Source organism: Pseudomonas sp. NMI542_15, from assembly GCF_021283425.1.
GTDB lineage: Bacteria > Pseudomonadota > Gammaproteobacteria > Pseudomonadales > Pseudomonadaceae > Aquipseudomonas > Aquipseudomonas fortuita.
The window spans coordinates 171,464-227,504 of sequence record NZ_JAJSRO010000006.1; the positions used below are offsets into that span (position 1 = coordinate 171,464).

The 56,041-nt window shown below is 61.9% G+C and carries 55 protein-coding genes (1 of these 55 only partly in view); 19 read left to right on the top strand and 36 right to left on the bottom strand.

What is annotated here, in order from left to right:
* Positions 1-8 precede the first annotated feature (8 nt).
* The 6 genes from nth to metG all read right to left on the bottom strand — a co-directional run bounded on the left by nth (position 9) and on the right by metG (position 5,415).
* The gene (nth, locus tag LU684_RS12115) at positions 9-647 is read right to left on the bottom strand and encodes an endonuclease III (protein ID WP_016488772.1); all 639 of its coding nucleotides are present in this window, start codon (positions 645-647) and stop codon (positions 9-11) included.
* A 4-nt stretch (positions 648-651) separates the two neighbouring features.
* Positions 652-1,176, bottom strand: coding sequence for an Rnf-Nqr domain containing protein (locus LU684_RS12120; RefSeq protein WP_232894677.1), 525 nt, complete (start codon positions 1,174-1,176; stop codon positions 652-654).
* On the bottom strand, positions 1,169-1,771 hold the full coding sequence (locus LU684_RS12125) for an RnfABCDGE type electron transport complex subunit G (RefSeq protein WP_232894678.1): 603 nt from the start codon (positions 1,769-1,771) through the stop codon (positions 1,169-1,171). Before LU684_RS12125 ends, LU684_RS12120 begins: the two co-directional genes overlap by 8 nt.
* Positions 1,768-2,742: an RnfABCDGE type electron transport complex subunit D gene (locus LU684_RS12130; protein ID WP_023048366.1), complete on the bottom strand. Its 975-nt coding sequence runs from the start codon at positions 2,740-2,742 to the stop codon at positions 1,768-1,770. The genes LU684_RS12125 and LU684_RS12130 overlap by 4 nt, the downstream gene beginning before the upstream one ends.
* A complete protein-coding gene (locus LU684_RS12135; RefSeq protein ID WP_060520019.1) occupies positions 2,739-3,287 on the bottom strand; it encodes an Rnf-Nqr domain containing protein in 549 nt (182 codons plus the stop codon). The genes LU684_RS12130 and LU684_RS12135 overlap by 4 nt, the downstream gene beginning before the upstream one ends.
* Positions 3,288-3,375: 88 nt before the next feature.
* Positions 3,376-5,415, bottom strand: coding sequence for a methionine--tRNA ligase (gene metG, locus LU684_RS12140; protein ID WP_232894679.1), 2,040 nt, complete (start codon positions 5,413-5,415; stop codon positions 3,376-3,378).
* Positions 5,416-5,573: 158 nt separating this feature from the next.
* On the opposite strand from metG, the gene apbC reads away from it, so the two are divergent.
* The gene (apbC, locus tag LU684_RS12145; RefSeq protein WP_016488766.1) at positions 5,574-6,668 is read left to right on the top strand and encodes an iron-sulfur cluster carrier protein ApbC; all 1,095 of its coding nucleotides are present in this window, start codon (positions 5,574-5,576) and stop codon (positions 6,666-6,668) included.
* A gap of 185 nt (positions 6,669-6,853) precedes the next feature.
* Here the strand turns inward: apbC and LU684_RS12150 are convergent, their stop codons facing one another.
* Entirely contained in the window at positions 6,854-7,063 is a 210-nt protein-coding gene (locus LU684_RS12150) for a cold-shock protein (RefSeq protein WP_016488765.1), read from the bottom strand.
* Between the two features lie 328 nt (positions 7,064-7,391).
* Here LU684_RS12150 and dcd point away from each other — a divergent pair, with 328 nt between their 5' ends.
* A complete protein-coding gene (dcd, locus tag LU684_RS12155) occupies positions 7,392-7,958 on the top strand; it encodes a dCTP deaminase (protein ID WP_003258001.1) in 567 nt (188 codons plus the stop codon).
* Between the two features lie 94 nt (positions 7,959-8,052).
* Positions 8,053-8,280, top strand: coding sequence for a hypothetical protein (locus tag LU684_RS12160; protein WP_016488764.1), 228 nt, complete (start codon positions 8,053-8,055; stop codon positions 8,278-8,280).
* A 6-nt stretch (positions 8,281-8,286) separates the two neighbouring features.
* Here LU684_RS12160 and pdeM read toward each other — a convergent pair whose 3' ends face one another.
* From pdeM to LU684_RS12195, 7 genes are all read right to left on the bottom strand, one after another.
* Complete coding sequence (gene pdeM, locus LU684_RS12165; protein ID WP_095115968.1) at positions 8,287-8,937, bottom strand: ligase-associated DNA damage response endonuclease PdeM; 651 nt, start codon at positions 8,935-8,937, stop codon at positions 8,287-8,289.
* Positions 8,934-11,396 (bottom strand): ligase-associated DNA damage response DEXH box helicase, encoded by a 2,463-nt coding sequence (locus LU684_RS12170; protein ID WP_232894680.1) that lies wholly within the window; start codon positions 11,394-11,396, stop codon positions 8,934-8,936. The genes pdeM and LU684_RS12170 overlap by 4 nt, the downstream gene beginning before the upstream one ends.
* A gap of 66 nt (positions 11,397-11,462) precedes the next feature.
* Positions 11,463-12,578, bottom strand: coding sequence for a succinylglutamate desuccinylase/aspartoacylase family protein (locus LU684_RS12175; protein ID WP_024717445.1), 1,116 nt, complete (start codon positions 12,576-12,578; stop codon positions 11,463-11,465).
* 134 nt (positions 12,579-12,712) lie between these two features.
* Positions 12,713-14,371 carry an ATP-dependent DNA ligase gene (locus LU684_RS12180; protein ID WP_191086905.1) on the bottom strand — a complete coding sequence of 553 codons (1,659 nt, stop codon included), beginning with the start codon at positions 14,369-14,371 and terminating at the stop codon, positions 12,713-12,715.
* On the bottom strand, positions 14,368-15,384 hold the full coding sequence (locus tag LU684_RS12185; protein WP_016488759.1) for a ligase-associated DNA damage response exonuclease: 1,017 nt from the start codon (positions 15,382-15,384) through the stop codon (positions 14,368-14,370). Before LU684_RS12185 ends, LU684_RS12180 begins: the two co-directional genes overlap by 4 nt.
* A gap of 107 nt (positions 15,385-15,491) precedes the next feature.
* Positions 15,492-17,933, bottom strand: coding sequence for a penicillin acylase family protein (locus LU684_RS12190; RefSeq protein WP_232894681.1), 2,442 nt, complete (start codon positions 17,931-17,933; stop codon positions 15,492-15,494).
* Positions 17,934-18,036: 103 nt separating this feature from the next.
* On the bottom strand, positions 18,037-19,377 hold the full coding sequence (locus LU684_RS12195; protein WP_016488757.1) for an aminotransferase-like domain-containing protein: 1,341 nt from the start codon (positions 19,375-19,377) through the stop codon (positions 18,037-18,039).
* Positions 19,378-19,549: 172 nt separating this feature from the next.
* Between LU684_RS12195 and LU684_RS12200 the strand changes: the two genes are divergently transcribed.
* From LU684_RS12200 to LU684_RS12215, 4 genes are read left to right on the top strand one after another with little or no spacing between them, the layout of a single operon-like run.
* Positions 19,550-20,263, top strand: coding sequence for a serine O-acetyltransferase (locus LU684_RS12200; protein WP_232894682.1), 714 nt, complete (start codon positions 19,550-19,552; stop codon positions 20,261-20,263).
* A complete protein-coding gene (locus LU684_RS12205; RefSeq protein WP_016488755.1) occupies positions 20,260-21,048 on the top strand; it encodes an alanyl-tRNA editing protein in 789 nt (262 codons plus the stop codon). Before LU684_RS12200 ends, LU684_RS12205 begins: the two co-directional genes overlap by 4 nt.
* On the top strand, positions 21,045-22,256 hold the full coding sequence (locus tag LU684_RS12210; RefSeq protein ID WP_016488754.1) for an MFS transporter: 1,212 nt from the start codon (positions 21,045-21,047) through the stop codon (positions 22,254-22,256). The genes LU684_RS12205 and LU684_RS12210 overlap by 4 nt, the downstream gene beginning before the upstream one ends.
* Positions 22,253-23,155, top strand: a complete 903-nt coding sequence (locus LU684_RS12215; protein WP_016488753.1) for a pyridoxal-phosphate dependent enzyme — start codon at positions 22,253-22,255, stop codon at positions 23,153-23,155. Before LU684_RS12210 ends, LU684_RS12215 begins: the two co-directional genes overlap by 4 nt.
* A 24-nt stretch (positions 23,156-23,179) precedes the next feature.
* Here LU684_RS12215 and LU684_RS12220 read toward each other — a convergent pair whose 3' ends face one another.
* The 11 genes from LU684_RS12220 to LU684_RS12270 form a co-directional block, all read right to left on the bottom strand.
* Entirely contained in the window at positions 23,180-23,383 is a 204-nt protein-coding gene (locus tag LU684_RS12220) for an SEC-C metal-binding domain-containing protein (RefSeq protein WP_016488752.1), read from the bottom strand.
* A 7-nt stretch (positions 23,384-23,390) separates the two neighbouring features.
* Positions 23,391-23,876: an LEA type 2 family protein gene (locus LU684_RS12225; RefSeq protein WP_031312595.1), complete on the bottom strand. Its 486-nt coding sequence runs from the start codon at positions 23,874-23,876 to the stop codon at positions 23,391-23,393.
* Between the two features lie 2 nt (positions 23,877-23,878).
* Complete coding sequence (locus LU684_RS12230; protein ID WP_016488750.1) at positions 23,879-24,355, bottom strand: YchJ family protein; 477 nt, start codon at positions 24,353-24,355, stop codon at positions 23,879-23,881.
* Positions 24,356-25,014: 659 nt separating this feature from the next.
* Entirely contained in the window at positions 25,015-25,545 is a 531-nt protein-coding gene (locus tag LU684_RS12235; RefSeq protein ID WP_061304825.1) for a hypothetical protein, read from the bottom strand.
* Positions 25,546-25,794: 249 nt separating this feature from the next.
* Positions 25,795-26,802, bottom strand: a complete 1,008-nt coding sequence (locus LU684_RS12240; protein ID WP_182369116.1) for a hypothetical protein — start codon at positions 26,800-26,802, stop codon at positions 25,795-25,797.
* Between the two features lie 50 nt (positions 26,803-26,852).
* The gene (locus tag LU684_RS12245; RefSeq protein WP_034112190.1) at positions 26,853-27,254 is read right to left on the bottom strand and encodes a hypothetical protein; all 402 of its coding nucleotides are present in this window, start codon (positions 27,252-27,254) and stop codon (positions 26,853-26,855) included.
* Between the two features lie 200 nt (positions 27,255-27,454).
* Complete coding sequence (locus LU684_RS12250; RefSeq protein WP_174713056.1) at positions 27,455-27,745, bottom strand: hypothetical protein; 291 nt, start codon at positions 27,743-27,745, stop codon at positions 27,455-27,457.
* 490 nt (positions 27,746-28,235) lie between these two features.
* Positions 28,236-28,745 carry an HNH endonuclease gene (locus LU684_RS12255; protein ID WP_174713058.1) on the bottom strand — a complete coding sequence of 170 codons (510 nt, stop codon included), beginning with the start codon at positions 28,743-28,745 and terminating at the stop codon, positions 28,236-28,238.
* A 70-nt stretch (positions 28,746-28,815) separates the two neighbouring features.
* Positions 28,816-29,262, bottom strand: a complete 447-nt coding sequence (locus LU684_RS12260; protein ID WP_232894683.1) for a BRO-N domain-containing protein — start codon at positions 29,260-29,262, stop codon at positions 28,816-28,818.
* A gap of 54 nt (positions 29,263-29,316) precedes the next feature.
* On the bottom strand, positions 29,317-30,591 hold the full coding sequence (locus LU684_RS12265) for a site-specific integrase (RefSeq protein ID WP_174713060.1): 1,275 nt from the start codon (positions 30,589-30,591) through the stop codon (positions 29,317-29,319).
* Between the two features lie 227 nt (positions 30,592-30,818).
* Positions 30,819-31,313 carry a DUF6231 family protein gene (locus LU684_RS12270; protein ID WP_016488742.1) on the bottom strand — a complete coding sequence of 165 codons (495 nt, stop codon included), beginning with the start codon at positions 31,311-31,313 and terminating at the stop codon, positions 30,819-30,821.
* Between the two features lie 159 nt (positions 31,314-31,472).
* On the opposite strand from LU684_RS12270, the gene LU684_RS12275 reads away from it, so the two are divergent.
* The 4 genes from LU684_RS12275 (at position 31,473) to LU684_RS12290 (ending at position 34,107) form a co-directional block, all read left to right on the top strand.
* The gene (locus LU684_RS12275; protein WP_016488741.1) at positions 31,473-32,165 is read left to right on the top strand and encodes an OmpA family protein; all 693 of its coding nucleotides are present in this window, start codon (positions 31,473-31,475) and stop codon (positions 32,163-32,165) included.
* An 88-nt stretch (positions 32,166-32,253) separates the two neighbouring features.
* Positions 32,254-32,973, top strand: coding sequence for an OmpA family protein (locus LU684_RS12280; protein WP_016488740.1), 720 nt, complete (start codon positions 32,254-32,256; stop codon positions 32,971-32,973).
* A 98-nt stretch (positions 32,974-33,071) separates the two neighbouring features.
* Positions 33,072-33,347 (top strand): DUF1145 domain-containing protein, encoded by a 276-nt coding sequence (locus LU684_RS12285; RefSeq protein WP_016488739.1) that lies wholly within the window; start codon positions 33,072-33,074, stop codon positions 33,345-33,347.
* Positions 33,340-34,107 carry a collagen-like protein gene (locus tag LU684_RS12290; protein WP_232894684.1) on the top strand — a complete coding sequence of 256 codons (768 nt, stop codon included), beginning with the start codon at positions 33,340-33,342 and terminating at the stop codon, positions 34,105-34,107. The genes LU684_RS12285 and LU684_RS12290 overlap by 8 nt, the downstream gene beginning before the upstream one ends.
* A gap of 102 nt (positions 34,108-34,209) precedes the next feature.
* Here LU684_RS12290 and LU684_RS12295 read toward each other — a convergent pair whose 3' ends face one another.
* On the bottom strand, positions 34,210-34,674 hold the full coding sequence (locus tag LU684_RS12295; RefSeq protein WP_016488737.1) for a CopD family protein: 465 nt from the start codon (positions 34,672-34,674) through the stop codon (positions 34,210-34,212).
* A gap of 97 nt (positions 34,675-34,771) precedes the next feature.
* Between LU684_RS12295 and dinG the strand changes: the two genes are divergently transcribed.
* The 5 genes from dinG (at position 34,772) to pdxH (ending at position 42,232) form a co-directional block, all read left to right on the top strand.
* On the top strand, positions 34,772-36,916 hold the full coding sequence (gene dinG / locus LU684_RS12300) for an ATP-dependent DNA helicase DinG (protein ID WP_060520043.1): 2,145 nt from the start codon (positions 34,772-34,774) through the stop codon (positions 36,914-36,916).
* 80 nt (positions 36,917-36,996) lie between these two features.
* Positions 36,997-39,231: a beta-galactosidase gene (locus LU684_RS12305; protein ID WP_102688895.1), complete on the top strand. Its 2,235-nt coding sequence runs from the start codon at positions 36,997-36,999 to the stop codon at positions 39,229-39,231.
* Between the two features lie 109 nt (positions 39,232-39,340).
* Positions 39,341-40,486 (top strand): EstA family serine hydrolase, encoded by a 1,146-nt coding sequence (locus tag LU684_RS12310; protein WP_016488734.1) that lies wholly within the window; start codon positions 39,341-39,343, stop codon positions 40,484-40,486.
* Between the two features lie 99 nt (positions 40,487-40,585).
* Complete coding sequence (locus tag LU684_RS12315) at positions 40,586-41,566, top strand: OmpA family protein (RefSeq protein ID WP_016488733.1); 981 nt, start codon at positions 40,586-40,588, stop codon at positions 41,564-41,566.
* A gap of 18 nt (positions 41,567-41,584) precedes the next feature.
* On the top strand, positions 41,585-42,232 hold the full coding sequence (gene pdxH, locus LU684_RS12320; RefSeq protein WP_232894685.1) for a pyridoxamine 5'-phosphate oxidase: 648 nt from the start codon (positions 41,585-41,587) through the stop codon (positions 42,230-42,232).
* Between the two features lie 39 nt (positions 42,233-42,271).
* Here pdxH and LU684_RS12325 read toward each other — a convergent pair whose 3' ends face one another.
* The gene (locus tag LU684_RS12325; protein ID WP_016488731.1) at positions 42,272-42,505 is read right to left on the bottom strand and encodes a hypothetical protein; all 234 of its coding nucleotides are present in this window, start codon (positions 42,503-42,505) and stop codon (positions 42,272-42,274) included.
* 147 nt (positions 42,506-42,652) lie between these two features.
* Here LU684_RS12325 and LU684_RS12330 point away from each other — a divergent pair, with 147 nt between their 5' ends.
* Positions 42,653-43,117, top strand: coding sequence for a glycine zipper 2TM domain-containing protein (locus LU684_RS12330; RefSeq protein WP_009684613.1), 465 nt, complete (start codon positions 42,653-42,655; stop codon positions 43,115-43,117).
* A 69-nt stretch (positions 43,118-43,186) separates the two neighbouring features.
* On the opposite strand, the gene nhaA is transcribed toward LU684_RS12330, so the two are convergent.
* From nhaA to LU684_RS12370, 8 genes are all read right to left on the bottom strand, one after another.
* Positions 43,187-44,362, bottom strand: a complete 1,176-nt coding sequence (nhaA, locus tag LU684_RS12335) for a Na+/H+ antiporter NhaA (protein ID WP_060520052.1) — start codon at positions 44,360-44,362, stop codon at positions 43,187-43,189.
* Between the two features lie 313 nt (positions 44,363-44,675).
* Positions 44,676-46,283, bottom strand: coding sequence for an NAD(P)/FAD-dependent oxidoreductase (locus LU684_RS12340; RefSeq protein WP_232894687.1), 1,608 nt, complete (start codon positions 46,281-46,283; stop codon positions 44,676-44,678).
* A 103-nt stretch (positions 46,284-46,386) separates the two neighbouring features.
* Entirely contained in the window at positions 46,387-47,061 is a 675-nt protein-coding gene (locus tag LU684_RS12345) for a COG3650 family protein (RefSeq protein WP_102688893.1), read from the bottom strand.
* A 148-nt stretch (positions 47,062-47,209) separates the two neighbouring features.
* Positions 47,210-47,911 carry an ABC transporter ATP-binding protein gene (locus LU684_RS12350; RefSeq protein WP_003254879.1) on the bottom strand — a complete coding sequence of 234 codons (702 nt, stop codon included), beginning with the start codon at positions 47,909-47,911 and terminating at the stop codon, positions 47,210-47,212.
* 1 nt (position 47,912) lies between these two features.
* Entirely contained in the window at positions 47,913-48,680 is a 768-nt protein-coding gene (livG, locus tag LU684_RS12355) for a high-affinity branched-chain amino acid ABC transporter ATP-binding protein LivG (RefSeq protein ID WP_096426683.1), read from the bottom strand.
* A complete protein-coding gene (locus LU684_RS12360; RefSeq protein WP_016488726.1) occupies positions 48,677-49,933 on the bottom strand; it encodes a high-affinity branched-chain amino acid ABC transporter permease LivM in 1,257 nt (418 codons plus the stop codon). The genes livG and LU684_RS12360 overlap by 4 nt, the downstream gene beginning before the upstream one ends.
* A complete protein-coding gene (gene livH / locus LU684_RS12365) occupies positions 49,930-50,853 on the bottom strand; it encodes a high-affinity branched-chain amino acid ABC transporter permease LivH (protein WP_008097482.1) in 924 nt (307 codons plus the stop codon). Before livH ends, LU684_RS12360 begins: the two co-directional genes overlap by 4 nt.
* 185 nt (positions 50,854-51,038) lie before the next feature.
* A complete protein-coding gene (locus tag LU684_RS12370) occupies positions 51,039-52,154 on the bottom strand; it encodes a branched-chain amino acid ABC transporter substrate-binding protein (protein ID WP_060520058.1) in 1,116 nt (371 codons plus the stop codon).
* Positions 52,155-52,513: 359 nt separating this feature from the next.
* On the opposite strand from LU684_RS12370, the gene LU684_RS12375 reads away from it, so the two are divergent.
* Positions 52,514-52,825, top strand: a complete 312-nt coding sequence (locus LU684_RS12375; protein ID WP_016488723.1) for a DUF2288 domain-containing protein — start codon at positions 52,514-52,516, stop codon at positions 52,823-52,825.
* Positions 52,826-52,995: 170 nt separating this feature from the next.
* Positions 52,996-53,883: an NAD(P)-dependent oxidoreductase gene (locus LU684_RS12380; protein WP_023048581.1), complete on the top strand. Its 888-nt coding sequence runs from the start codon at positions 52,996-52,998 to the stop codon at positions 53,881-53,883.
* Here the strand turns inward: LU684_RS12380 and LU684_RS12385 are convergent.
* Positions 53,783-56,041 carry the 3' portion of a putative bifunctional diguanylate cyclase/phosphodiesterase gene (locus LU684_RS12385; RefSeq protein WP_016488721.1) on the bottom strand. Its footprint extends 6 nt past the window's final position, so only the last 2,259 of its 2,265 coding nucleotides appear in the window; its start codon lies beyond the right edge, outside the window; its stop codon occupies positions 53,783-53,785. The genes LU684_RS12380 and LU684_RS12385 overlap by 101 nt on opposite strands.

A 56,041-nucleotide genomic window follows, 5' to 3' on the forward strand; every position in this document is an offset into this window, starting at 1 on the left:
CTATCGGCTCAATCGTCGCTGGTCTTATGCTTGTATTCGCACAAGTCCTCGATCCGGCAACTGCCACACCTTGGCTTGCGTGCCTGGCAGACATAGCGCCCGTGCAGGATCAACCAGTGATGGGCATCGAGCAGGTAATCCTTTGGCACGAACTTGACCAGTTTCTTCTCTACCTCCAGCACCGTCTTGCCTGGCGCAATGCCTGTGCGGTTGCTGACCCGGAAGATATGGGTATCCACGGCCATGGTTGGTTGGCGGAATGCAGTATTGAGCACCACGTTGGCGGTCTTGCGGCCAACGCCGGGCAGTGCCTCCAGGGCTTCGCGGGTCTGCGGCACCTGGCTGCCGTGCTGCTCTATCAGCATGCGGCAGGCTTCGATGACGTTCTTGGCCTTGCTGTTGTAAAGCCCGATGGTCTTGATGTATTCGCTCAGGCCCTCAACGCCCAGGGCATAGATGGCCTCCGGGGTGTTGGCGACAGGGAACAGGCGGGCGGTGGCCTTGTTGACGCCGACGTCGGTGGATTGCGCGGACAGCGTCACGGCGACCAGCAGTTCGAACGGCGTGGTGTAGGCCAGTTCGGTCTTCGGGTCGGGGTTGTCTTCGTGCAGCCTGCGAAAGATCTCCAGGCGTTTGGCGGCATTCATGAAATCAGCGCTTTCCTTGACGACGTGGGTGGGCGGGGCCCGGACGCAGGCGATTGTACAAGGCCAGCAGCAGTCCGAGCAGTAGCAGTGCGCCGGGGGCCAGGCTGGCCAGGTGCAGGCCGGCCAACTGGGCCAACCCTTGGCGGCTGGCACCGAGCAGCAGGCAGATGGCAAGCATGGCACCAAGGTGCCTGACCAGCAGGCGCCAGTGCCCCTGGCTGGGTAGCAGGTGGTCGTAAACCAGGCATTGCAGGCAAAGCAGCGCAGGATAGTGGCCCAGGGCAATGGCCAGTGGCAGTAGCCACGCACGCAGGGCCAGTTGCAGGCAACTGGCCAGGGCGGCCAACAGCAGCAGGCTTGCCAGCATGTACGCCCAGGTGGCCAGCCGCTGGCGCAAGGGCGCCAGCAGTAATTGGTGCAGCGTGCTCATCAGTATCGCGCACACGCCAATGGCGGCGCCCTCTCGCAGTGTGCCGGTGGCGCCAAGCACGGGCACAAGGCTTGCGGCCAGCCAGTAGACGCTATTCATGCGTGGGGGCCTCCAGCAGCAAGTTGCGCTGCTCATCGAAATAGCTCAGGCCTTCCTGCAACGCTGTGATCACTGCCCGTGAAGTCACGGTTGCGCCGGCCAGTTGGTCAAAGTCACCGTGGTCCCGCTTCAGCGCCCAGTGGTCGCCCAGCTGACGGTTGGCAAACTGCCCCAACCAGTGCACCTGCGGGTCTCCCAGGCGTGCGCCCAACCCTGGGGTTTCCTGCTGCTCGACCACTTGGCTACCGATCAGGCGGCCGTCTGTGCCGATGGCAATGCTCAGCACGATCGGCCCGGCATACCCTTGGGCTTGGGTGATCAGGATGATGGCGGTTGGCTCGCCTGCTCGCGTTGCGCGGTAAGCTGCCAGGATAAGACTGTTTGGCCGCTGTGCGGCGGGCATGGCCAGGGGGGTGTCCAGTGGCTGGTTGTCGTAACTGCCTTCAGGCAGCACCGCCAGCCGCTGGCGGCTTTGCAGTTGCTTCTCGGCGCTGGCGACGGCAGTACTGGTCCATTGTCGCCATGCCAGCGTGACAGACACAGCCAGTGCCACGGTTAGCAGCAGCAGGCCTGCATCCCGCGCCAGGCGGCTCATCGGGTGGCCTGCTGATGCAGCAGGGCCAGGCGCTCAAGGCTCGGTGCCATGAGGTTCATCAGCAGGATGGCGAAAGCTGTGCCATCCGGGTAGCTGCCCCAAGTGCGAATCAGGTAGATCAGCAGCCCTGCTCCTAAGCCGAAGCCCAGCTTGGCCCACTCATTTTTTGGGCCGGAGACGGGCTCGGTGGCAATGAAGAACGCCGCCAGCATGGTCGACCCGGAGAACAGGTGCAGCAAAGGTGAGCCATTGGAATCCGACCCCGAACCGTTCCAGCCCAACAAACTGAACACGAACAGCCCTGCCAGCAAGCCCGCGGGCGCATGCCAGCTGATCACCTTGCGCTGCAGCAGGAACAGGCCGCCGAGCAGGAACGCCAGGTTGGCCCATTCGCTTTCCCTCCCGCCAATACTGCCAAAACCTGGGTGACTGGCGAATAGCTCATCAATGGTGAGGCTGCGGTTGTGGCGCAGGCCATCGAGCAGCGTAGGGCTGGCCCAGGCATCAATGTGCTCGCTACCCGCAAATGCCTGCTGCAGGCTTTCCATCAGGCCCGGTGCAGGCCCCGGCCAATGGTTCATGTGCAACGGGAAGCTCAGCAGTACAAAGGCATAACCGACCATGGCCGGGTTGAACAGGTTGCGGCCGACACCGCCAAAGGCCTGTTTGCCGATACCGATGGCAACGCTTGTGGCGACCACCGGCAACCACCATGGCGCCAGGGTAGGAAGTGCGCACGCCAGCAACACAGCGGTCACCAGAGCGCTGCAGTCGTCTAACGCCGGCTTCAGTGCTTGCCCGCGCATTGCCAGCAGCAGGGTTTCGCACAGCAAGGCGGCGCTGGTGCAGAGCAACAGGTTCACCAGAAAACCCCAGCCATGGAGCCACAGCAGCGTCAGCAGGCCAGGTACGCAGGCCAGCAAGACCAGGCCCATGCTGGTGCGTAGTCGCGGGTCAGGGCTGGTATTCATTGCGCAAACAACCCATTGAAACCGGAAAACGCCATGGCCATTACCCCGGCACCGATCAATTCGATGGGCAGGCCGCGCAGTACGCCGGGGATATCGGCATGGGCACTGCGCTGGCGCAGGTCGGCGAGCAAGGCCAGCGCCAGCCAGAAGCCGCCACCGCCCAGCAGGCCTAGCAGCAGTGTGGCTGGCCAGGTGCTGTCGTCGCTGGCCAGCCGCAGCGCCAGCCCCAGCGCTGCGCTGTTACTCAAGAGCAGTGCTGGCAACCCCGTTACGGGCCAGTTCGGGCGCCATTTGGCCAGCAGCCATGGCACGCCCCAGGCGAGCAGCGCCAGCCAGGGCAACAATACGAAAAGGGCAAGGTCGTGGATGTGCAATGGAGCAAGCACCCCTCGCACCAGCAACTGAGCACCGATCACGCCCAGCGCAATGCATAGCGCGCAGGCCAGGCCATGCACATGCAGGTGCAGCCTGGAGACTGATGGTTGCAGCAGGCACAGGTGATTGACCAGCGCGGCGCTGATCAGGACCAGGATGTAGTCGCTCATGAGATGACGATAGCCGGGAATCATGGTGATTGTCCGGCAATCAAGGCGCAGAGGGAACTGCCCCGGCACAAAGGCCGGGGCAGGGCTGTTACTTGATGCGCTGGCCTGGCTTGGCGCCGCTGTCCGGGCTCAGCAGGTAGATTTCTTCACCGCCAGGGCCGGCCGCCATGACCATGCCTTCGGACACGCCAAAGCGCATCTTCCGTGGCTTGAGGTTGGCTACCATCATGGTCAGGCGGCCTTCCAGCTTGGACGGGTCAGGGTAAGCCGACTTGATACCGGAGAACACGTTACGGCGCTCGTCACCGATGTCCAGGGTCAGTTGCAGCAGCTTGTCGGCACCTCCCACCGCTTCGGCCTTGACGATCAGTGCCACGCGCAGGTCAACGGCAGCGAAGGTGTCGAATTCGATTTCTGCCGACAGTGGGTCCTTGCTCAGCTCGCCGTTACCCGCCGGGGCCTTGGCTTCGGCGGCCAGCAGGTCTTCCTTGCTGGCTGCGACCATGGCTTCGACCTTGGCCGGTTCGATGCGGCTCATCAGTGCCTTGAACGGGTTCAGCTGGTGGTTTTCCAGGCGCGACTGGTGGTCGTTCCAGGCCAGCGGGGCAACGTTGAGGAAAGCCTCGGCGTCGGCGGCCAGCACGGGCAGCACGGGCTTGAGGAAAATCACCAGCTGACGGAACAGGTTGATGCCCTGGGCGCAGATGGCCTGCACTTCATCCTGCTTGCCTTCCTGCTTGGCCAGCGACCACGGTGCTTTGTCGGCGATCCAGGCGTTGGCGCGGTCGGCCAGCGCCATGATCTCGCGCATGGCGCGGCCAAAATCGCGGCCTTCGTAGGCTTCGGCAATCGACGGGGCAGCGGCCAGGAAGGCCTCGGTCAGCTCCGGTGCGGCATCGCCGGCCACCATCACGCCTTCATTGCCTTTGTGGATGAAGCCGGCGCAGCGGCTGGCGATGTTGACTACCTTGCCCACCAGGTCGGAGTTCACCTTCTGCACGAAGTCTTCCAGGTTCAGGTCCAGGTCGTCGACGCCACGGCCCAGCTTGGCTGCGTAGTAGTAACGTAGGTATTCCGGCTGCAGGTGGTCAAGGTAGGTGCGGGCCTTGATGAAGGTGCCGCGGGACTTGGACATCTTGGCGCCGTTTACGGTCAGGTAGCCGTGCACGTTGACCGCAGTCGGCTTGCGGAAACCGGCGCCTTCGAGCATGGCGGGCCAGAACAGGGCGTGGAAGTTGACGATGTCCTTGCCGATGAAATGGTACAGCTCGGCCTTGGAGTCTTCTTTCCAGAAGGCGTCGAAGTCCAGCTCGGGGCGGCGTGCGCACAGGTTCTTGAAGCTGGCCATGTAGCCGATTGGCGCGTCCAGCCATACGTAGAAGTACTTGCCTGGTTCGCCCGGGATTTCGAAGCCGAAGTACGGCGCGTCACGGGAGATATCCCACTCCTGCAGGCCGGAGTCCAGCCATTCGGCGAGTTTGTTGGCCACGGCGTCCTGCAGGGTGCCGCTGCGGGTCCACTGCTGCAGCATCGCCTGGAAGTCTGGCAGCTTGAAGAAGAAGTGCTGTGAATCACGCAGTACCGGGGTGGCCCCGGAAATCGCCGACTTGGGGTTCTTCAGCTCGGTGGGCGCGTAGGTCGCGCCGCATTTTTCACAGTTGTCGCCGTACTGGTCTTCGGCCGCGCACTTGGGGCAGGTGCCCTTGATGAAGCGGTCGGCCAGGAACATGCCCTTTTCCGGGTCGAAGTACTGGGTTACCGAACGGGTGGCGATGTGCCCGGCTTCACGCAGGCGCGTGTAGATCAGGCTCGACAGTTCGCGGTTTTCTTCGCTGTGGGTGGAGTGGAAGTTGTCGAACTCCACCAAAAAGTCGGCGAAGTCGCCGCTGTGCTCGGCCTGGACGTTGGCGATCAGCTGTTCCGGGGTGATGCCTTCCTTTTCGGCACGCAGCATGATGGCCGAGCCGTGGGCGTCGTCGGCGCACACGTAGATACACTGGTTGCCGCGCATTTTCTGGAAGCGTACCCACATGTCTGTCTGGATGTACTCGAGCATATGGCCAAGATGGATGGATCCATTGGCATAGGGCAAGGCGCTGGTGACGAGAATCTGACGTGGCTCGGACATGGTGGCTCGGCTACTTATCTGGCGACGGGGTAAAAATAAGGATGATCGGCCACTATAAAGGGCTGGCGAAGATATTTCACCCCGCATGCGCATCTGCTGACGATTGACGGGTTAGGATAGGCGCCTGTTCTACATCAAGTTTGCCAATGGGAGTCTCCATGAGTGCCGTCACCCGTGCCGCCGTTGAAGGCGTGCTTCGCCAGTACACCGACCCCTATCTGAACCAGGACCCGGTCAGCGCCGGTTGCGTGCGCGCCATCGATATCCAGGGCGGTCAGGTCAGCGTGCAGTTGCAGTTGGGGTATGCCGCCGGGCTGTTCAAGAACGGCTGGGCCCAGGTGCTGCAGACCGCCATCGGCAACCTCGAGGGCGTCAGCAGCGCCCAGGTGTCGATCGATTGCCAGGTGGCCGCGCACAAGGCCCAGGCCCAGGTACCGGCCATGGCCAACGTCAAGAACATCGTCGCCGTGGCCTCGGGCAAGGGTGGGGTGGGCAAGTCGACCACCGCGGCCAACCTGGCCTTGGCCTTGGCCCGCGAAGGCGCGCGGGTGGGTATTCTCGATGCCGACATCTACGGCCCAAGCCAGGGCGTGATGTTCGGTATTGCTGAAGGCACCCGCCCACAGATCCGTGACCAGAAGTGGTTTGTGCCGATCAAGGCCCATGGTGTGGAAGTCATGTCCATGGCGTTCCTCACCGACGACAACACGCCGATGGTCTGGCGAGGCCCGATGGTCTCCGGTGCGCTGCTGCAACTGGTGACCCAAACCGCCTGGGACGACCTGGATTACCTGGTGATCGACATGCCGCCGGGTACCGGCGATATCCAGCTGACGCTGGCGCAGAAAGTGCCGGTGGCCGGCTCTGTGATCGTCACCACTCCGCAGGACCTGGCGTTGCTGGATGCCAAGAAGGGCGTGGAGATGTTCCGCAAGGTCAACATCCCGGTGCTCGGCGTGGTCGAGAACATGGCCGTGCATATCTGTTCAAACTGTGGTCATGCCGAGCATCTGTTCGGCGAAGGCGGTGGTGAGAAGCTGGCGAGCCAGTATGGCGTCGACCTGCTGGCCTCGCTGCCGTTGTCGATGCTGATCCGCGAGCAGGCCGACAGCGGTAAGCCCACGGCGATTGCCGAGCCGGAAAGCCAGATTGCCATGGTCTATCAGGAACTGGCCCGCCAGGTGGGTGCACGCATCGTACTGCAGGAAGCAGCCGCACCGGCGATGCCGAGCATTACCATCAGCGAAGACTGACGCATTTCCTGTGGGAGCGGCCTTGTGCCGCGAAAGGGCCGCAAAGCGGCCCCGGCAATATGTGGTTGGATCACCTATCTTGGGGGTGCTTCGCACCCCTTTCGCGACACAAGGCCGCTCCTGCACAGGCATAAAAAAACCCGCCAGAAGGCGGGTTTTTTTGAAAGCTAGGAAGCGAGATCGACTTAGGCGATCTGAACTTCTTCAGCCTGCATGCCTTTCTGGCCGCGGGTAGCGACGAAAGTAACAGCCTGGCCTTCTTTCAGGGTTTTGAAGCCGTCAGCTTGGATGGCTTTGAAGTGCACGAACAGGTCGTCACCCGACTGAGGGGTGATGAAGCCGTAGCCTTTCTCATCGTTGAACCACTTAACGGTACCGGATTGGCGATTGGACATTTTTCTGTCTCCTTGGACAATTTAATAACGGTCAGGAAAAACCCTGCCCGGGACTGAGCGCAAAGAGAGCAGAAAATTCAGCGATGGGCCGATCAGGATCGTGCATCAAACTAGAGATTCTCGGTGTCACGTGCAGCACAGTGGCGTCACCTTACCCCACTTTCCGCAACCTGCCAATGGTCTGGAGAAGCTTTAGGCAAATTCGGATCGACGGCGGCTGCAGCCTCCGCCCGGCGCGGGATGCGGCATAGAACTTTAACCTGCGCGCCGGGACCGGTAAGATGCGCCTCACGATTTTTACCACGCAACTCTTCAGGACACCCCCGCCATGAGCATCAAATCGGACAAGTGGATTCGCCGCATGGCGCAGGAACACGGCATGATCGAACCGTTCGTCGAGCGCCAGGTGCGCGGCGAACAGGACAGCCGGGTCATTTCCTTCGGTGTTTCCAGCTACGGCTACGACGTGCGCTGCGCCGACGAATTCAAGGTTTTCACCAATATCAACTCGGCCACCGTCGACCCCAAAAACTTCGACGCCGGCAGCTTTGTCGATATCAAGAGCGACGTGTGCATCATCCCGCCGAACTCCTTCGCCCTGGCCCGCACTGTCGAGTATTTCCGCATTCCGCGTGACGTGCTGACCATCTGCCTGGGCAAGAGCACCTACGCCCGCTGCGGCATCATCGTCAACGTCACCCCGCTCGAGCCCGAGTGGGAGGGCCACGTGACGCTGGAGTTCTCCAACACCACCACGCTGCCGGCGAAAATCTACGCCAACGAAGGCGTGGCACAGATGCTGTTCCTGCAGTCGGACGAAGAGTGTGAAGTGTCCTACAAGGACCGTGGCGGCAAATACCAAGGCCAGCGCGGCGTTACCCTGCCACGTACCTGAACCGACAAACGCGGGGAATTACCCGTGGCTTTGGCACTCCAACGCTGTAATGCCGATGCGCATGATGCGTATCGGCTTACGTCAGGAGCAGCCAATGAAACTCCATCCCGCAATCAGTGCCAAGCTGGCAGGCCTGCAGCCCAACCACGTCGGGTTGTTGCCCTGGTCACTGCTGGCGCACCCGCTGCCGATGCAGGCGGGGGGCGTGCCGCACCAGCCTGGTCCCGATACGCCACAGCCCCCGCAGCCAGGCGATACACCTCTTACGGAGCCAGGCGAACCCACCTTGCCTGACGAGCCGCCTCCGGCGCCTGTCGCCTGAGCGCATTTACACCGGCCAGACGCGCCCCGCGCCAGACAGGTAGATCTTGCTGGCGTCGGCTGGCGTAATTTCCCAGCCACCGGTGAATTCACCAAATGCCGGCAGCAGGCTCACGCGGGCATCGATCAGGAAGCAAGGCAGGCGCAGTCGTTGGCGAGCCTTGCCGCGCAGGACGAAGACCGGGTGAACATGGCCTGCCAGCACCGGATGGGTGGGGTGTGGTTGAGGTTCGTGCTGTAGCGCGAACGGTTCCAGTAGCCAAGGTTCATCTTGCACTTCAATGCGCAGCGAAGCGGGGGGATCGCCTGCGTTGCGATCATGGTTGCCGCGTATCAGGACTATTTGCAGATTTGCATGCCGTTCCCGCCAATCATGCACCTTGGCCAGTGTCGCCGGGGCGCGTGCCGTTCGGGCATGCAGAAAATCGCCCAGAATGATCAGCAGCTCACAGTCATAAGCCACCAGCAGGCTATCAAGCCGCGCGAGTGTGGCCTGTGTGGTGCCGCGTGGTACCGGCTGATGGAGGGCGCGGTAACTGGCGGCCTTGCCGATGTGCACGTCTGCTACCAGCAGAGCGCGGCGGGCAGGCCAGTAGATGGCTTTGTCGGGGAGCAGCCAGAGCGTTTGGCCACAGTGGGTGATGGGCTGATGATTCATGGTTCAGTCGGGCCCATTGACGCAGCGCTTTCCAGCTCAGCCACCATTCGCGCAATACGGTCCGCCAGTTTTTCGGTGCTCAGCGTCTCGCGCATGCCTTCCACGAGCAACGCAAATGCCAACGGTCCCGGCCGCTTCAACATACGCAGGTCCAAGCGCAGGCTGCCCATTTTCAGCAATTGCTGATGCAGCCGGTCAATTTCCAGCTCCTCTCTCAGCACCTCGTCCCGCGCCTGGCCCAGTAGCAGGTTGTCAGCGTCATGCTTGCGGAAAACCTCGTAGAACAGCCCACTGGATGCCTGGATCTGCCGGGTACTTTTCTGTGCTGCCGGGTACCCGCCAAAAACCAGCCCGGCGATCTGGGCGATCTCACGAAAACGCCGCAACGCCATTTCTCCCGCATTCAGGCTAGCCAATACATCCTCCAGCAGGTGTTCGGTAGCAAGCGCCTGCGGCAAGTACGCTGCCCAGTCCACGGTGCCAGGGCTGAGCAGCTCGAACCCATAATCGTTGACGGCAATCGATACCGACAGCGGCTGCACGCGGCTGACCCGCCACGCAATCAGGTTGGCCAGGCCCAGATTGGCCATGCGCCCGGCAAACGGGTAAAGGAACAGGTGCCAACCCTGGCGGGATCTGAACGTCTCGGCCAGCAGCGTGCCTGTCGTGGGCAACGCCGACCATTGAGCCTGTAGCGCCAGCAGCGGGCGCACCGCGCGCATCTCCGGGCCCTCGAAGCGCTCATGGGCTGCGGCATCGAGTTGTTCAACCAGCGCGTCGGCCAGTTCGCTGGAGAGCGGCATGCGCCCGCCATTCCAGCGCGCCACCGCAGCCTTGCGCGCAGTACTGCGACGCACATAGGCCGTCATGTTTTCCACCCGTACCAGTTCCAGCACTCGCCCGCCAAATACCAGCGTATCGCCCGGGCGCAGGCGGGCGATGAACGCTTCTTCGACACTGCCCAGCGTTTTGCCCCCGCCGCCCTTGCTCCAGTATTTCAACTGCAGGTGGGCATCACTGACAATGGTGCCGATGCCCATGCGGTGACGGCGCGCCAGGCGTTCACTGGCCACGCGATAGGTGCCGTCCTCCTGGCGTTCAACACGCTGGTAATCAGGGTAGGCGCTGAGTGAGCCTCCGCCGTGGCAGACGAAGTCCAATGCCCATTGCCACTGGTTGTCGCGCAACTCGGCGAACGCCCAGGTGCTGCGCACTTCGGACAGCAATTGTGCTGCGCGAAAACCACTGCCCAGGGCCATGCTGACCAGGTGCTGCACCAGGACGTCCATGCACAGGCGTGGCGAGAAGCGCGCTTCAATGTGCCCGGCTGCCAGTGCCTGGCGGGCTGCTGCTGCTTCCACCAGCTCCAGGCTGTGAGTAGGCACCAGGGTTATTCGAGAGCGACGCCCCGGTGCATGACCGGAGCGACCGGCCCGCTGCATCAGGCGGGCAATACCCTTGGCCGAGCCGATCTGCAGCACACGCTCCACCGGTAAAAAGTCCACGCCAAGGTCCAGGCTGGACGTACAGACCACTGCCTTCAGGCTGCCCTGCTTGAGGCTGCGCTCGACCCAGTCACGGGTGTCCCGGGCGAGCGAGGCATGGTGCAGGGCAATCAGCCCGGCCCAATCGGGGCGGGCGTCAAGCAGGGCCTGGTACCACAGTTCGGCCTGGGCACGGGTGTTGGTAAATACCAGGCAACTGGCACTGGCGTCGATCTCATGGCTGACCTGCTCGAGCATCTTGAGGCCCATGTGCCCGGCCCAGGGGAAGCGGTCAATCGCCGCCGGCAGCAGGGTATCAACCTGCAGCGCCTTGTCCTGGCGGCCCTGCACCAGCAGGCCACCTTGTGGCAGGAGTACCTCCAACGCGTGTTGCAGGTTGCCCAGCGTGGCAGAGAGACCCCAGGTGGGCAGCCCGGGGTGCCACCGGCGCAGGCGGGCGAGGGCCAGTTGCAGTTGTACCCCGCGCTTGTTGCCCAGCAGTTCGTGCCATTCATCCACCACCACCAGGCGCAGCGTGGCGAAGTCTTCGCGGGCCTGTGCCCGGGTCAATAGCAAGGTGAGGCTTTCGGGGGTGGTCACCAGTACACTGGGCAGGCGCCGTGCTTGCCGGGCGCGTTCGGCGCTGCCAGTGTCGCCGCTGCGCACCCCTATGCTCCAGGGCAGCTCGAGCTCATCAACGGGCGCTTGCAAGGCACGGGCAGTGTCGGCGGCCAGGGCTCGCATGGGTGTCACCCATACCACCTGCAGAGGTACAGGTTGGCGGCCCTGTGGCAGGGCCTTGAACGCACGTAGCGCGGCGAGCCATACCGCGTAGGTCTTGCCTGCGCCGGTACTGGCATGTAACAGGCCAGACTCGCCACGTTCCACGGCTGCCCAGACACGTCGCTGGAAAGCGAACGGCTTCCAGCCGCGTTTGGCGAACCAGGCATTGGCAAGGTCAGTGGCGGTGGGCATGAGGCAGTGGTCCGTCCAAGGTTGTGCTTCTACAGACCAGCCGCCAGTGGCAATGGTTTTACCGAATCAGTTGCCCAGCAGATAGCCGCTGCGGCATACCTGCTCGCCGGCCACATGGGCGATGACCATGCCCGCGGTTGCCATGCGCCGCACGCTGCGGGCGTACAACAGGCCTGGCTGGCTGTTGCGTACGGCGGTCACCCGGTCGCTGAGCGGGTCGATGATTTCTGCGATCAACTGACCGGCTTCCAGGTGCTGCCCTGGTTTGGCGTGATACACCAGCAAACCGCCCAGTGGCGTCGACACCGGCTCGACAGCAGCCAGCGCAGTGGCGGGGTTGAGCAAGGCCGGCAAGGCGGGGCTGGTGCCCTCGATAACACCCGCGTGGGTCAGGAAGTCGATTATCGCCTGGCAATCCTGGCTGGCCAGGTCATGGCTGACATCGGCCTGACCACGCAGTTCGACAGTCACCGAGCAGCAGCCCAGCGGGATAGGGAAGCGCTTGCCGAAGCGTTGCTGCAACTGCCACCAGACCAGGCTGAAGCATTCGTCGAACGACTGCCCGCCCGAGTCGGTGGCCAGCAGGCTGGCCTGGGCGCCCAGGTAGCGGGCCAGCGGCTCGATCTGCTGCCAGGCGTCGGGCGTGGTGTACAGGTGCTCGACCGCCTCGAAATCGCAATGCAGGTCCAGCACCATGTCGGCGTCGCAGGCCAGGCGCTGCAGGATCAGGCGCTGCGCCTGCAGGGGCGTGCGGGCCGGATGTGCCTCCAGCCCTCGGCGCAGGTATTCGCGAATCAGCGCAACGTTATGCACCGGGTCCTGAGTCAGGTGTGTTTCGATCTGGTCGCCAATGGTGTCCGACAGGTCGACGAAGTTGCGGTTGAAGTTTTCGCCGCTTTGCAGTTCGAAGCGCCCCAGTGGCGCATCCAGCAGCACTTGTTCCAGGCCGACCGGGTTGGCCACCGGTACCAGGACGATTTCACGCTGCAGGCGGCCCTGTTGTTCAAGTGCCATCAAGCGGTGTTTGAGGTGCCAGGCCACCAGCATGCCTGGCAGCTCGTCGGCGTGCAGCGAGGCCTGGATATAGACCTTGCCGCCACCACGGGGGCCGAAGTGAAAGCTGTGCAGTTGGCGGGTGATGCCCGGAACGGGTGAGAGCAGGTCGTGGGTTGAATGGTGCATGGCGGTCCTGGATGCGTGGCGAATACGGTCTGCGACACGGGTCGGCTCAAAGATAGAAGCATAATTTTTGGCCTTGCGCCTGCATCGCTTTCGCTCCGTTGATCGCGCTGGCTTCTTCGCGGGCCAGAATTGCCTCAGGCCAGCAATGCCTGCAAGGTTGCCAAGTCATCCGCCTCTTCCACCGGCTTGTCCAGCCGCCAACGCAGCATGCGTGGAAAGCGCACAGCGATGCCGCTTTTGTGACGCTTCGATAAAGCGATGCCTTCAAAGCCCAGTTCGAACACCAGCGTCGGCGTCACGCTGCGCACCGGGCCGAAGGTTTCCACCGTGGTCTTGCGAATAATGGCGTCAACCTTGCGCATTTCTTCGTCACTGAGGCCGGAGTAGGCCTTGGCAAAGGGCACCAGTGCGCGGCCCGGTGTGCCGGCCGGTGCATCCCACACGGCAAAGGTATAGTCGCTGTACAGGCTGGCCCGCCGACCGTGGCCGCGCTGGGCGTAGATCAGCACGGCATCGACGCTGAACGGGTCGATCTTCCACTTCCACCAGGTGCCCATGTCCTTGGTGCGCCCCACGCCGTACAGGGCTTCACGCTGCTTGAGCATCAGGCCCTCGACACCCAGGCTGCGTGATTGCTCGCGCTGGCGGGCGAGGTCAGCCCAGTCGGGGCCTTCGAGCAGGGGCGAAAGCAGCACCGGGGCCAGTGGGTGGTCTTGTACCAACTGTTCCAGCTGCCGGCGGCGTTCGTGCTGCGTCCGGTTGCGCCAGTCCTCGCCTTGCCACTCCAGCAGGTCGTAGGCTTGCAGTACCACCGGTGCATCGCTCAGCAATTTCTTGCCCAGCGTCTTGCGGCCGATGCGCTGCTGTAGCAAAGCAAAGGGCTGTACCGCCAGTTCAGCGGGGGTATCGCCTGGCTTCCATACCAGGATTTCACCATCCAGCACGACGCCGTCGGGTAACGTCTGCGCCAGGCTGTGCAGCTCGGGGAAGCGATCAGTGACCAGCTCCTCACCACGCGACCAGACCCACAGCTGGCCTTCTCGTTTGACCACTTGGGCGCGGATACCGTCCCATTTCCACTCGATTTGCCAGGCGCTTGGTGGCCCGAGCAGTGCGTCGAACTGTTCGGTTGGCGCTTGCAGCGGGTGCGCCAGGAAGAACGGGTAGGGCAGGCCGCCGCGCTGGCTGTGTTCATCGGCCGACTCGGCGGCAATCAGCTTTTCATAGCTGGCGGGCGTGGGGCGGTGGCTGATATCGGTGTAGCCGACCATCCGCTGGGCGACGCGTTTGGCGTCCAGCCCGGCCAGTTGCGCCAGGGCACGGGTGACCAGCAGCTTGGACACGCCTACGCGAAAACTGCCAGTGATCAGTTTCAGGCACAGCATCAGGCTGGGGCGGTCCAGCTGCGCCCACAGCGGCTGCAGGCGCTGTTGAGCCTGCTCTGGTGGTAGCCCGCGCAGGGGCAGCAAGTACTGCTCCACCCAGGTGGCAAGGCCTTCATCGCTGCCCTCGGCGTGGATGGGCAACAACAGCGAAATGGTTTCGGCCAGGTCACCCACTGCCTGATAACTTTCTTCGAAGAGCCAGTCCGGTAACCCGGCCCTGGCCATTGCCTGTTCGCGCAACAGGCGAGTGGGCACCAGCTGGCGTGGGCGTCCGCCGGCCAGAAAGTACACGGCCCAGGCCGCATCTGCGGCGGGAGCACTGGCGAAATACTCGCGCAGCGCCTCTAGCTTGGCGTTGCTGGAAGTGGTCGCATCCAGGCGCAGGTACAACGTGGCGAAGGCTTTCATAGTGTGGGTTCGGTAGTGATAACGTCGTCCTCGTCGCCGTATTCGGTGGCGAAGGCGCGGGCATCAAGGCCTTGCTCGTTGAGGTAGCGCACCAGCACGTTGACCGAGCCGTGGGTGACCATCACCCGTTCGGCGCCCGTCTGGCCGATGGCCCACAGCAGGCCGGGCCAGTCGGCATGGTCCGAGAGCACGAAGCCCCGGTCTACGCCGCGGCGCCGGCGGGTGCCGCGCAGCAGCATCCAGCCACTGGCGAACGCATCGCTGTAGTCGCCGAAGCGGCGCATCCAGCTGCTGCCGCTGGCCGAGGGGGGCGCCAGGACCAGCGCCTGGCGCAGCAAAGGGTCGTTGCGCGGTATATCGCCGGCATAGCGCGTTTCTGGCAGGTGTACGCCGGCGTCCCGGTATACCCGGTTGAGGGGTTCGACGGCGCCATGAACGAGGATCGGGCCGAGGCTGGGGTCCAGCCCATGCAGAATCCGCTGGGCCTTGCCGAAGGCATAGCAAAACAGCACGCTGGCCTTGCCCTGTTCGCTGTTGGCCCGCCACCAGGCATTGATGCCGGCGAAGATGTCGGCCTGGCTGGGCCAGCGGTAGATTGGCAGGCCAAAAGTGGATTCGGTGATGAAGGTGTGGCACGGCACCGGTTCGAAGGGTGTACAGGTGGCATCGGGCTCAACCTTATAGTCACCTGAGGCGACCCAGACTTGGCCCTGATGCTCCAGGCGCACCTGCGCCGAGCCCAGCACATGGCCGGCCGGGTGCAGGCTCAGGGTCACGCCATGGTGTACCAGGCGCTCGCCGTAAGGCAGGGTCTGCAAGTTGATGTCTTGGCCCAGGCGGCTACGCAGGATGCCGGCGCCGGGGCTGGCGGTCAGATAATGGCCATTGCCGGTGCGTGCATGGTCACCGTGGCCATGGGTGATCACGGCGCGGTCCACGGGCCGCCAAGGGTCTATGTAGAAATCACCGGGCGGGCAGTAGAGGCCTTCGGGGCGGGCGATGACGAGGTCCATGGCATGGGCGCCGGTTTGGAGTTACCAGTTAGGAGCCATGCTGGAGAGAGGAAGTTCGACCGAGAATGGTTGGGGCTGCCAAGCAGCCCCGAAAAAGGCGATGGCGTTTATTTGCCGGGCACCAACGTGAGCCGCGGGTTGCCATATGCCCTGCCAAAATTCTGCGGCTGTAGCGGCAGGTTCATGAAGCGCCCTTTGAACCACGCATCCAGCCCGTCACTGTAATGTGCGCTGGCCGGGTTGCCCGACTGCCCGCTGCTGGTCAGCACCTGCAAAGGTTCGGCCTGGCCGAAGTCGACGATCATCCGCGCCGAGGCCGGCAGGCGGGTGTCGAAGTCGCTGCCCCAGGCGTACGGCGTGAGTGCCAGGGTAGTGAGGTCGCCGCCTGCCGCCAGCGGCGAACGGCTGGTGGCATCGCCCAAACCATGATAGGCCGGTGCCGGCCAGCGGTATTGGTGCAGCTTGCCCCACTGCCAGGCGCGGCGGTCTGCGCCCAGTTGTGCGGTGCCGGCATCCACCGCGCCAGCCAGGCTGCGGGCGAGGATGGTGGGCTTGTCTTCTTTCTGCGGGGTGCTGCGGTCATCCCAGAACGGGCTGTCATCGCGACCGAGCAAGTGATCGGCCTGCGCCGAGAAGGACAACCGTGCATTGTTGACGAAGGCCTGCCAGGCCGGGCCGGACTCCGGGCCAAGGTCGTCGAGGAACGTCTGTCGTGCCACTTCCTGAAGGAACAGCTCATACAGCGCTGCATCAGCCGACACCGTGCTCAGACGGCCGTCGAACGCCTTGAGCCGGGCCAGCGCATCTTTGGCCTTGTCGCGCTGGGCGGCGGGCAGCGCATCGATCGCCTGCTTCAGTGGCTGGGCCATGCCGGGGGCATCGAACATCTGCTTGAGCTTGCCGGCCAGCAGGGTCACCTGGTCGTTCTGCATTGCCATCAGGCTGCGGCTGTCGTGGCGGCCATTGCCGGCCAGCTGGGCCAGGCGCTCAGCGCGTTCCGGGTAATACCAGGTGCTGGACAGCTGCATGCCATAGCCTCGCGGCAGGCTGCGCTGGTTGGCGTGGCCGATCCAGCCGGCAGGTGGGTCCTGGTCGTAGGGGTGCAGCATCGGGTCGGCATAGCCGTCCCAGTCATAGCGCCCGTCCCAGCCGGGCGAGGGCAGCAGGCCCTGGCCTTCACGGCGATTGGGGTAGCGGCCGCTGACCTGCCAGCCGATGTGTTCAGGTTCGGCGAAGACGAAATTGAGGGCAGCAGCAGTCACTTCACGGGTACTGTCGAAGGCGCGCTCCACGTTCTTGGCCCGGGTCAGGTCAAACAGCGCATCCAGGCTGCGGTCGCCCTTGAACTGCGGCAGGTTCAGCGCCAGGCCCAGGCGGGCGTTGTCGGGTTGGGCCAGCAGGGTGCCATGGCGAGTGTCGTACATCACCTCGCGCAGCGGGCGCTGGCCACGGACAAAGAAGGTTTCGCTACGGGCGCGGGCCGGCAGCCATTTGCCATCGGCCAGGTAACTCAGCTGGTTGCCCTGACGTCGCAGTTGCTCCAGGTACAAGTCCTGGTTGTCGGCCATCACGGCGCTGCTGCTCCAGGCCAGCTTGCCGTTGTAGCCGGCCAGCACGATTGGCAGGCCGGGTAACGACAGGCCGGCGACCTGGTACTTGCCAGTGTGGATTTGCACCGGGCTCAGGGCCCAGGCGGCACGGCTGTCGCTGGCCAGCAGGCTCTTGCCACTGCGGCTGCGCTGCGGCCCCAGCGCCAGGTTGGCCGAGCCCGGGCTGCCGAGCAGGCCAAGGTCGGCCAGTTTCTGGCTGGCGGCCGCCAGTGCGTGAAGGCCCGGCAGCTGGCTGGCCAGGTTCAGGCCCTTGAGCTTGTCCACTTCGCCTTGAGCCAGTGGCTCATCCGGGGCGCCGGGCAGCAGCCAGGCCAGTTTGTCACTGCCGGCCTTCTCTGCCAGGGTCAGGGCGCTCAGTTCTTCCTGCAGGTTCACCGACTGGCTGAACGCGTACAGGCAGAAGATCAGCGCCGAGTCCTCAGGCTTCCAGTATTCGGGACGATAGCCACTGTTGGCCAGACCGGCCGGCAACTTGTCGCGGTAGCGGAACAGGTAGGCGTTGACCCCGCGTGCATACACTTCGAAGAAGCGCTTGAGCCGTGGCGATGCGTCGGCGTATTGCTGGGCGGCGCTCTGCTTGAGGTTGGCAGCGCGCATCAGGCGGTCGATGTCCAGCGCGTCGCTGCCGGCCAGTTCGGCCAGGCGACCCTGGGCGAGCAGGCGCATGGCAACCATCTGTTCGATGCGGTCGCCGGCGTGCACATAGCCCAGACTGAACAGCGCATCATGGAAGCTGCTGCTTTCGATCAGCGGCGCGCCCATCGCGTTGCGGCGCACCGAGACGTTTTGCGCCAGGCCCTTGAGTGGCTGCACGCCGCTGGTCGGTGGCACGCTGTCCTGGTGGCCGCCCGTCTGGCAGCCGGCCAGCCCGAGCATACCGAGCAGCGTTGCGGCGGTTGCAAACCGCAGGCGTAAGGGAGGAAAGGCGGGGGCGGCCATGACAAGGGCTCCTGCAAGGCGAGGCGGGTTTCGAAAGGCGCTAAGGTAGTAAGCGCGCAGGCGCCATGCAAGGTCCCATGTCGGTTTATTTACCTGCGCAGGCTCAAACGTTGAAGTGGTCTGCCAGCGTGTCGGAAAAATGCGTGCAGTTGATGCGCGCATAGCGCCGGTAGTCACGGGTGACCGCGAACGCAGAGCCGGGCATCAGCAGGATCTTGTTCTGCTCCAGTTTGCGTACCAGAGGTTGCAGGTCTGGCAGGTCCGGGTGATAGACCCAGAGGAACATGCCCCCTTGCGGCGCGATCTCGAACTGCCAACCGCGCTCAAGCAACAAGCGTTGGGTCTGAACTTGTTGCCGTATCAGGCGCTGCTGCACATCCTTCATATGCCGGGCATAGGTGCCATCCGACAATATGGTGTTGACGAATCGCTCGCAAAACGCAGGCACGGCTACGCAGGTCAGCAGTTTCAGGCGGGTGAGGGGTTCTATCAGGTCTTGCGAGCAGGCGATGAAGCCCACGCGTAACGAGGCGGACAGGCATTTGGAAAAACTGCCGATGTAGATGACCCGGTCAAGGTTGTCCAGTTCGGCGAATGTCTGGCGCACGGCAGGGCTGAAGTCGCCATATACATCATCCTCGACCACGTAGAACTCGTGCTCCACTGCCAGGCGCAGCACGCTGAAGGCGTTGTGCGGGCTGATGTTGCTGCCGGTGGGGTTGTGGAAGGTGCTGTTGCAGAAAAACGCCTTGACCTTGTGCCTGGCCAGGTGGCTTCTCATTTCCTCCACGTCCGGCCCGTCCTGGGTCCGCCGAATGCCGACAACGTGCCCGCCCGCCAGCTGGATCAGCTTGATCAGGTTGCCGTTGCCCGGCTCATCGACGAAAACGTGGTCGCCTGGCTTGATCAGCAAGCGGGCGACCAGGTCCAGGCCTTGGGTAGCGCCTAGCGTCGTCAGCAACTGGTTGGGGCGGGCTTCGACACGGGTCAGCCGTTTCATGTGCACACACAGCTGTTTGCGCATGGGCAGGTAACCCTGGATATCGCCATATTCTGCCAGCGAACTTTGCTCCAGCCGCGCCGTGCGCCGGATCGCCTTGGCCAGCAGTTCGGTGTCCCGCCATGCGGGGGGCAACCAACCGCTGCCCAGTTTGGTGTAGTGCTGGCCGCCTTGCAGCAGACGGAACAGCGGGTCTCCGGCCATGCACTCGGGCTCGTGGATCACGCTGGTTTGCCGGGTGCGGTTTGCGACGAAGTAACCGCGGCCGGGCGAGGCCGTCAATACACCTTCGCTGACCAGCTGGGCATAGGCCGATACCACGTCGTGGTAACTGAAGTCGACCGCTGCTGTCAGCTTGCGAATGGAGGGCATGCGTTGCCCGGGCAACCATTCGCCTGCATCCAGGCGTTGTTTTAACAGGTGATGAAGGCTGCAGGGGTTCATGGCAGGTCCGAAACCGTTAGAAAAAAAAGCCTAACAGTTAACGGAAATGCTTGTCGACTGTTCGTTTGCTAATGGCCAGTACATGCCACTATCCCCTTGTCGGAACTTTCGGCTGCCAGCAACGGCGGCACTTTTAACGTCTGTGCAGACCAGATAACTGGATATCAAGCCCATGCAGATTATGGACATGCAATCAGCCGTCATTGCCAGGCTTCCTGTGCCTGACGAACTGGCCTCATTCAAAGTTGTGAAAAACCTTGTGACCTCGGCGTTATTGGAGTGCTGCTCAATCGATGAGTTCGAGGCACTTGTTCAAACATCAGTGATTGAAAGTGTTTCAGAACAGGCGCATGCCGATTTACAGGCCTTTGCCCAGAAAGACCCGGCTGCTGGCCGTGACCTGGTGTTCATTGCAAGGACCTATACCTCTTATTCTGCAGTTCTGCATTATCGGCTTGCCCATTGGATATATAACAATACTGCTTCTACCTACGGCGCTGGTGGCCAATGCCTGGCCGCGATGATCTCCAGGCGCGGGAAAATGCTCTCGGGTGCGGAAATCCATTTCCGCAGCTGTATCGGTGCGCGTTTCATCATCGATCACGGCATGGGCACCGTCATTGGTGAAACCTCGACCATTGGTGACGATTGCTACGTGCTGGGCGGCGTCACGCTGGGCGCTCGCGGCATCAGCGACAACCCTTCGAGCCCTCGCCATCCAACCCTCGGCAACCGGGTCCAGATCGGCGCTTTCGCCAGTGTACTCGGCGCTATCCATGTGGGTGACGGCGCCTTTATAGGGCCTGGCTGCATTGTTACAAAAGACGTACCTGCGGCTGCCCGGGTGCAGGTTAAAACATCATTGCAGGTGGTACTGGAATCATGAACGCTCTGAACTATGAAGTGTTACGCAATACTGAGAAGCTGTATTACAAAGACCAGTATCTGGCGGGCGCAAGTACGCAAGTAACGCGGGTGCACAGTGACGGTATCGAGTTGCAAAGTACCGTGGCCTATCCAGAAGGTGGTGGCCAGGAGGCAGACGTCGGCACCATTGAACTACCGATCGGTACCGTGCGCTTTGTCTGGGTAAAAAAACTCTATGGCAGCCCTATTCGCCTGGAAGGTTTCAAGGGCGGAAAACTGGGCGGCATCATTATTCACAGCCTGCACCCTGATGACTTGCATCTGCTGGACGAAGTCACCGTTGGCATGCCGGCCCGCGTCACTATCGATACTGAACGGCGCGAACGGTTGACGCTGTCTCACAGTGCCAGTCACTTCCTGTATGCCGCGGCGATCAGCCTGCGAGAAGAATTGAAACAGTGGACCATCGGCTGCCACATCAAGGAAGACTCTGCGCGGTTCGATTTTCTGGTTGAGGACGCCTTCACTGCCGAAGACGTGGTTGAGATAGAGCGGCGTGCAAATGAGCTGATCGCCTGCAATGCGCCCATCGAGCACTACGCGGTGCAGGGCCTGGAAGACGCGCGGTTGTGGACCTACAACGGCATCGAAATCCCGTGTGGCGGCACACACCTTGAGTCGCCTGGTCGCATCGGGCGCCTATCCGTGCGGCGCAAACGCCTGGGCAAGGGCAAAGAGCGGCTGATCTGTGTGTTCCCGGATGCCGAAATCGATCTGTCCACCTATCACGAGCCTGCACTATGAACAGCACACTCCCGCGGCGGACCTACCTGTACTTCAGCGCACAGTCGATCAACCTGACGACCGCCGTCATGTCCGTGACCATGGCCGCCATTGTCGGTGCGGCCTTGGCACCCGCTGCTGCGTGGTCCACCGTGCCCTACGGGTTCCAGTTCCTGTGCCTGATGCTGGCGACCTACCCCGTCTCCAGGTTGATGAGCCGTATCGGTCGCAAGAAGGCCTTCATGCTGGGGGCGATCCCTTTGGCGGCTTCTGGTATCAGCGGTTATCTGGCTGTGGAGTACCAGCAGTTCCAGCTGCTGGTGTTGAGCCATTCGGCGTTGGGCGTGTATATCGCCTTTGCCAACTTCAACCGCTTCGCGGCCACTGACAATCTGGCCCAGAGCCTCAAGCCCAAAGCCCTTTCACTGGTTGTGGCGGGGGGCGTGATTGCCGCAGTGGTGGGGCCGACACTGACCGAATGGCTCAGGGACGTTGGCGGGTACCCGCTGTTTTCGCTGTGTTATGCCTCGTTTGTTGGCCTGGCGGTGATTTCGCTGATGATTGCCGTTTGCCTGCCCAACGATGCCGGCACCGCCAAGGCTCGTCAGCACGCGGAAAAATCGGCCACTCCCCGCGCCGAACCGTTCAGCCCGGCCGTGAAAGTTGCCATGGCGGTGGCGGCACTGAGCTACGGGATCATGAACCTGCTCATGATTCAGGCATCGATGCACATGAAACACATGCATGAGGACTTCTCTGACGTGCGCCTGGCAATCCAGTGGCATGTGGTAGCCATGTTTGCACCGTCGTTTTTCACCGGCGCAATCATCCAGAAGCTGGGCATCAAGACCACCATCTGTGCCGGGTTGGCCCTGTTGATCGGATGCTCGGCCCTGAATATCTGGTCCCACAGCTACGCCATGATGACCCTGGCGCTGATTGCCCTCGGGCTGGGCTGGAACCTGACCTATGTGGGCGGCGGTGCATTGCTGGCCCAGGCGCTGCAGAACAGCCCGGCAGCGATGCAGATGCAGGGCAAGAACGACTTGGCCATTGCCATATTGGCAACCGTCGGTGCCTTCAGCCCTTCACTGTTGCTGAGCACGGTTGGCTGGGATGGCACCAACGCCATCTGCATGGCCCTTTGCATCGGTTTGCTTTTCGCCACTGCTGGCCTGCTGCAGAACAAGGCCTGCCTGCACACTTCCATGGAAGGTAGCCGCAAATGAGCGAACTCATCAGCGTCAGCGAACGCATCTACACCAAACTGGAAATGAACAACCCAGGCGGTAGCCACAAGTACCGGGCAGCCCGGCTCATCGTGGAACATGCCTTGCGCAATGGCGACATCATCCCAGGTGTGACGACGGTCATCGAAAAAACCGGTGGCAGTTTCGGTTTCGGCTTGCTGGCGGCCTGCCACAAATACCAGGTTGCCGTGGAGCTGGCGGTAGGGCTTGGCTTCAGCCAGACCAAACGGGACTTGCTGGAGTGTTTTGGTGCCAGGCTGATCGGCAAGGAAATGCTGGTGGCCGGTGCCACGCCCAAGGATGTCGTGATGCATCACCTGGATAACCAGGTCGCGCTGGGCAAGTCCTATTTCTATACCGATCAATTCAACAACCCGGTGGGCATTGAAGCCCATCGTTACCAGACGGCCAGCGAACTGGCCGTGCAATTGACCAACGTCGGGGCTGGGCGGGAAATCCTGTTTGTCGGCTGCGCCGGCACTGGTGCAAGTTTTACAGGTATTACCCTGGGGCTGAAGGACCACGGTTTTGACGTTTCGACGGTGTTGGTCGACCCCAGCGGTTGTGATTCAAGGGCGGGCGTGTTCACCGACCATCGCTTTGAAGGCATGGCGGTGGGTGTTTGCCCACCCTTCATGGACTGGTCGCTGGTGGACGAACGGGCTCAGGTGCAGCACGCCGAAATGCTGGCCGCACAGCGCTGGTTCTACATGCAAAGTGGCATTTTCGTGGGGAATACCGCCGCAGCCTGCCTCGCTGTTGCCCAGCGCATGGCACAGCACCCGCGGTATGCCGCGACCACCCTGGTCACCATCGCCTATGACGCGGGGCTCTGGTACCAGGACTTGCTGGGGGCGACCCGGCGAAAGGCCGCGTAGCAGGTTTTTAATCGAGCCAGTCGATCAGGCGCCGTGGCACTTCTTGAACTTTTTCTCGCTACCGCACGGGCAAGGGTCGTTACGGCCAACGTCCTTCAGGGCGTTGCGTACCGGCTCCTGGTGGCCGTGGTTGCAGTGCGGGCCGTGTACATGGCCATGATCGTGGTGGTGGTCATGATCATGGTCGTGGTTGCAGTTAGCGCCATGAACGTGAGGTTGTTGGGACATTGCAGGGTTACTCCGGGATGTGATCGCCGGGGATTATCTCACCACTGCGCGATAAGTGCAGGTCCCGATGGATGAGCAGCCCGGTCGCCAGCTCGCCCTGCAGGGTGTAATGCAGCGGCTGCTTGCTTCTGAGCAGCTTGGCCAGTGGCTTGAGGTGCTGCCACAAGTTGGTTCGCGCGGTAATCTTGAAGGTGCGTCGGGCGTGCCCGCCCACGCTGCGCCATACGCTGGCTTCATCCTGTACCAGCAGCAGGTCGTTGAGGCGTATTGCATACGACAGGTTGCGGATGAACAGGCGGCTGTCATTGGGGTTGTCGACCCGCACGTGCAGCACGAACTCTTGCTCCAGCAACCTGGCCTTGACCGTTTCGACCTCGATCAGGTGCACTTCGGGTTCGCGCCAGTCGTCACCCCCCCAACTGGCGCAGCCCGCCAGCAACGCCAGGCATGCCATCAGGGTGCAGGGCATTAGCAGACGGGCGCGGGTCATCATGGTCAGCTCCCCACGTAACTGGCGCAGCATTTCTTGAACTTCTGCCCGCTGGCGCAAGGGCAAGGGTCGTTACGCCCGGCCTTCAGCCCGACCGTAGGGTCGATGAAGTACCAGCGCCCGGCATGCTGGACGAACGCCGAACGTTCACGGTGCTGGTGATCGCCATCCTGGTCGTGCCAGCGTGCGGTGAAGGTGACAAACCCGTGCTCCGGCTGGCCGCCCAGCACTTCGGCGCCTTCCACCTCCAGCCCCAGCCAGGTGCTCTGGGCGCTCCAGGCAGCCATGGCGGCTTTGTCCAGGTCGGCTTGCTGGGCCGGCAGGGTGGTGGCGACCAGGTAGTCGACCAGGCCCAGCACGTAGGCACTGTAGCGTGAGCGCATCAGCGCCTGGGCATCGGGTGCCGGGGTGCCGGCATGGTAATGCCCGCAACAGGCGTCGAGCAGGTTGCCACTGCCGCAAGGGCAGACCGAGACACTCATCATCACCACCAGTACTTGCCGAAGTTTTCAGGATTGGCCCAGAACTGAGTGGGGCATGGTGGCAGGTCAAGCGTAGCGGGCTTCATAGAGGACCTCAAGGAGTTTGGTGACAAAGCTGGTGACAGTGTTGGTGACAGGCAGCGAGACCGCAAGGGCGAGTTAACTGGGGTCCTTAACGCGCCCACGGGCACCCACGCGAGGGCCTATGGGGGAACCTGCGCGGGAAGTCTTGTAATGGTGACCTTTCAGATTTTTCTGTCAGATTCTCAAGGGGGCCTGTGAGTCCACAACCAGAACCCCAGTTGAACGGCCAGACAGACCCAGTAGAGGGCCTGTAGGTGGTCCATGGGGTTCTCCTATAGAGATTAAAATGACTTGTGAAAACGAACGTCTGTGAGTTCGTGATGTTGAGCTACTTCAAGGAGGCGCTCATAGGAATGCGGCCAGCTCTTTTGAGATTGGTCATCAGAAGCACCTGATTGAAGTAATGCATAGCATAGCGCTGCATGTGGGGTCAGAGACTCAACAGGAACCTTAGTGACGACTCGCTTGCCCTTGTAGGTGTAACATAGCGTGACACTCATCGTAGGTCCTTGAGATTCGAGTTATTCCACAAGCATAGACCCTTAGCTTCTGGTTACGAAAGTATTTATTCCTGCTTAGATTCTAAGTCCAAGCTCGCCAGCTCGCTGAAGTGTCAAATGGCCTTTTCTGACGGCAGCCTTTAGGCCCCTTTGAGTATTCTTGTGGGGAGCCTTCATTGCTTTCCAATCGCACTTGTCGTTGAAGGTCATGCGCTTGAGGATGTTTGCACCATGGTCATTGCCCAGTGAGGCCATCTTGTCGGCCACCAGTGCAGCTACCTCCGGCATCTCAAGGATCGCCTCGAAGGCGTCATAGACCATCGTCTCGAACTCACGAGAGACCCAGCCCGCATAGGCAAGAGCTGCTCGTTTGTTGGCGTGGGTCACTGTAACTGCACCAGCCTTAGCGGAATGGGAAAAACCCATTTCCCTCATGTATTGGCCTTCCTTCAAGTTGTTCCATTGGCCCGGTTGCTTGCCCTTTGGCAGCTTCAGGGTTCGCCAGATGTCTGTCAGGTCCCATTGGCCCCGGTCGTTTGCCTTGAAGGCGTGGCCTTCGATGATGATGACGTGACCGGAATGCTTGTGTTTGATGTCGATGCTCATTGGTCTTTTCCTCTTGTTTGCTCCCTCAAGTTCGCTCCCACGGGCAGCCGAAAGACCCGACCAAGGGTTCTGCCGGTGGCATGAAGGAACAAACAGGAAGACTTTCGTTTAGGTGTGCCCAGCGACGGGCAGTATTGGTTTGCGCGTCCATTTTCTGGATGCACAAAGACGGGCTGAGATTTCAGCTCGTTGAAGCGGTGCCCCTGCCGGTCCCTCTTTAGGTCCGGCCTTACGGGGCTACTTACTGGATCACTCGGCGGTCAGCTTCACATTGGTGACCAGCGGGAACGGCACTTGGACGGTCTGGAGACCATCGGTAGTCAGTTTCACCTTGACCATGCCATTGGCGATGATGTCCACCACAGCCATGATCTCAAGGTCCCAGCCTTGGGCGTTCGGATTGCGGGTCGCTTCGATGCGCCACACGCTGCCGTCTTGGCGCTCACGGTAGCTCAGCGAGGTGAACAGCTTGGGCAACATGAAGATGCCATGGTCAGTCCCGGTGTACGGCTGTACGCCTGCGCCAATGAGTTCCTCGATAGAACCCAGACCAGCACGCTGAGCAGCACGCTCAAGGACAGCCACCAGCGACACTGGGAGCAGGATCACGAAGTCACTCAACGAGGTGCCCACAGTCTGGTTAACGTGGGTCGTCAGGATGTCGATGAGGTCCTCAGCGATCTCGACAGGCTTGCCCGTAGGCTTGCCCTCGGTGAAGCTCTCAGTGCTTGGGGCAGTCGCCAAGATGGCAGCGACCTTACCGGCTGCGCTGTGCTCGATGTCACGGAGCATCTTGTCAGCGGTTTGCTCCATGGACTGGACGGTGAAGCCTGCCATCAGATTGTGGTCGAGGATGGTGGCACGGTGGCTGATGACCAATGCCGTGTCGGTGGCCTCAGTGAAGATCACAGAACCGGCCAGGACTTCACCCTTGTCGATGGTCTGGTTGTCCCAGTTCTTGCGCGGGTCGAAGGTGACGGAGCGGTCGGCCATGGTGATGATCTGTTGCCCAGTGGCCTCAGAGCCAGCCGGACGGAACTCACAAGGGGTGGCCTCCATGGCAGCCTCTCGCCACTCATCGCCGTTCAAATAGTCCTCAGCGGCCTCCACAAGGGCCTCCACATAGACGGACACATCGGTGGCCGCTTGGGTCTCTGGGCGAACATCAGCAGTGTTGAATCGAATCGACCCAGTGTGCTCATCGGTGATGGCGGTAGTGTAGGTCGAAGGTTTGGTGTACTGGAATGGCTTAGTCATGGTTGTTTCTCCTGAATAGATGAATGAAGTGGTTGTGTGTCGAGGTGCTGTTACCAGCCAGCGCTATTGGCACGGGAGGCGGCACGGATACGGGCACCATGCTCACGAATGGCAGCGGCTCGGGCTTCCTTATCGGCCTTCGCTTGGGCGATCTCACGAGGTGTGTACTCACGGCAGCGCTCTTGATGCCAACGGGCCTCAGCCTCTCTCTGAGCCTTCTCTTGGGCCTTCTGGTGCTGGTCTTGGCGGTACTCTCGGGCAACTACAGGAATCGCTTGGAGTGACAGACCGGCCTCATCGAACGCCTTAACGATCTCGAATTGCTGGCCCTTAACGGTCCCGCATTGGGCGACCAGCATGGGCAACATGATGTTCTCGACGTACTCACGGTTAAGGGTCTGGCCCGACACGGTGACTTCGTTCTTCAGGACTTTGGTGATGGTGATTTTCATGGTTGGGTTCTCCTATTGGGGACCCTTTGATTCGTCCTTGCGCCATAGACGCGCACGACCAGACGGCCAAGGAGAAAGCCTTCGCGGGCATCTTCAAGGACGATCAAAAGGTTCTGGGTTTCAAGTGGTATTGGTGTTGATGACGCTGATTCAGGACATGGCAAGCCTGAAGGGCATCTTTGAGAGGACCGTGGCGACGGTCAATGACGGGCTGTGAGGACCACAGGCACGCCACAAATGACATGGTAGAAACGGAGCAGGTCGAGACCGGTAGCCGTTAGGGTTTCTTCAAGGGGACCCATGAGGAACGCTCCCAGCTTGCCCGACACATACTCAAGGCAGCTCTCATATCCTTTACTGGTCCGTAGACCGATGTTCTTGAGATTGAAGACAGCGAGGCGATGGCGACCAGTGGGCATAGCTGCCTCAATAGACAACAGGGTCTCTTGGCGTCCTTGTGGGATGCCGTCAAGTACAAAGTGGAATTTCATATGGACCTCCTTTGAGGTGACTGATCGAACAGGGATGTTATGGTCGCAAGACCAATCCCTAACTCAGAGGAATCTATTAGATTATCTTTAAGTTCTTATTGTTAGATTGATTTAAAGATAATAATAATAGAGTTACTCAAAGAGTAATCTTTAAGTAAAAGGCCCCCGTACAACTTGAGCGATGCATGGCGGCCCCAATTCCATGCACGGTCTCTCCAACGGTGTCCTTTGTGGGCATCGCTTCATGGATCGACAATATCAAGCTGTGCTCCTTCCTACTGGAGCCAGACGCTGGGGTCTGCTTATCGGGGACTGTTGGCGCTGGCTCGCATCACCGCAATGGTGGCTGGTCTCTTGTCGCTTGGTCGTCGCTGATCGGTCCTCGAGGAACCGGTAGGTGGCGAGAGATTTTTTCTTGCTGTTCTCTGCCTACTGCCATAGTGAGGGTATTTGTCCTCCCTATTGACACGCTGGAGAAAGACTGAGCGAATTAAGCGTTGCGTGCATATTCGCCGTGGTAGCGCTTGCGAATCTGATCTACATATCTGGTAGCCGCTCGGACATTTGCAAACCAGACCACGCCGGGCTTGTCGTCTCCAATAGAAAGCCTGACGCCGAATTGACTTCCCTGCTGGAAGATACCCTTGGGAAGTCCATCGGCTTTCTTACGGCACTTGGAGTTCCAAAGGTTCTCCTGCTGGGTACAGGTGCGCAGGTTCTCAACCTTGTTATTCAACTTGTTGCCGTCAATGTGATCGACAACAAGCTCGGCAGGGTCGATGCCGGTGTGCATAAAGAAGATGACTCGATGGGTCCGGTAGAACTGGCCGTCAAACTTCATTCGATAGTAGCCGTCGCTGCCCATGCTCACGACTGGGCCGACTCGACCGTTTCGACCACGGGTGGCCTTGATGCGGGAGAGACCCGAGGGACTCGCCGGGTCGATCTTGTAGATTTCTTGAAGGGATTCGAGGGATGGCATCGCGGTGTAGCTGGACATGGTGTTGACCTCCTATGGCTGTGTGGGTGTGCCATAGTGAGGGTCTATATGTGGTGTTCGGCCTCACCAATCAGATACTACATATTGTGCCCTTCAGTTCCACCAGTTCACCACGGAGCAGCTTCAGTTCGTCCATGATGCCCGCAGCGATTGGGTCGGTGGACTCGGAGGCGTCATAGCGACCGGTCTTGCGGATGCTCGGGAGGACTTCCTCGGTGACCCACTTGCGGAACGGCTCAGACTGGGGAGCGTGACCACGGAGCAGCATTGCGTACAGCTCAGACTCAGTGAAGATCACCGTATTGGAGCGAAGGCGGCGACCGTGAATGTCTGTTGGGAGACTGATGCAGTTTTCTTGGATCAGTGTCGAGAGTTGGTGCCCCGCCCCAAACCCCTGCCTTGCGTTGCTGATTGACTCAGCTGGGTGTTTCAAGCCAGCCGCTCGGGCTACCTGAGTCGCCACGAACAGCAAGTCATGCTCAGGGTGACCCACGAGGACATCCAGCTCGATGCCCATGAAGTTGCGTTTCTCAAAGCAGGCCTACCAACAAGTGGTAGACCCTTCATCGCCTTACTTAGCGGCCAGTGTAAACGCCTTCACCAGTGCCTCATGGAGCGTCCCCACAGGAACCCTCTGAGACCCCGCGTAGAGGTCGTAAGTGATGTTCCCTGAGCTGTGCCCGGTGATGCTCTGAGCGATGACCTCAGGGGTCGCAGCGGCCTTCAGCAGACCTGACAGAGAATGCCTCAGCGAGTGGAACGACTGGTCACTGCCTGCCTTCAATCCCAGAGGCTCACGTAGGGCCTCATTGAGCGGCTTGTTGAAATAGTGAGCCTTCGCCTTGAACAGCTTGCCGGGTTCCGATGCGACCCACTCAAGGAAGGTCTTTAGGGAGAACCCATAGGCCCCATCGACCAGAGGGACTTGCCGGATGGAGAAGTCATTTTTCAGGGTCTTTCCCTTCTCGTCCTTGTTGATGTCGATGACGGTAATCCCGTCCACTTGCTTTATGTCGTCCTGAGTCAGTTGGTACAGCTCGCCAATACGGGCACCTGTGAGGACTCCCAGAGACAGCGCCCAGCGCTTCCAGTCGGTCACAGGCAAGGTATTAGCGTGGTCCATGATGGTCGCCACTTCCTCACGGGAGAACGGTCTACGCTCGCTTTCAGCGCCCCTCTCAATCTTCAGGTCCTTGTCATAGGAGCGTTCGATATAGCCGTTGTTCTTTGCCCAGTCCATGACGGTCGATAACTGGCCCAGTAGCTTGTTGACAGTCAGAGGCTTTCGGCCCTCCATGACTCTCTCTTTGAGCGCCACCATGTCAGCCCGTGTGTGGGTCCTGATGTCGAGGTCTCCGAGAAGCGATGAGAGGGTCCTACAGTTCGATGTCACTGCCTTATGTGTGTCACCTGTCACGTTGCCTTGGCGTTCCTTCAGGAACATCTCAGCGAGGACCTCGAAGGTAATCGGGTTTGTCGAGGACGCATTTACAGATAGGGACACGGAAGGGGCTACAGACGTGCTACAAGACAGCTCCCCAATGATCTCCGTGAGTTCCTGAGGACGACCCTCAAGACGCTCCTGAGCAGCCCTGAGCACTCGTTGCCCGGTGCCGATGGCCCGGTGTTGGTTCATATTGAATCGACCCAGCGAGGCAGCCTCAGCGAGGTGGTGGCTCATCTGGTCATAGATTTCCATGTAGAGGCCCCGTGAGTCCTCGCTATGGCCCTGTAGGGCATCCTCAGCGATCTCCTTGAGGCGTTCCTTGAGGTCCTCCCACGAAGCCTCAGGGCGGTCGAGGTGGAAGACAGCCAGTGTCTTGAGGATGTCCTTTGAGAACTGCATAGCGGTTGGCCTATCGGTGGAACGGAGAGAGATGGCGAGACTACGGGTTGAGCATCCCCGAGGGCGAACCCTCAGGTAATAGATTCCTGACCGTCTGTAGTGCCAGACCGAAAGGGCCTGAGATGGTCGTTGGTGACAAGGCTGGTTACAGGCTGGTGACAGTTGGCCCTGCTCGGGCATAGCAATGCTGGTGGTCATGGTGAGGTAAGCCCTTGATATTCATGGGTTTACCACCAGTACTTCCCAAACATTTCCGGGTTGGCCCAGAACCGGGCGTTGAGCCAGTCCGGGACCTGCTTGTAGTCATGTAGATCATAGGTGAACAGGCTCAATACCTGCTGGTCACGGCGGAATTTCTCGCTGGCCGACAGGGCCAGGGCAAAGAAGTCAGTATCTTGCCAGCCGCAGGCGGTCAGGTCGGTCAGCACCGCGACCCGGCTGGCATTGAGGTTGCGAATGCCGCCGAGCAGTTCCAGGCCGGTGCGCTTGGGCAGGTGTTCCAGGCAGTCCACCAGCACCGCCAGGTCAAAGCGTTGTGCCGCCAGTTCGGCCGGCAGCGGGCCCGGGGCTGCAGTGGCAATAGTCACCTGGGGGTGCGCCTGGGCGAAGGCGTCCAGCGCCGGAAAGCGCGTGCCGACCAGCAGCAGGCGTTGTGGAGTGAAGCGTTCGAGCAGGGCCGCGAGGGCCTGCTGCGGGGTGCGTTGGGAAAAACCGTCGGTCATTGCCAATCCTCGTTCAAGTCGTCCAAGACTAGCGGGCTGCGGCGTGCGGGCAAAGAGGCTTGTGACCATGTCGTGGCTTATTGCTGGCAGGGTTTGAATGCCCGGTCTTTACTCCCAGAGATCGGCCTTATGCCGATTCCCCCTAGGAGAAGCAATGAAATGAGCATAGTACGCACAGCGTTACCCCTGGTACTGCTCACCAGTGTGTTGACTGGTTGTGCAGGTTTGCAGAAAACCGACTGGCCGAAATGTGCCGCCGTCGGGGGTGTAGGTGGCGCCGCATTGGGCGCTATTGAAAGTTCCAGCTGGGCTGGCTGGGGTGCGTTGTTGGGCGGTGGCCTGGCGGCGGGCTATTGCTGGGCCCATGGCGATGGTGACGAGGATGGCGACGGCGTGCCGGACAGCCGTGACAAGTGCCCGGGCACACCCCGTGGTGTGCAGGTCGATGCCAACGGCTGCCCGCCTGAGCCGGTAGCAGTGGTGGAGGAAGTGGTGGTGCAGAAAGAAGAGGTCATCGTCATCCGCGATGTGCACTTCGAGTTCGATTCTGCACGCCTGACCGCCCGTGACAAAGAGCGCCTCAACACCATTGCCACGCGCCTGAAGCAGGAAGCGCCCTCCGCCCGCCTGAGCGTCAGCGGCCATACCGACAGCGTTGGCTCCGATAGCTACAACCAGAAACTGTCCGAGCGTCGGGCCCACTCGGTGACCGATTACCTGGTCGAGAGCGGTGTACCGCGCAGCAGCTTCGTTTCGGTGGTCGGCGCTGGTGAAACCCAGCCGGTGGCTGACAATGCCACGGCCGAGGGGCGTGCCATGAACCGCCGTACCGAAATCAAGATCCAGCGGTAGATGGTGTGCGCCCGTGCCTTGAGCAGTGGCACGGGCGCGTCTTCATGCCGGTCAGCCGTTCGTGGCCAATGACACAGGAGCATTCAGCATGAGTGTGACGTCGAAGGCGGCGCTGCCGCTGTTGGTGGCTGCCAGCCTGCTCGCGGGCTGTGCAACCCACAGCGATGGTGGCGCGCCGCTCAACCAAAGGACCTGGCCCATCTGCAGCCTGCTGGGAGGCCTGGTCGGGGGCGGCCTGGGCGCTATTGAAAGCTCCACTTGGGCCGCAGGTGGCGGCGCTCTGGGCGCCATTGCCGGGGGGTTGATCTGTTACGCCCAGGACGGTGACGAAGATGGCGACGGCATTTTCGACCGCCGCGATCATTGCCCCGATACTCCCGCCAACACTGCAGTCGACCATATGGGTTGCCCGCTGAAGGAGTACCCCGCAGCGCCGCCTGCCACTGTACCTGAGCCCTCGCCGGAGGTGATCATCCTCGATGACAACGGCGCGGTGATGTTTGCCTTCGATTCCGCCGACCTGACCTCGGCGGCGCAGCAACGGCTGCAAGGCCTGGTGGCGAAACTCGACTCACCGACCATCGCCAAGGTGAGCGTGATCGGACACACCGACAACGTGGGTTCCGACAGCTACAACCAGGCGCTTTCCGAGCGCCGTGCCAGCAGCGTTGCCGAGTACCTTATCAGCCAGGGCCTGGAACCGGGCAAGGTCACCAGCCAGGGCCGTGGAGAAAGCGAGCCTGTCACTGATAACGAAAGCGAGGAGGGCCGCGCGCGCAACCGACGAGTGGAGCTGCACCTCAACTGAGCGGTGCTGGCGCCTGCCTTGGCATTGCAGTTAATGTTGGTCGCATGGCCCGCTCGAACGGGCTGTCTCGACAAAACAACAATTTATAGGGGCGGGGTATGAAGTTCATCCTGGGCCTGGGCAAGGTCCTGACGGTCGCTTTCTGGGGTGTGGTGTTGTTCAATCAATTGATGCCACAACCTTTGCCCTTCAATCTGTTGATCAATGCCGCCGGCATCGTCCTGTTCAGCTTGCACCTCCTCGAAGTGCTGTTCTTCAATGGCAGCTTGCGTGGGCGCAGCCACCGCTGGTTCGACCGTTTGCAGATCCTGTTGACGGGTATCTTCCATGTCATGTCCATTCCCCGTGCGCAGGAGGCGCCCCGAAATGCGTAATTTGATGTTGCTGGCCATGTTGGCCGCTCCCTTGGCCCAGGCTGAAAGCCTGGAGGTCGCCGCCAATTCCATGCTGCGCCTGCCCGACAAGTCGGCCAGCGTGCATTTCACGCACCTGCGTGTCGCCGATGCGGCAACCCTGCTGCTGCCAGCCTCGCTTGCGCAATTGACGGTCGATCACCTGGAACTGGGCCGTGATGCGCGTATCGCCATTGCACCCTCCGACAGCCCCCTGGTCATCGAGGCGCGTAGTGCGAGGTTGGGTGAAGGCAGTGAATTCAGTGCCCCCGGAGCGGCGGGTAGTTATCAGCGGGCAGCTCGGCCAGGCCGCAGCCTGGACCTGAAACTGGCTGAAGTGGATGCCGAGCGGGTGGCGATCGATGCCCGTGGTGGCGCGGGGGCGCCGGGTTATGTGGGCCTTGATGGTGGCAACGGGCAGGCGGGTGGTTGCACCTGGGGCCAGGCCAGCCGTGGTGCCAATGGCGATGACGGCGGCAACGGGCACGATGGTGCGCCGGGCGGGCGCATCCGCCTCAGCGTGCCGCAGGGGTTCGCGCAAGAGCGCGTTGTCGTGCGCCTGGAGGGTGGCGCCCCAGGCAAGCCCGGGGCGGCGGGCAAGGCGGGTAAAGGTGGGGCTAGCAAGGGTTGCCTGGTGTACAGCACCGATGCTGGCGCCAATGGCCGGCCTGGGCAGCCTGGGCAGCCTGGGCAGCCCGGCCTGGCAGGCGCCGCAGGTGAGCTGATTCTGCAACCCCTGTAAACCTTTTTGGCTGCGAAGTTCTCGCCAGGGAAATTGCAGCGCCTATGCGATCGAGCGCCGCCCGCGCGGCGCTCGATCTATCTCCAACGCATAACTCAGCTGTCAGATCATCAGGCGCGAGCTGGCCACAGCAACCACGGCCAGGCCCAGCAGCAGGTTGACCCCCACCATCCGCCGAATGCGCCCGAGCACCGCCGCCCCCGTCGGCCAGTCCTCGGCTTGGACCGCCGTCTTCAACTCCGGCAGCAGCAACGCCTGAATGCGCATGAACAAGGCAAACATGACGATGCCCCCACCGATCATCACCTGTACGTACTTCGGTGCAGTCTCGAAACCGCTGAAACGCAAGTGCAACATGCCGATACCACTTATCGCCAAGATCGCCACCGCCAGCCAGACCCAGCCAAAGAAGCGTCGGAAAACTTCCACCCACAGCCGCAGCCGCGCAGGCCCTTCAAGGGCCGCAACCGTTGCCGGGCGCAGCACCAGCCAGGCGAAGAACATGCCGCCGACCCATACCAGGGCAGCCAGAACATGCAGTGTGTAGGGCAGGGCAAAGGCGAGCATCCGGATCTCCATGCGGCATAAAGGGCAATAGCGGGGTATGATAGCCGCCCATGCGAAACACTGAAAATATATCCAGCCCTACGGGCGCCTGCAGACCATGATCAGCAACGAACTCAAAGCCACCATCCAGGGCGCCTACTCGCGTTTTCTCGAAGCCAAGAGCCTCAAGCCCCGCTATGGCCAGCGCCTGATGATCGCCGAAGTGGCCAAGGTACTGGGCGACATTGCCTGCGACGATGAAGGCCGCCGCGCCGGCGAGCCTGCCGTGGTTGCCGTCGAGGCGGGCACCGGTACCGGCAAGACGGTGGCCTATAGCCTCGCCGCCATCCCGGCCGCCAAGGCAGCCGGCAAGCGCCTGGTGATTGCCACCGCCACCGTGGCCCTTCAGGAGCAGATCGTCTTCAAGGACCTGCCCGACCTGATGCGCAACAGCGGGCTCAATTTCAGCTTCGCCCTGGCCAAAGGCCGTGGCCGCTATCTGTGCCTGTCCAAGCTCGACATCCTCCTGCAGGAGGGCCACGCCCAGTCGGCTACCGCTCAGCTGTTCGAGGAAGAAGGCTTCCGCATCGAAGTCGACGAGCGCAGCCAGAAGCTGTTCAACAGCATGATCGAGAAGCTTGCCGGCAACCGCTGGGACGGCGACCGTGACAGCTGGTCAGAAGCCCTGGAAGACCAGGACTGGGCCCGGCTGACCACCGACCATAGTCAGTGCACCGGCCGACACTGCCCGAATTTCCAGCAGTGCGTGTTCTACAAGGCCCGTGAAGGCATGGGCAAGGTCGACGTGATCGTTACCAACCATGACATGGTGCTGGCCGACCTGGCCCTGGGCGGCGGTGCGGTGCTGCCTGACCCGCGCGACACCGTGTATGTGTTCGACGAAGGCCATCACCTGCCAGACAAGGCTATCGGCCACTTCGCCCATTATTCCCGCCTGCGCTCCACCGCAGACTGGCTGGAGCAGACCGCCAAGAACCTGACCAAGCTGCTGGCCCAGCACCCGCTGCCCGGCGATCTGGGCAAGTACATCGAGCAGGTCCCAGAGCTGGCGCGGGAAGTGCGCACCCAGCAGCAGTTCATGTTCACCCTCTGCGAGCAGGTGGCCGACTTCCGTCCCAGTGAAGACACCGAGGGCCGTGAGCGCCCCCGCTATCGCTTCGAAGGCGGCGTCGTGCCGGAGCAGCTGCGCGAAGTGGGTATCGAGCTGAAGAAGGGTTTTGCCCGCCTCAACGATCTGTTCACCCGTCTGGCCGACCTGCTCAAGGAAGGCATGGACGGTGAGGTCAACATTGGCATCGCCAGCCACCAGGCCGAGGAGTGGTACCCGTTGTTCGGCAGCCTGGTCACCCGTGCCCAGGGCAACTGGGAACTGTGGACAGCCTTTACCGCCGAAGACCCGCAAGACAGCCCGCCCATGGCTCGCTGGCTGACGTTGGCCGAAAGCGGTGCGATGTTCGACATCGAAGTCAACGCCAGCCCCATCCTCGCTGCCGAAATGCTTCGCCGCAGCCTGTGGAGCGTTGCCCACGGCGCGTTGGTGACCTCGGCGACGTTGACCGCGCTGGGTAAATTCGACCGCTTCCGCATGCGCTCGGGTTTGCCGCGTGACGCGGTCACCTGTGTGGTGCCCAGCCCGTTCGTGCACGGCGACGCCGGTCTGTTGCGGGTGCCCGACCTCAAGGCCGACCCACGCGACGCGGCGGCGCACACCGCCGCCATCATCCGCGAGCTGCCGAACATCGTCGAAGATGCCCGCGGCGCACTGGTGCTGTTCTCCTCGCGCAAGCAGATGCAGGACGTGTTCGATGGCCTGGACCGTGACTGGCGCAAGCTGGTACTTATCCAGGGCAACCTGTCCAAGCAGGAAACCCTGAACAAGCACAAGGCGCGGGTCGACGATGGCCAGCACAGCGTGCTGTTCGGCCTGGCAAGCTTTGCCGAGGGTGTCGACCTGCCTGGCGCCTATTGCGAGCATGTGGTGATTGCCAAAATTCCGTTTGCCGTGCCCGATGACCCGGTCGAAGCCGCGCTGGCGGAGTGGATCGAGGCCCGTGGCGGCAACCCGTTCATGGAAATTGCCGTACCCGACGCCTCGCTGAAGCTGATCCAGGCCTGCGGTCGCCTGCTGCGTACCGAGCAGGATCGCGGTGTCATTACCTTGCTTGACCGGCGCCTGGTCACCCAGCGCTATGGCAAGGCTATTCTCAATGCGCTGCCGCCGTTCCGGCGGGAGATTTGCTGACCGCCGGGGCACTTGCTTCGGCGCGTCGTACATTACTCAGTCCAGGGCCCGTGAGTGGCCTGAAGGAGAGCCCCAGCCTTATGGTCCGCCTCACCCTGCCCGCCGTTTTCGCCCTGCTGTTCAGCTCGCCCTTGCTGGCTGGGCAGCAGACGCTGTTCAGCTTCGTGCGCCCGGCCTCGGTGGTCAATGTGGCAACCGAGGATGCCGGCATGCCCCAGTACAACGCCGAGCAGACGGCCGAAGGCGAGGTGTTGCGGCGTGTGGTGTTCAACCCGGCCGAGCGGCCGACCCTGCGGCTGAGCCCGCAAGGTGGGGCGTGGGACTGGTCCGCCGGGCAGTTCCTCACCTTGCGCCTGCAGAGTGGCATGGACTGGGCGCTGACAGTGGATGTCACGGTGCAAGGCAGCGATGGCGGCACATTGACCAGCCGGATTGACCTGCCGGCCGGTCCCGCGCAAACCGTGATGGTGCCGCTGACGGCCAGCTCGCCGCTGAGCCAGGGCATGCGCGCCGGGCCGCCCATGCCGTGGAGCCATGGCGGCCAGCGCTTGCTGCTGACCAGCAGCGCTGGCGCGGTGGACCTCAAACAGGTGGCCTCGGTCAGCCTGAGCATCCCCAACCCCAAGGTGGCGCAGAGCCTGCTGATCGAGCGGGTGGGGATCCAGGATGACGACCTGGCCTACAAGGCGGCGTACCAGGATCTGATCGATGCCTACGGCCAGTCCACTCGCGGCAATTGGCCCGAGAAGGTTGCCAATGACGAGCAGCTCAAGGCGGCCGATACGCGTGAACAGCAGCAGCTCAAGGGCTGGCTGGCTGAGCGGGGCAGGCAGCAACTGGACGGCTACGGCGGGCTGCTGGCCGGGCCGGCGTTCGAGGCCAAAGGTTTTTTTCGCACCGAAAAGCGTGATGGGCGCTGGTACCTGGTAACGCCGGAGGGCCACCCGTTCTATTCTTTGGGGGTGAATGCCGTCGCCGCAGACGGCGGGCGTACCTACGTCGCCGGCCGTGAAGGCATGTTCAAGGCGTTGCCGGGCGAGGGCGATGCGCTGGCCGCATTCTACGGCGAAGGCAACAACGACGATGGCAATGCCTCGTCTCAAGGGCGCAACTTCAAGCAAGGGCGTTGGTTCGATTTCTATGCCGCCAACCTGCAACGTACCTACGGCAAACCCTGCCCGCCGGCCGCTGAAGGGCAGCCCGTTAATTGCCCGCCACAGGTACTGGACGCCGCCCGCTGGCAAACGCATGCGCTCGACCGTTTGCAGGCCTGGGGTTTCAACACGGTCGGCAACTGGAGCGAGCCCGCTCTGGGCCAGGCCAAACGTATGCCCTACACCTTGCCGCTGTCGATCGTGGGTGATTACGCCAGCATCAGCACTGGCATGGACTGGTGGGGCAGCATGCCCGACCCGTTCGACCCGCGTTTTGCCATGGCCACCGAGCGCGCAGTGGCCATTGCTGCCCGAGATCACCGTGACGACCCTTGGCTGATCGGCTACTTCGCCGACAATGAACTGGCCTGGGCTGCCCCCGGCAGCGACCCTAAAGCACGGTATGGCCTGGCCTACGGCACTTTGCGCCTGACCACAGATGTACCGGCCAAGCGCGCCTTCCTCAAGCAGCTGCGCGACAAGTACCGTAACCAGCAAGGGCTGTCCAAGGCCTGGGGCATCGAACTGGCCGCCTGGGAACTCATGGAAGACCCGGGCTTCGAAGCACCGCTGCCCGACCCGGAACATCCGGAAATCGAGCGCGACTACCAGCACTTCCAGCAAGTGTTCGCCGAGACCTACTTCAAGACCATTGCCGACTCACTGAAGTGGCACGCCCCCAATCACCTGCTGCTCGGTGGTCGCTATGCGGTCAGCACGCCGGAGGCGGTCAAGGCCTGTGCCGAGTTCTGCGATGTACTCAGCTTCAACTTCTATACCCTCAAGCCACAGGACGGCTACGATTTCGCCCGCCTGGCCGAACTGGACAAGCCGGTGCTGGTGTCCGAGTTCCAGTTCGGCTCGCGTGATCGCGGGCCATTCTGGCCGGGGCCGCTGGAGCTGGCGCGGGAAGAAGACCGCGGTCCGGCCTATGGCAACTTCCTCAAGGCGGCCCTGGCGCAGCCGATGATCGTTGGCGCGCACTGGTTCCAGTACCTCGACCAGCCAGCCAGTGGTCGGCTACTTGACGGCGAGAACGGCCACCTTGGGCTGGTGGCGATCACCGATGTGCCGTACCCGGGTTTTGTCGACGCCGTACGCAAGGGCAACCTGCAGGCGATGGGCCAATTGCGCACCCAGCTGGAAAAACAGGCGCACTGAGCACAAGCTACCGTTCGTCGCGACCATTTGGCCCAAGCCAGTTTGCAAAACACCTAACTACTGAAACAATGCACACCTTTTTTGGACATGGTCGTACGGAGTACAGCGGGTGCAGATCCAGGGTCACTATGAGCTGAAGTTCGAAGCCGTGCGCGAAGCCTTTGCCGCGCTGTTCGAAGATCCCCAGGAGCGTGGCGCTGCGCTGTGCATCCAGGTCGGTGGCGAAACCGTCGTCGACCTGTGGGCCGGCAGTGCCGACAAGGATGGCCAGCAGGCCTGGCACAGCGACACCATCGCCAACCTGTTCTCCTGTACCAAAACGTTCACCGCCGTCACCGCCCTGCAACTGGTGGGCGAGGGCAAGTTGGCCCTCGATGCCCCTGTGGCCAACTACTGGCCCGAGTTCGCCCAGGCTGGTAAACAGTCGATCACCTTGCGCCAGCTGCTCAGCCACCGCGCCGGGTTGCCGGCCATCCGTGAGTTGTTGCCGGCCGAAGCCCTGTATGACTGGGGGACCATGGTCAATGCCCTGGCGGCTGAAACGCCATGGTGGACGCCGGGTCGCGAGCACGGTTATGCCGCCATCACCTACGGCTGGCTGATCGGCGAGCTGATTCGCCGCGCCGATGGCCGGGGCCCTGGCGACTCGATCGTGGCCCGTACCGCTCGCCCGTTGGGGTTGGACTTTCATGTTGGCCTGGCAGATGAGGAGTTCTACCGCGTGGCGCATATCGCCCGGGGCAAAGGCAACCAAGGGGATGCCGCAGCGCAGCGCCTGCTGCAGGTGACGATGCGCGAACCCGAGGCGCTGTCGACCCGTGCTTTCACCAACCCGCCGGCGATCCTGACCAGCACCAACAAACCGGAATGGCGGCGTATGCAACAGCCAGCGGCCAATGGCCATGGCAATGCCCGCAGCCTGGCGGGTTTCTATGCCGGGTTGCTGGACGGCAGCCTGCTCGAATCCGAACTGCTTGATGAACTGACCCGCGAGCACAGCCTCGGACAGGACCGCACCTTGCTCACCCAGACCCGCTTTGGCCTGGGCTGCATGCTCGACCAGCCCGACGTATCCAATGCCACCTTTGGCCTGGGTGCCCGTGCCTTCGGCCACCCAGGGGCCGGTGGCTCGGTTGGTTTTGCCGACCCGGAGCATGACGTGGCCTTCGGTTTCGTGGTCAATACCCTCGGCCCGTATGTGCTCATGGATCCCCGGGCACAGAATCTGGTACGTGTCCTTGCCGACTGCCTTTGATCGGGTAATGCGGGTATTGCCCCACCCCTTTGACTATCCTCAATGCCAACGCCTCAAGTGTGTTGGCAAAATATCTTTCAATTTCATGGTGTATCGCTGATGTCTTCACATAAAACCTTAGCACTCGCCCTGTGCCTGACCGCCGTTACCGGCTGCGCCAGTCATTCCCCGGACGGCTCCAAGGAAGGTGGCTCCAGCTGGTGGCCTTTTGGTTCGGACAAGGTCGCCGAGCAGGAAGTGAAGGCAGCCGTCACTGAAAACGTGGCCAAGGCTGATGCCAAGTCCGATAGTGCCAGCCGCTGGTGGTGGCCGTTCGGCGGTGATGACAAGCAAGCCAAAGGGCCGGTTGTGCCGAAGATCGACCAGAAGGCCACCCAGGCCTGGCTGGACGAGTACGAGCCCAAGCTGCGCGAAGCCATCAAGGACAGCAAGCTGGAACTGGAGCGCCGCGACAATGTGCTGGCGGTCACCCTGCCGGTGGACAGCTCGTATAACCCCGATCGCCCGAACATGCTGCTGCCAATGACCCTCGGCCCGATCACCCGTGTGGCCAAGACTGTCGAAGGTGACCCCAAGACTGCCGTGCTGGTACTGGGCCATGCCGACACCAGCGGTGCTAGCGCTGCCAACCAGAAACTCAGCCTGGAGCGCGCCGCCTCGGTGTCGGCCATCTTCCGCCTCAGCGGCTTGCAGCGTGACCGCCTGACCCTCAAGGGCATGGGCTCGGTCATGCCACGTGCCGCCAACGACAGCCCCGAGGGCCGTGCCCTGAACCGCCGCGTGGAAATGCTGCTGACCCCGCAGAACACCATGGTCGCGCTGCTGGCCAAGTACCAGCAGGCCACTCCGGCACCTGCACCTGCCTCGATGGTTGCGGTGCAAGATGCCAAGGCTCCTGCCGCCAAGGCCGTCGACAGCAAGCCAGCAGCAAAGAAGCCTGCGCCGAAGAAACCCGTCGCCAAGGCCAAGGCCCCTGCCAAGACCACGGCCAAGAAGAAAGCCGCGCCGGCCAAGCCAGTCGCCAAGAAAGCTACCGCTGACAAGAAAGTAGCTGCCAACAGCCCTGCGAAGACCAACTGATCGTCAAGGAACGCAGCAATGACCCAATCCCTGGCCGATATGCGCCGCGACTACACCCGTGATGGCCTGGCCGAAGCCCAGGCACCGGGGGAGCCGTTTGCCCTGTTCCACCAGTGGTTTGCCGATGCGGTGAAAACCGAGCAGGTACCCGTGGAAGCCAACGCCATGACCCTGGCCACTGTGGACGGCGAAGGCCGCCCGCATTGCCGTGTACTGCTGCTGAAGGGGCTCGACGAGCAGGGTTTCACTTTCTTCACCAACTACGAAAGCGCCAAGGGCCAGCAACTGCAAGCCAACCCCTTTGCCGCCATGACGTTCTTCTGGCCGGCGCTGGAGCGCCAGGTGCGTATCGAAGGGCGAGTGGAAAAGGTCACCTCCAAGGAGTCGGACGACTACTACCAGGTGCGCCCGCTGGGCAGCCGCCTGGGGGCCTGGGCCTCGCCGCAAAGCCGGGTGATTGCCGGTCGTGAAGAGCTGGAAGGTTTGGTCAAGGCCACTGAAGCGCGCTTCTCCGACACCCAGCCGCACTGCCCTGAACATTGGGGTGGGTATCGCCTGTTGCCTGAGCGCATCGAGTTCTGGCAGGGGCGGGCGAGCCGCCTGCATGACCGGTTGAACTACCGGCTGGTGGATGGGCAATGGCTGCGCGAGCGGCTGGCACCCTGAGCATTTGGGGCCGCAAAGCGGCCCCAGTGATCCATCAGACTACCCCGGATACCCCGCCGCCTCCCGCTCCAACCACTCTGCCAGTTGCTTGCGCCCCACCTTCTCCTGCCGCGCCTGCGCCAACCTTTCCAGCATGTACTCACGCTTTTCAGGGTCAGCCCCCGCCAGCGACAACGCCAGGTCACGGTCCATCCAGCGGCGCATACGCACGTATAGCCACCCGTGGAAATAAAGCCCCGCAACGGTGGTGACCACGACGATGAAGTAATCCATGGCTATCCTTGGTCTCAATTGAAGAGCCTATGGCACAACCGCCCAGGCTGTACCCCGGCTGAATGAAACCAATTTTATTACGTTTGTACCGTGACAGCCGTCAACGTGCAGCGTCTAATGAGCACCTGAATTATGGAGACTTTACCCATGCGTAAATCCGCTTTGCTGGTGGCGACTTTTACCACCATGTCGTTGCTGCTGGGGGGCTGTGCCTCGAGCCTGACCGGTGACAGCTACTCCCGTGATGAAGCCCGCCGCGTGCAAACCGTGCGCATGGGCACCATCGAATCCCTGCGCCCGGTCAAGATCGAGGGTACCAAGACCCCGATCGGCGGTGGCGCTGGCGCCATCGTCGGTGGCGTGGCCGGCAGCGCCGTGGGCGGCGGCCGTGGCAGCATCGTTGCTGCCGTGATCGGTGCCGTGGCCGGTGGCCTGGCGGGTTCCGCTGCAGAGGAAGGCCTGACACGTACCCAAGGCGTCGAAATCACCGTGCGTGAGGACGATGGCAGCATGCGTGCCTATGTGCAGGCCGTGCAGGAGAATGAAATTTTCCGCGTCGGCGACCGTGTGCGCATCATGACAGTTGACGGTACCAGCCGCGTCTCGCACTGACCGTAGCGCAGCAAAAGAAAACCCCGACATGGCGGCTGCCAGTCGGGGTTTTTTTATGCCTCAGCCAAGTCAACCAGCACTGGTTTTTCGGCTGGCCAGGGCGGTAACGGCGTAGCCGATCACTGCGGCGAAGAACGAGCCGGTAAGGATCCCCATGCGATCCATGCCCGCGTAATCACTGCTGCCCGGGGCAAAGGCGAGTGAGCCAACAAACAGGCTCATGGTGAAGCCAATACCGCAGAGTATCGCCACCCCCAGTATCTGCCCCCAGCCAGCACCCGCAGGCAGCGCTGCCAGGCGCAGCTTGACCGCTACCCAAGTCAGGCCGAAAACGCCCACGGTCTTGCCCATCAGCAGGCCAATCGCAATGCCCATCGGCACCGGGTGGGTGAAGCTTTCCACGGTCATGCCTGCCAGTGAGACGCCAGCATTGGCGAAGGCAAACAGCGGCAGGATCGCATAGGCAACCCAAGGGTGCAGGGCATGCTCAAGGGACAATAGCGGCGAAGTCTCGGCGTTGCGTGTACGCAGCGGGATACACAAGGCCAGGGCGACACCGGCCAGCGTGGCGTGCACGCCGCTCTTGAGTACGCAGACCCACAGGATCAGGCCAACGATCATGTACGGCCCAAGCTTGACCACCCCAAGACGGTTCATCGCGATCAGCACCACCAGGCAGGCCGCTGCCAGCAGCAGCGATACGCTCGACAAGGTGCCTGAGTAGAAAAGGGCGATGACGATGATTGCACCAAGGTCGTCAATGATCGCCAGGGTCATCAGGAACAGCTTGAGCGAAACCGGTACGCGTTTGCCCAACAGGGCCAGCACGCCGAGGGCGAAGGCGATGTCGGTGGCGGTGGGGATCGCCCAGCCGGCCACGGCCGCCGGGTTGTCACGGTTGATGAACCAGTAGATGAGCGCCGGCACCACCATGCCGCCCACAGCAGCAGTGGCGGGCAGGATCACCTGGGAGGGCTTGGACAGGTGACCATCGACCACCTCGCGTTTGACCTCCAGGCCAATGAGCAGGAAGAACAGGGCCATCAGGCCGTCATTGATCCACAGCAACAAAGGCTTGGCGATATTCAGCGCGCCGACCTGGACGGCGACGGGGACGTCGAGCAGGCCGCTGTACAGATAGGACAGGGGTGAGTTGTTGATGATCAGGGCCAGAACGGCGGCGGCGATCAGCAGCAGACCGCTGGCGGCTTCAAGCTGGAAGAATCGGGTAAACAGGCTACGCACGGGCTATAGGCTCTCCATGAGCAGTTTACGAAGGGTACGGGCGTACACCCTAGCCTGTGACGATATGCTTTCAAACAAAAACTATATTCGTTTTTGTTATATGGTGTTGCTGTCTGGGCTGAGTGAAGCCTAGATGCAGATGGGAGGAAAGGGGGGAGGGAAAGGCTGGTGTTTGGGTCGGATATTTCTGATCCCTGTCAGGGCCTCTTCGCGGGCTCGCCCGCTCCCACAGGTACTGCACAGTTTTCAAATACTGTGCAGTATCTGTGGGAGCGGGCGAGCCCGCGAAAGGGCCCTTGCAGGCGATACAAAATTACAGGCCGAGCATGTCCCGCGCTACCGCCTCGGCGATACGAATACCGTCCACACCCGCCGACAGGATCCCGCCCGCATACCCGGCGCCTTCACCCGCCGGGAACAGGCCTTTCAGGTTCAGGCTCTGGTAGTCCTCACCCCGGGTAATCCGCAGGGGCGACGAGGTACGCGTCTCGATCCCGGTCAACACTGCATCATGCAGGTTGTAGCCTTTGATCTGCCGGTCGAACGCTGGCAGGGCCTCTCGGATCGCTTCGATGGCGAAGTCCGGCAGGCTTGGTGCCAGGTCACCCAGGGTCACGCCCGGTTTGTAGGATGGCTCGACACTGCCCAGTGCGGTCGATGGCCGGCCGGCGACAAAGTCACCCACCAGCTGCGCCGGGGCCTGGTAGTTGCTGCCGCCCATTACGTAGGCGTGGGCTTCCAGACGCTCTTGCAGTTCAATACCGGCCAGCGGGCCGCCCGGGTAGTCGCGCTCGGGGTCAATGCCGACGACGATACCGGAGTTGGCGTTGCGCTCGTTACGTGAGTACTGGCTCATGCCGTTGGTCACCACGCGGCCCGGCTCGCTGGTAGCGGCGACCACGGTGCCACCCGGGCACATGCAGAAACTGTACACCGAGCGGCCATTCTTGGCGTGGTACACCAGCTTGTAGTCGGCGGCGCCGAGTTTCGGGTGGCCGGCGTATTTGCCAAGACGCGCCTTGTCGATCAGCGTTTGCGGGTGCTCGATACGGAAGCCGACCGAGAACGGCTTGGCTTCCATGTAGACGCCTTTGGCATGCAGCATACGGAAACTGTCGCGGGCACTGTGGCCAAGGGCCAGGACTACATGGCGCGAGTGCAGTTGTTCGCCACTCTCCAGCACCACACCGGTCAGCTGGCCGTCTTCGACCAGCAGGTCGGTGACCTTCTGCTGGAAGCGCACTTCTGCGCCGAGGGCGATCATGTCCTGGCGCATCTGCTCGACCATGCCGGTGAGGCGGAAGGTGCCGATGTGCGGTTTGTTGATGTACAGGATCTCGTCCGGCGCACCGGCCTTGACGAACTCTTCCAGCACTTTGCGGCCGTGGTGCTGCGGGTCCTTGATCTGGCTGTACAGCTTGCCGTCAGAGAAGGTGCCGGCGCCGCCTTCGCCGAACTGCACGTTGGACTCGGGGTTGAGCACGCTTTTGCGCCACAGGCCCCAGGTGTCCTTGGTGCGCTGGCGCACTTCCTTGCCACGTTCGAGGATGATCGGCTTGAAGCCCATCTGCGCCAGCAAAAGGCCGGCAAAGATGCCGCAGGGGCCGAAGCCGACCACGATAGGGCGTTCCTGGATGTCGGCCGGGGCGTGGCCGACGTATTTGTAAGTCACGTCCGGTGCCGGGCCGATGTTGTGATCGTCGGCGAACGTGCTGAGCAGTTCGGCTTCGTTGCTGGCTTCGAGGTCGATGGTGTAGATGAACAGCAACTCGCTGTTCTTCTTGCGCGCATCGTAGCTGCGCTTGAACAGGTTGAAGCTGAGCAGTTGCTCGTCGCGGATGCCCAGGCGCTGGACGATGGCTTCACGCAGTGCTTCGTCGGGATGGTCCAGGGGCAGCTTGAGTTCGGTGATTCGTAGCATGGCAGGGTCCAGTATCCCGGCCATGGGCGGCCGGCGGCTTTACACAAACCGCCAAGTATAAGCTGTTAGCCGCCCCGACTGGCAGGTTAAAAGTGCCCGACGATCAGTTGTCGCGTGCGCCGCCGTAGTAGCCGCAGCCCTGCAGGGTCTTGCCGTCAATGCGCAGTTCGGCACGCAGGTGGTGGACCGCGCCAGTGGCGCTGTCTACGCAGCGCTGCGGCGCGACCCACAGTTCCACGTGCTGGCCGTTGGCTTCGCTGGTGAGGGTCAAGCCGCCACCGGGTACTTCCTCTTCAAGGAACGGCAAGGGCAGGGGCTCCTGCCCGACTCGGCTGAGGACCATGCCCTTGCCGCTGGCCTTGATGTCCCAGTCCGGCTCGTGGCCATTGGCGCGCAGGGTCAACTGCTTGAAGTTGGGGTCTTCGCAGGCGCGGGTGGAAGGTTCCAGGCGGTACAGGCGGCGTACTTCCAGCTGGCCATCATTGTTGGCCTGCTTGCTGCCGGTAAGGCGCCCACGGACGTCGGCGAACAGCTTGTCGTTGGCGTCCTTGGCGAGGTTGGCGGCCTCCTGCAGGATGCCGGTAGCGCCGACGTCGTTGATCACGAACGTGCGGTTTTCGCTGCACGGCTTGAACAGCAGCTGGCCACCGGCCGCCCGCAGTTCGCCCTGCATGCGCGTGGTGCCGATGTTCGGGTCGCTTGGCGCTTCAGCCATGAGCTGGCAGCCGGCGAACAGGGGCAGCAGGGCAGTGAGCAGCAGGGTGGGGGTGAGGCGCATCGGGCGAACTCCGGGAATCTTTGGTAAAGAGCTGGCCACGTTACTCAGGCCGGCGGTGGATCTCAAGTTAATGGTTACCCGCGAAAGGGCCGGCACTGGCAATGCATTTCTGGCAGGCATAAAAAAGGGCCCGAAGGCCCTTTCCCATTTAACCGCCGAGGTACGCGTCGCGCACCTTCGGGTCGGTCAGCAGTGCTTCACCCGTCCCTTGCATCACCACCCGACCGTTCTCCAGTACATACGCGCGGTCGGCGATCTTCAGCGCCTGGTTGGCATTCTGCTCCACCAGGAACACCGTCACGCCATCACGGCGCAGCTGTTCGATGATGTCGAAGATCTGCTGGATGATGATCGGCGCCAGGCCCAGTGAAGGTTCGTCGAGCAGCAGCAGCTTGGGCTTGCTCATCAGCGCACGGCCAATGGCAAGCATTTGTTGCTCGCCACCGGACATGGTGCCGCCGCGCTGGATGTAACGTTCCTTCAGGCGCGGGAACAGTTGCAACACCTTGTCCAGCTGCTCCTGGTAGTCGCCCTTGTCGGTGAAGAAACCGCCCATGGCCAGGTTTTCCTCGACGGTCAGGCGGGCGAACACGCGCCGCCCTTCCGGCACCACGGCAATGCTCTTGCGCATGATGTGCGAGGACGGCTGCCCGACCAGCTCTTCGCCCAGGTACTTGATGCTGCCACTGTGCGCCTGGGGCGAGCCGCACAGGGTCATCAGCAAGGTCGACTTGCCGGCGCCGTTGGCGCCGATCAGGGTGACGATCTCGCCCTGGTTGATCTCCACGTTGACGCTGTGCAGCGCCTGGATCTTGCCGTAGAAGGTGGAAACGTTTTCGAACTTCAGCATTTTACGCTTCCCCCAGGTAGGCTTTGATCACATCAGGGTTGTCGCGAATCTCTTCCGGTGTGCCGTGGGCCAGGGGGGTGCCCTGGTTGATCACCACGATATGGTCGGAAATGCTCATCACCAGCTTCATGTCGTGCTCGATCAGCAGCACGGTGACGTTGTGCGACTCACGCAGGTAGGCGATCAGCACCTTGAGGTCTTCGGTTTCCTTCGGGTTCAGGCCCGCCGCAGGTTCGTCGAGCATGATGATGCGCGGCTGGGTCATCATGCAGCGGGCGATTTCCAGGCGGCGTTGCTGGCCATAGGCGAGGGTGCCGGCGGTACGGTTGGCGAATTCGGTCAGGTTGACCTTTTCCAGCCAGTACTGCGCGCGTTCCATGGCCTCCTTCTCGCTGCGGCGGAAGCTCGGGGTCTTGAACAGGCCGGCGAAGAAGTTGGTGTTCAGGTGACGGTGCTGGGCGATCAGCAGGTTTTCCAGCGCGGTCATGTCCTTGAACAGGCGCACGTTCTGGAAGGTGCGCACCACGCCCTTGCGGGCGATCTGGTGGCCGGCCAGGCCCTGGATCGGCTGGCCATCGAGCAGGATGGTGCCGCCGCTGGGTTTGTAGAACCCGGTCAGGCAGTTGAACACCGTGGTCTTGCCGGCGCCGTTCGGGCCGATCAGCGCCACCACCTGTTTTTCCTTGACGGTCAGGGCCACGCCGTTGACCGCCAACAAGCCGCCGAAGCGCATGCTCAGGCCGCTGACTTGCAGAATTTCGCGGCTCATCGACGCAGCTCCATGTGTGGACGTTGCATAGGCAGCAGGCCTTGCGGACGCCAGATCATCATCAACACCATCAGCGCACCGAACATCAGCATCCGGTATTCGCTGAACTCACGCATCAGCTCGGGCAGCAGGATCATCACGATGGCCGCGAGGATCACGCCCAGTTGTGAGCCCATGCCGCCAAGCACGACGATGGCGAGGATGATTGCCGACTCGATGAAGGTGAACGACTCCGGCGTCACCAGGCCTTGGCGCGCTGCGAAGAAGCTGCCGGCGAAACCGGCGAAGCAGGCACCCAGGGTAAACGCCGAGAGCTTGATCACGGTCGGGTTCAGGCCCAGCGCACGGCAGGCGATCTCGTCTTCACGCAGGGCTTCCCAGGCGCGGCCGATTGGCATGCGCAGCAGGCGGTTGATGACGAACAGTGCCAGCAAGGCCAGTAGCAGTGCCACCAGGTAGAGGAAGATGACCTTGTTGATCGAGTTGTATTCCAGCCCGAAGAACTCGTGGAAGGTCTGCATGCCCTCGGCGGCACGGCGTTCGAAGGTCAGGCCGAAGAACTCTGGCTTGGGGATGTTGCTGATGCCGTTGGGGCCGCCGGTCCAGTCGGTGAGGTTGCGCAGGAACAGGCGGATGATCTCGCCGAAGCCGAGGGTCACGATCGCCAGGTAGTCACCGCGCAGGCGCAGCACCGGGAAGCCAAGCAGGAAGCCGAAGGTGGCGGCCATCAGGCCGGCAATCGGCAGACATACCCAGAAACTCCAGCCCAGGTAGTGCGAGAGCATGGCGTAGCTGTAGGCGCCGACGGCGTAGAAGCCGACGTAACCGAGGTCGAGCAGGCCCGCCAGGCCGACCACGATGTTCAGGCCCAGGCCCAGCAACACGTAGATCAGGATCAGCGTGGCGATATCGACCGCACCGCGCGAGCCGAAGAACGGCCACACCAGTGCCGCAACGATCAGACCAACGATCACATAGCGCTGGGTCTTGGGCAGGGTCAGGTAATTGCTGACGGCCGGCGGGATCAGCTTGCGATCCGAGCGGCGGTTCATCACCGAACTCCACTGCTTGTCGAACAGCACGCGCAGGAACATCAGCACCGAGCACACGGCGATGATGCTGATGGTGAACGAGCCCTGGCTGTGCACGACCAGGCTGATGCCATCGATGCTCAGTTTCAGGCCCAGCACCGGGAAGGCCACCGCCCAGACCAGCAAGGCGCTGAAGAACGCCTGTTTGAGATTTTTGTTCATACTTTTTCAACCTCCGGGCGGCCCAGGATGCCGGTCGGCCGGAATAGCAGGACAAGCACCAACAAGCCGAATGCCACCACGTCCTTGTACTGGTCGCCGAAGATGTCGGCGCCAAACGCTTCGGCCACGCCCAGCACCAGCCCGCCGAGCATCGCGCCCGGAATGCTGCCGATGCCACCCAGCACCGCCGCGGTGAAGGCCTTGAGGCCTACCAGGAAACCGGCGTTGGGGTTGATCACTCCGTACTGCATGCTCAGCAGCACGGCCGCTACGGCGGCCAGGGCGGCACCGATGACGAAGGTGAGGGCGATGATGTTGTTGGTGTTGATGCCCAGCAGGTTGGCCATCTTGATGTCCTCGGCGCAGGCACGGCAGGCGCGGCCCAGACGGGAGCGAGAGATGAACAGGGTGAGCAGGGTCATGGCTACCAGAGTGACCACGAACACCAGGATCTGCATGTAGCTGATCAGAACTTCCTCCGCGCCGCCCGGCCCGAACGAGAAGCTTCCGGGGATCAGGTTGGGGATGGACTTGTCCTTGGAGTCTTGCGAAAGCAAGACGGTGTTCTGCAGGAAAATCGACATGCCGATGGCGGAAATCAGCGGGATCAGACGGTTGCTGTTGCGCAAGGGGCGGTAGGCAACCCGTTCGATACTGTAGCCATAGGCACTGGTGACGAAGATCGTCGCGACGAAGGCAACGGTCATCAGGATCGGCAGCGAATGGATACCCATCATGGCCAGGCCCGCGAGGGCGATGAAGGCCACATAGGAACCGATCATGTACACCTCGCCGTGAGCGAAGTTGATCATGCCAATGATGCCGTACACCATCGTGTAGCCGATGGCGATCAAGGCATAGGTGCTGCCGATGGTCAATCCATTAACCAGTTGTTGGAAGAAATGGTAGATCTCAGGCATTACAGCGCTCCTAAAAACCTGATTTGCATTTCGCTGGCGGGGGTATGCCAGGAAACCGCGGGTGACGGTTTTAAGATTTTCAGGTGGGCTAGCCCCCGGATCGCGGGGATCGGGCCCATGAACCTCATAAAACAAAGCCCACTGCTCGCACAGTGGGCTCGTAAGTCAGCTATTTAGTCACGCAGTTACTGAGGGGAGACTTCGGTCTTCGGCTTGCCGAAGTGCCATTCGTAGACCACGAACTTGAAGTCTTTCAGGTCGCCTTTCTCGTCATACGACAGGGTGCCGGTAGGGGTCTTGAAGGAGCCGGCATGGATGGCCGCTGCCACTTTGTCGGTATCTTCGGACTTGGCCGCCTTGATGCCTTGTGCGATCAGCTCGACAGCCGAGTAGGCAGGGAACACGAACGGACCGCTTGGGTCCTTGCCGTCAGCCTTGATGGCGTCGACGATCTTCTTGTTCTCCGGGTCGGCATCGAACGACTTCGGCAGGGTGACCAGCAGGCCTTCGGAGGCGTTCTGGGCGATCTGCGAGATCGAGTCGTTACCCACGCCCTCTGGGCCCATGAACTTGGCTTTCAGGCCTTTTTCCTGTGCCTGGCGCAGGATCAGACCCAGCTCTGGGTGGTAGCCGCCGTAGTACACGAAGTCGACATTGTTCTGCTTGAGCTTCTGGATGATCGAGGAGAAGTCCTTGTCACCCGCGTTCAGGCCTTCGAATACGGCAACCTTGGTACCCTTGCTTTCCAGGGTCTGCTTGACGGCGGTGGCGATGCCTTCACCGTACTGTTGCTTGTCGTGCAGGACGGCAACGACCTTCGGCTTGACGTGGTCGGCGATGTAGTTGCCGGCGGCCGGGCCCTGGGCGCTGTCCAGGCCAATGGTGCGGAAGATCAGCTTGTAGCCACGGGCGGTGATTTCCGGCGAGGTGGCGGCCGGGGTGATCATGATCACGCCTTCGTCTTCGTAGATGTCGGATGCAGGCTGGGTAGAGCTGGAGCACAGGTGGCCGATGACGAACTTGACGCCGTCGTTGACCACTTTGTTGGCGATTGCCACGGCCTGTTTAGGGTCGCATGCGTCGTCGTATTCCTTGGCTTCGAGCATCTTGCCATCGACGCCGCCCGCGGCGTTGATATCCTTGATGGCTTGCTTGGCGCCGATGAACTGCATGTCGCCGTACTGGGTCACAGGACCCGTCTTGGGACCGGCGATGCCGATCTTGATGGTATCGGCGGCAAACGAATGGCTGGCTACCCCGGCCAGTACCATTGCGGCGAACAGCTTGGAAATCTTGATCATAGTGCTCCACTCATTCTGTTGTAATTCTTATAGTCCTGGCGGCCAGGGCTACAGACCGGGCGGGATTTGCGGCGTGGCCATGCCAACGCGCAAGCCCACCTTCCCCCGGAACATGTCCCGGAACTGTACCGGTACAGTGTAGAGCGCTGTTCGAGCGCTTGAAAAGCGTTCAAAAAGTGCCTGTTTCCTGGGTTGTCGCTTGTTCGACAGAAAGATACAAAAAGGCGCCATCAAATTGCCTGTATCTGCGACCCCGCCCCACAAGTTCGGGGTCAATCGACCAAATTACATATTTGAAACCGGGTTTTTCTGCAAAAATGCCGACCTTTTTTATTGGCCGATTTTTGCGGATACCACCCATGACTGATCAAACAAGCACCCTCTATGCCAAATTGCTTGGCGAGACAGCAATCATCGAGTGGAAAGCGCTGGAGCGTTTCTGGGCCAAGGGTGACCTGATTTGGGTCGACCCCAGCTTGGACCTGATCACTGTTGCCGAGGCAATGGCCGAGAATCGCGGCGAAATCTTCGCCAAGTGGCGTAGTGATGGCACCGTTGGGCCGGTGTCGGCCGAGCAGGCGCTGGACCTGCAAAGCCGCGATCCAGAGATCTGGGCGGTGGTGGTTTCGCCGTTCATCGTGATCCAGGTGAAGCGTCCGGTTGAGGCGTGATCTTTTTTGGTGCGCAAAAATGCGCAGCAGCTCCGTTTTGGTGCTCGAAGGCGTTCAAGGCGGGTAGAGGTAAGTAACAATTCGGCGTGGCGGTAACAGTTTACGGGATGCGTAATATGCCCACCGTTCTGGCCAGCCTGGAAAACAATTCGAATAGTCAGGAGTCATTCATGAGCACTGCATTGCCTTCGCTTGGATTTGCCGGCATCGGCCTGATGGGCCTGCCCATGTGTCGACGCCTGTTAGCGGCTGGCTACCCGCTGACCGTGTGGAACCGCAGCCCGGACAAGTGCGCCGCGCTGGTCGCCGCCGGCGCGCGCCTGGCCAACAGCCCTGCCGAACTGTGCCAGGGCAGCGATATGGTATTGCTGTGCCTGGCCGATACGGCCGTGGTGCGTGAGGTGGTGTTCGGCGAGCAAGGGATTGCCCAGGGTGGGCGCAGCGGCCAGTTGCTGATCGATTTCTCCAGCCTGGAACCCACCGCCACCCGTGAAATGGCCGCCGAGCTCGCGGTACTGTGTGGCATGGCCTGGCTGGATGCTCCGGTGTCCGGCGGCACGCCAGGTGCCGAGGCCGGTACCCTGGCGATCATGGTTGGCGGTGAAGCGGCCGACCTGGAACGTGCACGGCCAGTGCTGCAGGTGCTGGGTCAGCGTGTGACGCACATGGGGGCGGTGGGGGCGGGGCAGGTGACCAAGGCCTGCAATCAGATGATCGTGGCATGCAATGCCCTGGTCATTGCCGAAGTGGTGGCGTTGGCCGAGCAATCCGGGGTGGACGCGACGCTGATCGCCGAAGCGCTGGCCGGTGGTTTTGCTGATTCCAAGCCGCTGCAGATCCTTGCGCCGCAAATGGCTGAAAGCCGCTTCGAGCCGATCAAGTGGCACGTGCGCACGCTGCTCAAGGACCTCGATGGCGCAGTGAAGTTTTCCCGTGAGCAGGGGGCGGCGACGCCGCTCAGCGGCCTCGCCGCGCAATTGATGCGCCTGCACGGTAGCCAGGGTTACTTGCAAAAAGATCCGGCGACCCTTGTAGAACTTTACCGCAACAAGGGATGAGTACCTGGCTTTGACGCTGCAGCCGCTCCAGTAGTGGCCGTAGCTCGGCCAGCGGTACCGGGCGGCCCAGCAGGTAGCCCTGCAGATAGTCACAGCCATGGTCTTGAAGGAAAGCCTGCTGTTCGGCGGTTTCCACGCCTTCGCTGACGACCTGCAAGTGCAGGGTATGCGCCATGACGATTATCGCCTGGACGATCTCGCGATCCTTCTGGCTGCCCGGCACATCCTGCAGGAAGCTGCGATCGATCTTCAGTACGTCCAGCGGCAGGCGCTTGAGGTAGGCCAGTGACGAGTAGCCAGTGCCGAAGTCGTCGATTGACAGCGCCACGCCCAAGGCACGAACGCGCTTGAGCAGGTTGACGGTACGCTGGATATCGCCCATCAGGGCATTTTCGGTCACTTCCAGCTCCAGGTGCCGGGGTGCGAGCCCTGTGTGGAACAGCGCTTTCTCCACTTCGTTGGGCAGCTCGTCGTGGCTCAAGGTTACTGCCGAGCAATTGACCGTCACCTTGATATCGCCATAACCGTGGCGGTGCAGGTGTGCCAGGTCGGCACAGGCGTGGCGCATTACCCAGAGGTCAAGGTCGATGATCAGGCCATTGGCTTCGGCAATGCCGATGAAACGGTCGGGCCCCAGCAAGCCGTGCTGCGGGTGATGCCAGCGCACCAGGGCCTCGAGCTTGGCCACCTGCCCGCTGCGCATGTCGAAGATGGGTTGGTAATGCACGCACAACCCACGTTCTTCGAGCAGGGCGATGCGCAGTTCTTCTTCGAGTTGCAAGGCGAGGGATGCCTGGTTTTTCAGGGTTTCGTTGAAAAAGTGCAGGCCGTTACGCCCACTGTCCTTGGACTGGTAAAGGGCCAGGTCGGCATGTTTGAGCAGTTCTTCGGCGCTGGTGCCGTCGTCGGGGAAGATGCTGATGCCAATACTGGTGGTCATGACCATGCGCCGACCACCCAGGTCGATGGGTTCTTTCATCCGTTGCATGATGCGTTGTGCCAGGTGGCGCGCTTCGTCGCAGTTGCTGAGGCTGGTGACCACGCAGAACTCGTCGCCGCCCAGGCGTGCGACCAGGTCTTGATGGCGGGTGGCGGCCTTGATGTGGCTGGCGATCACCTTGAGCAGTTCGTCTCCAGCGTCGTGGCCAAGGCTGTCGTTGATGCGCTTGAAGTGGTCGATGTCGAGGAACATGACTGCCAGGCGGTTTTCAGTGGCGTGGTGTTCGGCCAGGCGCTCTTCGAATACCTGGTTGAAGCCACGGCGGTTGACCAGGTTGGTCAGGGCATCGTAGTGCGCGGCCTGCTGCAGCGATGCACGGGCCTGGTCCAGTTGGCTGAGCAGCACGTTGACCCGGCGCAGATCGTGCTCCTTGCTCTGCAGCTTCTTGTCGGCCAGTGCGGCGCTGATGCTGGCGCCACTGATCAGCAGGGTGATGAAGCCGATGCCCAGCCCCAGTTGCAGGCTGTTGTCGGCGGAGGGCAGGCGCAGCGCGGTGTCGGGCGGGATCACCAGGGTCATGGCCGACATCGCGGTGAAATGGGTGGCGACGATGCCACCGGCCATCAGCAGACTGGCGCCGTACTTCATTGCCTGGTGCAGGGTGCCGCTGCCATTGCTGAAGTACCGGGCCAGGTATAACGCAGCCAGGCCGGTGAGCAGGGCAATGGTGGCAGAGGCCAGCAGCAGGCCAGTCTGGTAATACTGCTGGGCGCCGGTGTCCATCGCAGCCATGCCGACAAAGTGCATCAGGATAATGCCCATGCCGATCAGTACGGCGCTTTGCAGGAAGTGCTGCACGCGCATCTGGCTGCGGTCGAGGCTGCGCATGGTCACCCAGGCGACGGCCAGGGCGATGAGTAGCGAAAGAATGGTCAGGGAAACGTCGTAGTGCACCTCTATCGGTGCCTGGAAGGCCAGCATGCTGATGAAGTGCATGGCCCAGATGCCACCGGCCAGGCAGCAGGCGCCAAGCATGTGCCATTGTCGGTGGGCAGTGGGGTCTTCGCTGTGGGACTGGCGCTCGGCCATGTCCAGGGTCGCGAAGCAAGCCGCGCAGGCAACGAAGTAGGCGAGCAGGACCAGAAACGGTTCATGGCGGCAATCGATAACGATGTGCCCGAATGCCGGAAGGTCGGCGAACAGTTGCAGCCCCAGCCA

Excerpts from the sequence above, each read along its gene's own strand:
- nth (WP_016488772.1), bottom strand. The coding sequence starts at position 647 with ATGAATGCCGCCAAACGCCTGGAGATCTTTCGCAGGCTGCACGAAGAC.
- LU684_RS12120 (WP_232894677.1), bottom strand. The coding sequence starts at position 1,176 with ATGAATAGCGTCTACTGGCTGGCCGCAAGCCTTGTGCCCGTGCTTGGC.
- LU684_RS12125 (WP_232894678.1), bottom strand. The coding sequence starts at position 1,771 with ATGAGCCGCCTGGCGCGGGATGCAGGCCTGCTGCTGCTAACCGTGGCA.
- LU684_RS12130 (WP_023048366.1), bottom strand. The coding sequence starts at position 2,742 with ATGAATACCAGCCCTGACCCGCGACTACGCACCAGCATGGGCCTGGTC.
- LU684_RS12135 (WP_060520019.1), bottom strand. The coding sequence starts at position 3,287 with ATGAGCGACTACATCCTGGTCCTGATCAGCGCCGCGCTGGTCAATCAC.
- metG (WP_232894679.1), bottom strand. The coding sequence starts at position 5,415 with ATGTCCGAGCCACGTCAGATTCTCGTCACCAGCGCCTTGCCCTATGCC.
- apbC (WP_016488766.1), top strand. The coding sequence starts at position 5,574 with ATGAGTGCCGTCACCCGTGCCGCCGTTGAAGGCGTGCTTCGCCAGTAC.
- LU684_RS12150 (WP_016488765.1), bottom strand. The coding sequence starts at position 7,063 with ATGTCCAATCGCCAATCCGGTACCGTTAAGTGGTTCAACGATGAGAAA.
- dcd (WP_003258001.1), top strand. The coding sequence starts at position 7,392 with ATGAGCATCAAATCGGACAAGTGGATTCGCCGCATGGCGCAGGAACAC.
- LU684_RS12160 (WP_016488764.1), top strand. The coding sequence starts at position 8,053 with ATGAAACTCCATCCCGCAATCAGTGCCAAGCTGGCAGGCCTGCAGCCC.
- pdeM (WP_095115968.1), bottom strand. The coding sequence starts at position 8,937 with ATGAATCATCAGCCCATCACCCACTGTGGCCAAACGCTCTGGCTGCTC.
- LU684_RS12170 (WP_232894680.1), bottom strand. The coding sequence starts at position 11,396 with ATGCCCACCGCCACTGACCTTGCCAATGCCTGGTTCGCCAAACGCGGC.
- LU684_RS12175 (WP_024717445.1), bottom strand. The coding sequence starts at position 12,578 with ATGCACCATTCAACCCACGACCTGCTCTCACCCGTTCCGGGCATCACC.
- LU684_RS12180 (WP_191086905.1), bottom strand. The coding sequence starts at position 14,371 with ATGAAAGCCTTCGCCACGTTGTACCTGCGCCTGGATGCGACCACTTCC.
- LU684_RS12185 (WP_016488759.1), bottom strand. The coding sequence starts at position 15,384 with ATGGACCTCGTCATCGCCCGCCCCGAAGGCCTCTACTGCCCGCCCGGT.
- LU684_RS12190 (WP_232894681.1), bottom strand. The coding sequence starts at position 17,933 with ATGGCCGCCCCCGCCTTTCCTCCCTTACGCCTGCGGTTTGCAACCGCC.
- LU684_RS12195 (WP_016488757.1), bottom strand. The coding sequence starts at position 19,377 with ATGAACCCCTGCAGCCTTCATCACCTGTTAAAACAACGCCTGGATGCA.
- LU684_RS12200 (WP_232894682.1), top strand. The coding sequence starts at position 19,550 with ATGCAGATTATGGACATGCAATCAGCCGTCATTGCCAGGCTTCCTGTG.
- LU684_RS12205 (WP_016488755.1), top strand. The coding sequence starts at position 20,260 with ATGAACGCTCTGAACTATGAAGTGTTACGCAATACTGAGAAGCTGTAT.
- LU684_RS12210 (WP_016488754.1), top strand. The coding sequence starts at position 21,045 with ATGAACAGCACACTCCCGCGGCGGACCTACCTGTACTTCAGCGCACAG.
- LU684_RS12215 (WP_016488753.1), top strand. The coding sequence starts at position 22,253 with ATGAGCGAACTCATCAGCGTCAGCGAACGCATCTACACCAAACTGGAA.
- LU684_RS12220 (WP_016488752.1), bottom strand. The coding sequence starts at position 23,383 with ATGTCCCAACAACCTCACGTTCATGGCGCTAACTGCAACCACGACCAT.
- LU684_RS12225 (WP_031312595.1), bottom strand. The coding sequence starts at position 23,876 with ATGATGACCCGCGCCCGTCTGCTAATGCCCTGCACCCTGATGGCATGC.
- LU684_RS12230 (WP_016488750.1), bottom strand. The coding sequence starts at position 24,355 with ATGAGTGTCTCGGTCTGCCCTTGCGGCAGTGGCAACCTGCTCGACGCC.
- LU684_RS12235 (WP_061304825.1), bottom strand. The coding sequence starts at position 25,545 with ATGAGCATCGACATCAAACACAAGCATTCCGGTCACGTCATCATCATC.
- LU684_RS12240 (WP_182369116.1), bottom strand. The coding sequence starts at position 26,802 with ATGACTAAGCCATTCCAGTACACCAAACCTTCGACCTACACTACCGCC.
- LU684_RS12245 (WP_034112190.1), bottom strand. The coding sequence starts at position 27,254 with ATGAAAATCACCATCACCAAAGTCCTGAAGAACGAAGTCACCGTGTCG.
- LU684_RS12250 (WP_174713056.1), bottom strand. The coding sequence starts at position 27,745 with ATGAAATTCCACTTTGTACTTGACGGCATCCCACAAGGACGCCAAGAG.
- LU684_RS12255 (WP_174713058.1), bottom strand. The coding sequence starts at position 28,745 with ATGTCCAGCTACACCGCGATGCCATCCCTCGAATCCCTTCAAGAAATC.
- LU684_RS12260 (WP_232894683.1), bottom strand. The coding sequence starts at position 29,262 with ATGGGCATCGAGCTGGATGTCCTCGTGGGTCACCCTGAGCATGACTTG.
- LU684_RS12265 (WP_174713060.1), bottom strand. The coding sequence starts at position 30,591 with ATGCAGTTCTCAAAGGACATCCTCAAGACACTGGCTGTCTTCCACCTC.
- LU684_RS12270 (WP_016488742.1), bottom strand. The coding sequence starts at position 31,313 with ATGACCGACGGTTTTTCCCAACGCACCCCGCAGCAGGCCCTCGCGGCC.
- LU684_RS12275 (WP_016488741.1), top strand. The coding sequence starts at position 31,473 with ATGAGCATAGTACGCACAGCGTTACCCCTGGTACTGCTCACCAGTGTG.
- LU684_RS12280 (WP_016488740.1), top strand. The coding sequence starts at position 32,254 with ATGAGTGTGACGTCGAAGGCGGCGCTGCCGCTGTTGGTGGCTGCCAGC.
- LU684_RS12285 (WP_016488739.1), top strand. The coding sequence starts at position 33,072 with ATGAAGTTCATCCTGGGCCTGGGCAAGGTCCTGACGGTCGCTTTCTGG.
- LU684_RS12290 (WP_232894684.1), top strand. The coding sequence starts at position 33,340 with ATGCGTAATTTGATGTTGCTGGCCATGTTGGCCGCTCCCTTGGCCCAG.
- LU684_RS12295 (WP_016488737.1), bottom strand. The coding sequence starts at position 34,674 with ATGCTCGCCTTTGCCCTGCCCTACACACTGCATGTTCTGGCTGCCCTG.
- dinG (WP_060520043.1), top strand. The coding sequence starts at position 34,772 with ATGATCAGCAACGAACTCAAAGCCACCATCCAGGGCGCCTACTCGCGT.
- LU684_RS12305 (WP_102688895.1), top strand. The coding sequence starts at position 36,997 with ATGGTCCGCCTCACCCTGCCCGCCGTTTTCGCCCTGCTGTTCAGCTCG.
- LU684_RS12315 (WP_016488733.1), top strand. The coding sequence starts at position 40,586 with ATGTCTTCACATAAAACCTTAGCACTCGCCCTGTGCCTGACCGCCGTT.
- pdxH (WP_232894685.1), top strand. The coding sequence starts at position 41,585 with ATGACCCAATCCCTGGCCGATATGCGCCGCGACTACACCCGTGATGGC.
- LU684_RS12325 (WP_016488731.1), bottom strand. The coding sequence starts at position 42,505 with ATGGATTACTTCATCGTCGTGGTCACCACCGTTGCGGGGCTTTATTTC.
- LU684_RS12330 (WP_009684613.1), top strand. The coding sequence starts at position 42,653 with ATGCGTAAATCCGCTTTGCTGGTGGCGACTTTTACCACCATGTCGTTG.
- LU684_RS12340 (WP_232894687.1), bottom strand. The coding sequence starts at position 46,283 with ATGCTACGAATCACCGAACTCAAGCTGCCCCTGGACCATCCCGACGAA.
- LU684_RS12345 (WP_102688893.1), bottom strand. The coding sequence starts at position 47,061 with ATGCGCCTCACCCCCACCCTGCTGCTCACTGCCCTGCTGCCCCTGTTC.
- LU684_RS12350 (WP_003254879.1), bottom strand. The coding sequence starts at position 47,911 with ATGCTGAAGTTCGAAAACGTTTCCACCTTCTACGGCAAGATCCAGGCG.
- livG (WP_096426683.1), bottom strand. The coding sequence starts at position 48,680 with ATGAGCCGCGAAATTCTGCAAGTCAGCGGCCTGAGCATGCGCTTCGGC.
- LU684_RS12360 (WP_016488726.1), bottom strand. The coding sequence starts at position 49,933 with ATGAACAAAAATCTCAAACAGGCGTTCTTCAGCGCCTTGCTGGTCTGG.
- livH (WP_008097482.1), bottom strand. The coding sequence starts at position 50,853 with ATGCCTGAGATCTACCATTTCTTCCAACAACTGGTTAATGGATTGACC.
- LU684_RS12370 (WP_060520058.1), bottom strand. The coding sequence starts at position 52,154 with ATGATCAAGATTTCCAAGCTGTTCGCCGCAATGGTACTGGCCGGGGTA.
- LU684_RS12375 (WP_016488723.1), top strand. The coding sequence starts at position 52,514 with ATGACTGATCAAACAAGCACCCTCTATGCCAAATTGCTTGGCGAGACA.
- LU684_RS12380 (WP_023048581.1), top strand. The coding sequence starts at position 52,996 with ATGAGCACTGCATTGCCTTCGCTTGGATTTGCCGGCATCGGCCTGATG.